The following is a 51,830-nucleotide window of genomic DNA, read 5'->3' as shown; positions in this document are numbered from 1 at the left end:
CGGGATCCGGCCAAAGGCGGCCGTCGATCAGGCGGTGGCTCTCGTGGACGGTGCCGGGGGGCAGGGGCGCGTGGGTGATGATCAGGACCGCGCGATCGGCGGCCGCCTCGGCGATATCGCGCATCAGCGCGTCGGCGGTGTCCTGGTCCAGGCCTTCGGTGGGTTCGTCGAGTAGCAGCAGCGGGGTATCGCGCAACAGCGCGCGCGCCAGTGCCAGGCGCCGCGCCTGGCCGGCCGAGAGGGTTGCGCCGCTTTCGCCGACCCAGCCATCGAGGCCGTCGCTCCAGTTTCGCACCAGCGTGTCCAGCCGGACCTGCGCCAGCGCCCGCCACAGCTTTGCATCGTCGGCGCCGGGATCGCCGATGCGCAGGTTGTCGCGCACGCTGCCGGCGAAGACCGGCGCGTCCTGCGGCAACCAGGCCAAGCGCGCATGCCAGTCGGCGCCGCGGAACCGGCGCAGATCGTGGCCCGCGTAAAGCAGCCGGCCTGCGTCGGGATCGCGCAGGCGCAGCAGCAATGCGAGAAGCGATGACTTGCCGGCGCCGCTGTCGCCGCGGATGGCGATACGACGTCCCCGCGCGAGCATCAGATCCACGCCGTCCAGCAGCCGGCGCGCTTCGCCCGGCCACGCAAAGGCCACGCCTTCCAGCACCAGCGGGCCTTGCGCGGGCACGGCGACGGGATCGGCAGGATCGTCAATCTCCGGTTGCTGCATCGCCACCTCGTCCAGCCGCCGCGCGGAGGCGCGCGCGGCCTGCCAGGCCTGCCATGCCACGCCGATGCCGGCGGCGGCTTCCAGCAGGGCAAGGGTCATGAAGAACAGGCCGCCCGCCGCGGGCGCGGACAATCGCCGCGCATCGACCGCGTCGAACAGCAGCCAGCCCAGCGCCGGCAGCAGCGCCGCCGCCAGCAGGCCGTGGAGCAGCACGCCGAGCGCGAGCCGCCGCTTGCGCTGGCGCTCCCGTCCGGCCAGTGCCAGTGCGTCCGCATCCACCCGCGCCAGCCAATCGTCCGCCGCGTCGAGCGCGACCAGATCGCTGGCGCCCTCCAGCCCTTCGAGCACCGCGTAGCGCAGGCGCGCGCGTGCTTCGGCGCGTTCGCGTTCCAGGCCGCGCGCGCCGGCCTGTATCGCCCACGGCACCGCCACCGCGATCAGGACGAACGCCACCGCCAGCAACAGTCCGGCGACGGGCAGCCGCCAGGCTGCGACGGCGACACCGATCGACAGCACCGTCGCCAGCGACACCAGCGGACCGAGCGCGCGCACCAGCAGGCCGTCGACCGCCTCGATGTCGGCGACCAGTCGCGCCAGCAAATCGCCCACGCGATAGCGCCCCAGCCCCAGCGGCGCCAGTGGCAGCGCGCGGCGGAAGAACCACACCCGCAGATCCTTCGCCAGCGCCAGGGTGACGTCGTGGCCGACCAGCTTTTCCGCGTAGCGCGAGAGGATGCGGGCGAAGGTGAATGCACGGATGCCGGCCGAGGGACCGAAGAAGTTGAAGCCGATCGCCGCGCTGCCGGCCAGCGCCGCGGCGGTGAGGAAATGCCCGGCCAGGCCGAGCAGGCCGGTGCCGGCCAGCAGGGTGGTCAGCAGCAGCGCGAAGGTCAGCGCGATGCCGCCGGCATGGCGGCGCAACACGCCGCGCAGATCGTCCGGCCGCGCGCTCATGGCGACGCCTCCGGCACACGCGGGCATGCGTCATGGAGATCCAGTACGCGCCCGGCCATCCGCATCGCCGCCGGACTGTGGGTGGCCATGATCAGCGTGCGTCCGCGCGCGAACTCCGCCAGCGCCTGGAGCACGGCCTGTTCGGTTTCCGGGTCGAGGAAGGCGGTCGGTTCGTCCAGCAACAGCAGGCCGGGTTTGCGCAGGAACAATCGGGCCAGCGCCACGCGCCGCGCCTCGCCGCCGGACAGGCCGAAGCCGCGCTCGCCGATGGCGGTATGCAGGCCTTGCGGCAGGCGCCGGGCGAAGCGCATCACCTGGGCGGCTTCGGCGGCGTGTTCCAGTTCCGCGTCGCTGGCGCCGGGTGCGGCGATACGCAGGTTGTCGGCCAGCGTGCCCTGGAACAGGAACGGTCGCTGCGGGGCATAGCCGATGCGCGGCGGCGTGTCGTATTGGACTGATCCTTCGGCGGGCGGTAGCCAGCCGGCCAGCGCTTCCAGCAGCGTGCTCTTGCCACCGCCGCTGGCGCCCGCGATCGCGAGGTGTCCACCGGCTTCCAGCGCGAACGAGAGATCCCGCAGCGCCAGCGGCGCACCGGCGGCGGGACGCAGCGCCAGGCGTTCCACCCGCAGCGCCGGCGCGCGCGGATCGCTGGCCGCGTTCGCGGTCGCCGGCGATGGCGGCGCGGTCTCGGGTTCGATGTCTTCCAGCAGATGCGCCATCTCGCCCGCCGCGGCCAGCGCGGCGGCGCGATCGTGGTAGTGCGTCGCCAGCCGCCGCAGCGGCGCGTAGAGCTCCGGCGCCAGCAGCAGGCAGAACACGCCGGTCGCCAGATCCAGCGGCGGTCCGCGCAGATCGAGCATGCCCAGGTAGGACAGGCCCAGGTACAGCGCGATCATCGCCACGCTCAGCGAGGCGAAGAACTCCAGCACCGCCGAGGACAGGAAGGCGATGCGCAGGACCTTCAGGCTGCTGCTGCGCAGGCCTTCGGCGGCCTGTTCGATGCCGGCCAGTTCGCTGTCGCCGCGTCCGTACAGGCGGATCAGGCCGAGGCCGCGCAGGCGATCGGCGAAATGGCCGCCCATCCGCGCCAGCGCCTGCAACTGGCGGCGGCTGGCCGCTTCCGCGCCCCAGCCCACCAGCATCATGAAGATCGGCGCCAGTGGCAGGGTCAGCAGCAGGATCAGGCCGACCACGCGGTCGGCCCAGAACGCGCCGATCAGGATCAGCAACGGCACCGCCACCACTTCCAGCCGCACCGGCAGGAAACCGCCGAGGTAGCCTTCCAGCGCATCGACGTGGCCGCCGAGCGTCTCGGCGAGTTCGCCGCTGCGCCGGTGGCGCAGCCAACGCGGGCCGCGCGCGATCAGGCGGCGCGCCAGCCGTGCACGTACCTGCACGCGCACTGTTTCCACCGCTTCGTCGGCCAACCGCCGCGACGCCCATCCGAGCAACGCGCGCAACATGCCGACGACGGCCAGTCCGGCCAGCAGCGCCGCCACCGCGCGCACCGGCGCATGGTCTACGAAGACCTGTTGCATCGCCCGCGCGATCAGCAGCGCCTGCGGCACCAGCAGCGCGCCAGCCAGCACCGTGCAGACGCCGGCCAGGCGCAGCGGACGCGCGCCGAGCGCGGCGAATGCCTTCAGGTGTCGCGCCGCGTCGGGCGCGCGCGCATCCGCCACGTCGCTCATGTCGGCAGGGTGCGGCAGCCCAGCGCGCTGAGCAGGCCATGCAGTGCCGGCGCGTGCGCCAGCCACGGTCCGGCGAGGGTGAGCAGGCCGGCGAACAGCACGATCATCGCCGCGCCCATGCGCGCGCCCGGCCGTTGCAGCCAGCGGCCCATGCGCGCGCCCGACCAGGTCAGCGGCACCATCATCGGCAGCGTGCCCAGGCCGAAGGCAAGCATGGTCAGCGCGCTGTCGCGCGCATTGGCCTGCAACCACGCGGCGGTCAGCAGGCTCAGGCTGAGTCCGCAGGGCAGCCAGCCCCACAGCATGCCCAGCGCGATCCGGCGCCACGCGCGATCGGCGGGCAGCAGGCGCGATTGCAACGGCCGCAACCACTGCCACACGCGCGCCGCCGGACGCGACAGGAACTGCAGGCGCGCGCGCCGATCCAGCAGGCGCAGCGCGACCAGCACCAGCACCACGCCCACCGCCATGCGCAGGACCAGTGCCAGGTTGTCGAATCGGAACACTTTCAGCAGCCCGCCGCCGAAACCGCCAACGATCGCGCCGGCCAGCACGTAGCCGCCGACCCGGCCGAGGTTGACCTGCAAGGCCGCGCCCCAGCCGCGTTGCGGGCTCATCGCGGAGAATCCGGTGGCGATGCCGCCGCACATCGCGGCGCAATGCACGCCGCCCAGCAGGCCGCTCAGCAGCGCCGCGAGCAGGGTGAGGCTGTCAACCGGCATCGTCCTTGCCCGTGTCGCGCGCCGCGTCCGTCGCGGGTGCCGCGCCGTCGCCTTCCGGTGCGGATGGCTTCGACGCGTGCGCGGGTTTCCGCGCGTCCTCGTCGTCGAGGATGTCCAGCGCGGGCGTGTCCAGATCGTCGAACTGGCCGCGCCGCACCGCCCAGATGAAGGCGGCGACCGCCAGGCCCAGCAGCACCAGGCTGATCGGAATGAGCATCAACAGAATGGTCATGGTGCGGACTTGCTCGTGGGCACGCGGGTCAGGCGCAGGGCGTTGGCGGTGACCAGCAGCGAGGATAGCGCCATTCCCAGCGCGGCCAGCCACGGGGTGACCTTGCCGGTGGCGGCCAGCGGCAGCGCCAGCACGTTGTAGGCCAGCGCCCAGGCCAGGTTCTCGCGGATGATCCGGCGGGTGCGGCGGGCCAGATCCACGGTGGCGGGCAGGCGCGACAGCGAGGTGCCGGTCATCACCAGGTCCGCCGCGCGCTGCGCCAGCGGCGCACCCTGGCCCATCGCCACCGACACGTCCGCGCCGGCCAGCACCGGCGCGTCGTTGATGCCGTCGCCGACCATCGCGACGATCCGGCCCTGCGCCTGCAGTTCATGCACGAAGGCGAGCTTGTCCTCCGGCGTTTGCCGCGCGCGCGGATCGGCGATGTCCATTTCCGCGGCGAAGCGCTGCACCGGCGCGATGCCGTCGCCGCTGGCCAGATGCACCGCGTAGCCCTGCGCGCGCAGTGCCGCCAGCGCGTCCCGGGCGTCGGGACGCGCCGATTCGCGCAGCACGAACCGCGCGACGGCACGCGTGCCATCGCCCAGCCAGATCGCCCCATCGTCTTCGCCGCCGCTGGCGAACCCGGCCTGGCCCAGCCGCCACGCCTGGCCATCGATGCGGCCCTGCACGCCCCGGCCGGTGACGGTTTCCACCCGCTCGGCGCGCAGCGTCTCCACGTCCGCGTCGGTGGCGGCCTGGAGGAACGCGGCGGCCAGCGGATGGCCGCTGTCGCGCTCCAGCGCCGCGGCCAGCGCGAGCGCGCGCGAACGATCGAAACCGTCCAGGCCCTGCGCCTCCACGCTCAACGCGCGCGGATCGCTGAGCGTGCCGGTCTTGTCGAACACGATGTCGCTGGCGCGCGAGAGCGTGTCCAGCGCATCGGCGCGGGTCGCCAGCACGCCCAGCTTCGCCAGGGTGCCGTGCGCGGCGGCCAGCGCGGTCGGCACCGACAGCGACAGCGCGCAAGGACAACTGATCACCAGCAGCGCCAGGGTCACCTCGAAGGCGCGCGCGGGATCGTGGAAATACCAGAACACATACACCGCCAGCGCCGCCAGCAGCAGGCCGGCGACGAAGCGGCCGCCGATGCGATCGGCCGCGCGCGCGATCGGCGGCCGGTGCGCCTGCGCCTGATCGACCAGCCGCGCCAGCTGCGAGAGCCGGGTGGCGCTGCCGACGTCGGTGACCCGCAGCCGCGCCGGGTGCTCGCGGCACACGGTGCCGGCATAGACCGACGCGCCGGCGCGCTTGTGGATGGGATGCGACTCGCCGGTCAGCAGCGCTTCCTCGAACACCGCGTCGGTGTCCAGCAGCACGCCGTCGGCGGGCACGTTGTCGCCGGCGGCCACCCGCACCACGTCGCCGGCGGCGAGGCTGCCGACCGCCACCGACTCGCGGCTGCCGTCGGCGCGCTCGCGGGTGGCGAAGGCGGGGCGCGCCCGCGCCAGCGCATCGACCTGGGCGGTGGCGATGTTGCGCGCGCGCTGTTCCAGCATGCGCGCGGCCAGCAGCAGGAACACGAACATCACCGCCGCGTCGTACCAGACATGCACGCCGCCACGGATGGTTTCGACCAGGCTGGCCAGGTAGGCGAGCAGGGTGGAACCGGCGATCAGCGTGTCCATGCCGAGGTGGCGTTCGCGCAATTCGCGCCAGGCGCCGGCCAGGAACGGCCAGCCGGAGTAGAACACCACCGGCGTGGACACCAGGAAGGTCAGCCAGCGGAAGAAATCGCGCGTGGGCACCGGCATCGTCCGGTCCACGTCCAGGTACAGCGCCTCGGCGAACATCATCGCCTGCAATGCGCCCAGCCCGGCGATGCCCAGCCGCAGCAGCCAGCGCTTGCGCTCGTCCAGGCGCGCGCGTTCGCTGGCCTCGCCACCGGCCAGGTAAGGCCGGTAGCCGAGCATGGACAGCCGCTGCAGGATCCGCGACAGCGCCGCGCGCTGCGGATCCCAGGCGATGCGGATGCGTCCGGTCACCGCGTTGGCGGTGCTGTCGAGCACGCCCTCCTCGCGGGTGAGCGCGCGGTCGATCAGCCAGGCGCAGGCGGCGCAGCGCATGCCGTCGGTGAGCAGGATGATCTCGCGCCCGCCGGTGACCGGATGGCTGTGTTCGGCCTGCAACTCCTCGCGATCCCAGATGCCCAGATCGACGGGCTCGGCGTCCACGCGTCCGGCCGCGGCGCTGCGCAGGCGGTAGTAGCTGCCCAGGTCCGAATGGCGGATCCATTCGGCCGCCGCGGCGCAGCCTTCGCAGCAGAATCCCGCGGTCTGGCCGTCCAGCGGACGCAGGACCGGTGCGGCCGGCAGCGCCTCGCCGCAGTGGTAGCAATGCGGCGAAGGCGCCGTTGCGCTCACGAGGCGGCGTCGTCCTGCAACGAGGGCGACAGGTGCGTGGCGCGCTGCGCCTTGGGCAGGCGGCCGCGCAGGCGCCATTGGCCGTCGGCCGGGCCGAGTTGCACCTTCCACGCGTGCGAGGCGTCCACCGCTTCATCCAGACGCCAGCCGTTGCCGGCCGGCGGCAGGCGCAGGCGGCGATCCTCCTCGGCCTTGGTCGGATGTTGCAGATGCAGCTCCAGCGGCGCGCGGCGATCGAATTCGCCGCTGACCGGAATGACTTCCACGACGCCCGCGTCCACCCGCAGCACCGCCGCCAGCTTCATCGACTGCGCACGCTGGTCCGGACCGAGGTCGGTGGTCTGGATTTGCGCCATCCGATCCACCTTGTCGGTGACCGCGTCGGCGCCGCCGGCGCGCACGGAGATGTAGACCAGGCCGACGCCGGCGACGATCGAGGCGATCGGCAGGCCGATCACCAGCCACATCACCGGAATGCGCCAGAGGGGAACTTTGGGTTGCGGGGTCATGGGGCGGGTCCGAAGTAGCTGCTCTCGACGATCTTGGTGGACACGCCGTCCTCGCGTTCGACGCGGATGCGGATGGCGTGCCGGCCGGTCACGCTGGACGGCGCGGTCGCGACCAGCGGCAGCGACAGCACTTCCTCGGCATCGGCCTGGATCTGCTTGCCGCCACCGGCCAGGGTGATGCCGGCGGTGTCCGATTCCAGCACGATGCGGTAATGGTGCGATTGCTGATCCTTGTTGACCAGCTTGAGCGTGTAGCTGTTCTCGATGCGTCCGCCGCCGACGTCGCGGTACAGCGCGTTGCGATCACGCAGCACCTCGGCGATCACGTCGCTGCGGTGGGTCACGCCCCAGGCCCAGGCGGCCAGCAGCGCCAGCAGGATGGTGCCGTAGACGAACACGCGCGGACGCAGCACGCGGGTGCCCTTGCCGTCGATGGCGTTCTGGGTCGAATAGCGGATCAGGCCATTGGGATAGCCCATCTTGCCCATCACGTCGTCGCAGGCGTCGATGCAGGCGCCGCAGGCGATGCACTCGTACTGCAGGCCGTTGCGGATGTCGATGCCGGTCGGGCAGACCTGCACGCAGATGGTGCAGTCGATGCAGTCGCCCAGCTGATCCGGGGCGAACTTCGGCAGCGGCTCGGCGTGCGCGCCGGCGCCAGCAAAGGTGATGGTGCCGCGCGCGTGCAGGCGGTTGTCGGCCGCGGTGGGATGCTGGTACGCGCGGAACACGTAGTCGTAGGCGGTGGCCTTGTCGAGCAGGCCGCGAGCGCGTTCCAGCACGCTGCCCAGGCCGCGCTTGCGCGGGCCACGCGGTTCGCCGCGCATCGGGTCGTAGGCGATGATCAGGGTGTTGCGGTCGAACATCGCGCTCTGGAAGCGCGCGTAGGGGCACATGTACTTGCACACCTGCTCGCGCAGGAAACCGGCGTTGCCCCAGGTGGCCAGCGCGTAGAACAGCACCCAGAAGGTTTCCCAGCCGCCCCATTCCAGCGGCGCGCGCACGGCCAGATCGCGGATCGGAGTGAAGAAGCCGACGAAGGTGAAGCCGGTCCACAGCGCGAACAGCAGCCAGATCGCGTGCTTGCCGCCCTTGCGCAGGATCTTCTGCCCGTTCCAGGGGCCGGCGTCCAGCTTCATGCGCTGGCCGCGGTCGCCCTCGGTCCAGCGCTCCATCCACAGGAACACTTCGGTCCACACCGTCTGCGGGCAGGCGTACCCGCAGAACAGGCGCCCGGCCAGGGTGGTGAAGAAGAACAGCGCCATCGCCGCGATGATCAGCAGCAGCGCCAGGAACAGGAAGTCCTGCGGCCAGAACGACAGCCCGAACACGTAGAACTTGCGCGCCGGCAGATCGAACAGCACCGCCTGGCGGCCGTCCCAGCGCAGCCACGGGAACACGTAGAACATGCCCAGCAGCCAGAACACCGCGGCCACGCGCAGGCGGTTGAGGCGGCCGGACACGTCGCGCGGGTAGATCTTGCGTTCGCTGACGTAGAGCGAATTGCCCTGGTCGTCCACCACGTCGATCGGGATCTGCCGGCTCATGGCGATACTCCGTTGCGCGATGGGAGCTGGGATTTGCGGTAAAGCGGAATCGGAACGTTCATGGCATGGCTTCGCCGGGGGTTACCGGCGTGGCGTTGAGGGAGTACCGGACGGATCCAGTCTCCGGCGCGCACGACAGGAGCGGGAGCGACGGTTTGTCGCAGGCCCGCTCCAGGCTTTCATTCCGGCGGCAGCGCGCGGTTGAAGCGGCTGGAGGGCCGCAGGAGTATCCAGGTGAACAGGCTGGACGAGGCGGTCGCCAGCCAGAACATGAAGAAGCCCAGCGTGTAGCCGAGCTCGCGGGTCAACGGCCAGTCGGGGAAGGTCGCGTCGCGCAGCTGGAGCGGATCCACGAAGGCGAAGAACACCATCGTCGCCACGCCCGCCGCGAAGAAACTGGGCCAGAGGATGGCCCCGATCCGCTGTGCCAGCGGGCGGGGCGGGTGGTCCAGTCGGGGTTCGCTGAAATCGGTCATGGCGACGACGTTTCCTTCTATGGCGTGGCGGCGGCGGTTTCCTTGTTGCCCTTGTGCGACAGCGACCAGACATACGCGGCGACCAGGCGCGCGCGGGTCTCGCCGAGGAGCTCACGGTGCGCCGGCATGATGCCATGGCGGCCCTTGCTGATGGTCTGGCGCAGGCTTTCGCTGCTGTCACCGTACAACCAGTAGTCGTCGGTCAGGTCGGGCGCGCCGAGATCCGGATTGCCCTTGCCTTCGACGCCGTGGCAGGCCACGCACACGCCTTCGTACAGCTTCTTGCCCTGGGAGGCGGGGAAGTTGTTGATCAGCTGGTCCGGATGGCCCAGCGTGCGCACGTAGGCGATGGTGTAGTCGACCGCGTTCGGGCCGCCCATGCCGGTCAGCGCGGTACCCCATTCGGGCATCACGCCGTCGCGGCCGTCGAGCACCGTTTCCAGCACTTTCTCGGGCGAGCCGCCCCAGTGCCAGATGTCGTCGGTCAGGTTGGGATAGCCGATCGCACCCTGCGCGGACGAACCGTGGCAGGTGGCGCAGGTGTTGTTGAAGATCGAACGGCCCAGCGACAGCGCCTTCGGATCCTGCGCCAGCCTGTCGATGGCCTGGTCCGCGTAGGGCTTGAAGGTCTGTTCCAGCTTGGCGTCCTCCACCTTCTTCTTGGCGGCGTGTTCGCCGGCCGAAGACCAGTCGGCGGCGCCGGCGTAGCCGCCCAGGCCGCCGTACCACGCGATGTAGCCGATGCCGAACGCGATGGTCAGGTAGAACATGTTGATCCACCAGCGCGGCAAGGGCTTGTTGTACTCGGTCAGATCGCCGTCCCAGACATGGCTGGTTTCCTCCGGCGCCGGATCGCCCGGGCGACGGCGCGCCGTCCACCACAGCAACCACGCGCAGCCGACGATGTTCAGCGCCACCAGGGCGATGACGTACCACGACCAGCCGCTGTTCATGCCTTGTACTCCTCGTCTTCCTCGTTCAGCGGCAGCGCCGCGGCGTCATCGAATTCGGCCTTGCGGCGCGGGCTCCATACCCAGATCCAGCCGCCGACGAACAGCACCAGCAGGATTGCGGTCACGATTCCGGAAACCATCTCAGCCTCCCCGCGGTGCGTGCTTGCCGAGCGCCTGCAGGTACGCCACCACGGCGTCCAGCTCGGTCTTGCCCTTCAGTTCCTCGGGCGCGGCCTTGATCTCGGCATCGGTGTAGGGGTCGCCCAGCGCCTTCAGCGCGCCCATCCGCCGCGCGGTGGCTTCACCGTCGACCTTGTTCTTCTCCAGCCAGGGGAAGCCGGGCATGTTCGACTCGGGTACCACGTCGCGCGGGTTGATCAGGTGCACGCGGTGCCAGTCGTCGGAGTAGCGGCCGCCGACCCGGGCCAGGTCCGGCCCGGTGCGCTTGCTGCCCCACTGGAACGGACGGTCGTAGACCGACTCGCCGGCCAGCGAGTAGTGGCCGTAGCGCTCGCTCTCGAAGCGCAGGGTGCGGACCATCTGCGAGTGGCAGTTGTAGCAGCCTTCGCGGACGTACACGTCGCGGCCGGCCAGTTGCAGGGCAGGGTAGGGCTTGACCCCTTCCAGCGGCTTGATGGCCTCGGCCTGGAACATCAGCGGCACGATCTCGGCCAGGCCGCCGAACGACACGACCACCGCGATCAGGATGGCCATCAGGCCGATGTTCTTCTCGATTTTCTCGTGAGAGTTGCTGTTGCTCATGTCGGTCTCGTCCTCAGGCGCGCACTTCGGAAACGTCAACCGGCAGGATCGGTTGCGGTGCGGTCGAACGCGCGGATGCAAACGTCTTCCAGGTGTTCCACGCCATCACGCCCATGCCGCTCAGCACCAGCAGGCCGCCGCCCAGGCGGATCAGGTAGTACGGATAGGTGGCGTTGAGCGCCTCGACGAAGCTGTAGGTCAGCGTGCCGTCGGCGTTGGTGGCGCGCCACATCAGGCCCTGCATGACGCCGGCGATCCACATCGAGGCGATGTAGAACACCACGCCCAGGGTATGCAGCCAGAAGTGCAGGTCGATGGCCTTGGTCGAGAACATGCTGTCCCGGCCCAGCAGGCGCGGCAGCAGCGCGTAGATCGAACCCACCGAGATCATCGCCACCCAGCCCAGCGCGCCGGCATGCACGTGGCCGACCGTCCAGTCGGTGTAGTGGCTCAGCGAGTTGACCGTCTTGATCGACATCATCGGTCCCTCGAAGGTCGCGATCATGTAGAACGACACGGCGACGATCAGGAACTTCAGGATCGGGTCGGTGCGCAGCTTGTGCCACACGCCCGACAGGGTCAGGATGCCGTTGAGCGCACCGCCCCACGACGGCGCCAGCAGGATCAGCGAGAACACCATGCCCAGCGACTGCGCCCAGTCCGGCAGCGCGGTGTAGTGCAGGTGGTGCGGGCCGGCCCACATGTAGACCGCGATCAGCGCCCAGAAGTGGACGATCGACAACCGGTAGGAGTAGACCGGGCGACCGGCCTGCTTGGGCACGAAGTAATACATCATGCCGAGGAAGCCGGCGGTCAGGAAGAAGCCGACCGCGTTGTGGCCGTACCACCACTGCACCATCGCGTCGACCGCGCCGCTGTAGACCGGGTAGGACTTGGTGAAGCCGACCGGGATGGCGATGTTGTTGACGATGTGCAGCAGGGCCACGGCGATGATGTAGGCGCCGTAGAACCAGTTGGCCACGTAGATGTGCTTGACCGCGCGCTTGGCGATGGTGCCGAAGAACAGCACCGCGTAGGCCACCCAGACCACCGTGATCAGCAGGTCGACCGGCCATTCCAGCTCGGCGTATTCCTTGCCCTGGGTCATGCCCAGCGGGAGGGTGATCGCGGCCGCCAGGATGACCGCCTGCCAGCCCCAGAACACGAACGCGGCCAGCTTGTCCGAGATCAGCCGGACGTGGCAGGTGCGCTGGACCACGTGCAGGCTGGTCGCGAACAGGGCGCTGCCGCCGAACGCGAAGATCACCGCATTGGTATGCAGGGGGCGCAGCCGGCCATAGCTGAGCCATGGCAGATCGAAATTCAGCGCCGGCCAGTACAGCTGGGCGGCGATGAACACGCCCACGGCCATCCCCACGATGCCCCAGACCACGGTCATCACCGCGAACTGGCGCACCACCTTGTCGTTATAAGTACCCCGCACGCTCTGCATGCCACCTGCTCCTAGGCTCAACACCATGATCTTCAGCCCCATCGGCCCCCGCCCACATTGATTTGAATCAACCGGGAGGGGGGAAATACGGACAGGGAGTGGTCAGCGAACCACGGGCGGCATGTTGGCAACCCGGTACAAGGTCCAGGGTGCGACAGATTGTCACCCCCGCCCTTGCCCGGCAGGGGTCTAGAATCCCCCTCGACACCGCTGCCGAGCCTCCCTCATGCCGGACATGACCGTTGTCGAGCTGTCCCGCCTGCAATTCGCCCTCACGGCGATGTATCACTTCCTGTTCGTGCCACTGACCCTGGGCCTGTCCTTCATGGTGGCCATCATGGAGAGCGTCTACGTCATGACCGGACGGGACGTGTGGCGGCGGATGACCCTGTTCTGGGGCACCCTGTTCGGGGTGAACTTTGCCATGGGCGTCGCCACTGGTATTGTGATGGAGTTCCAGTTCGGGACCAATTGGTCTTATTACAGCCACTACGTCGGCGACATCTTCGGCGCTCCGCTGGCAATCGAGGGCCTGATGGCCTTCTTCCTGGAAGCGACCTTCATCGGCCTGTTCTTCTTCGGCTGGAACCGGCTCAGCCGGGTCCAGCACCTGGCGGTCACCTGGCTGGTCGCGCTGGCGACCAACTTCTCGGCGCTGTGGATCCTGGTCGCCAACGGCTGGATGCAGAACCCGGTCGGGGCGGTGTTCAACCCCGAGACCATGCGCATGGAGATCACCGACTTCATGGCGGTGATCTTCAACCCGGTCGCGCAGGCCAAGTTCGTCCACACGGTCAGCGCCGGCTACGTGACCGGGGCGATGTTCGTCATGTCGATCAGCGCGTTCTACCTGTTGCGCGGCCGCAACGCCGACTTCGCCAAGCGCTCGATGGCGGTGGCGGCCAGCTTCGGCCTGGCCGCGGCGTTGTCGGTGGTGGTGCTGGGCGACGAGAGCGGCTACGCGGTCGGCGAGAACCAGAAGATGAAGCTGGCCGCGATCGAGGCGATGTGGGAAACCGAGCCGGCGCCGGCGGGCTTCAACGCCTTCGCCATTCCCGACCAGGAAACCCGCACCAACCACTACGCGGTGCATATCCCCTACGTGATGGGGATCATCGGTACCCGTTCGCTCAACAAGGAGATGCCGGGCATCCTGGAACTGGTCGAGCGTGCCGAGGGGCGCATCCGCAACGGCATCGTCGCCTACGAGAACCTGCAGAAACTGCGCGCCAACCGCGGTGATTCCCACGCGCGGTACATGTTCGAAACCCACTGGCGCGACATCGGCCACGCCCTGCTGCTGAAGAAGTACCGCGAGGACATCGCCAACGCGACCGACGAGGAGATCGTCAAGGCCGCGTTCGACACCGTGCCGCACGTGGCGCCGCTGTTCTGGAGCTTCCGCCTGATGGTCGGACTGGGCTTCTACTTCATCGCCTTCTTCGCCTTCGCGTTCTGGCTTGCCAGCAAACACCAGCTGGACAAGCGGCGCTGGTTCCTGCGGCTGGCCTTCTACAGCCTGCCGTTGCCATGGATCGCGATCGAGGCCGGCTGGCTGATCGCCGAGTACGGCCGCCAGCCGTGGGTGATCGATGGCGTGCTGCCGACCTTCTTCGCCGCCTCGGGCCTGAAGCTGCACCAGATCCTGATCACCCTGAGCGGCTTCGTCACGATTTATACGGTGCTGGCGGTGGTCGAAATATGGCTGATGCGCAAGCTGATCCTGAAGGGCCCGGAAGAGCTCTCACCGGAACCGCACGGCGCGACCGCATCCGCCACCCCGCCGGCCACGGCCATCTGAGAGGAGCGCGTCCATGGACACCATTCCGCTCGACTATCCGACCCTGCGCCTGATCTGGTGGGCGCTGCTGGGCATCCTGCTGATCGGCTTCGCGGTGATGGACGGCTTCGATCTGGGCGTGGCGACGCTGCTGCCGGCGGTGGCCCGCACCGACGAGGAACGCCGGATCACGCTGAACGTGATCGGCCCGGTGTGGGAGGGCAACCAGGTCTGGCTGATCGTCGGCGGCGCCGCGATCTTCGCCGCCTGGCCGCCGCTGTACGCGGTCAGCTTCTCCGGCTTCTACATCGCCATGTTCCTGATCCTGGTCGCGCTGATCCTGCGCCCGGTCGGTTTCAAGTTCCGCAGCAAGGTGCCGGACCCTCGCTGGCGCGCGGTATGGGACTGGGCGTTGTTCGTCAGCGGGCTGGTGCCGGCACTGGTATTCGGCGTGGCGATGGGCAACGTGCTGCTCGGCGCGCCGTTCACCTTCGACGACATCCTGCGTCCCCACTACGAGGGCGGCCTGTTCGGGTTGCTCACGCCCTTCGCGCTGCTGTGCGGCCTGGTCAGCGTGTGCATGCTGGTCGCCCATGGCGCCGGCCGGCTGGCGATGAAGACCGACGGCGCGATCGCCCGGCGCGCGCGCCGCTACGGCAGCGTGGCCGCGATCGCCACCGCGGTGCTGTTCGTCATCGGCGGTGTCTGGCTGGCCAAGGGATTGAATGGTTACGTGTTGCAGGTCGCCATGGATCCGGCCGGTCCGTCCAATCCGCTCGCCAAGGTGGTGATCGCGCAGCCGGGCGCGTGGATGGGCAACTACGCGCGCTGGCCGGTGATCTGGCTGTTCCCGGTGCTGGGCGTGCTGGGCGCGCTGCTGAGCGCACTCTGCCTGCGCGCGGGCAAGGGCGGACTGGCGTTCCTGTCCTCGGCGCTGGCGATTGCCGGCATCCTGCTGACCTTCGGCTTGACCACCTTTCCTTTCCTGCTGCCGTCCTCGCTCAATCCTGGCGCCAGCCTGATGGTTTGGGATGCGTCCTCCAGCCACCTGACGCTGTTCATCATGCTGCTGGTCACCGCATTCTTCCTGCCGATCATCCTGGCCTACACGGCCTGGGTATACCGGGTGATGCGCGGCAAGGTCGGCGAGGACAGCCTGGATCACGACCAGAATCCGAACGCTTACTGAGGAGAAGCACGCATGTGGTATTTCAGCTGGATACTCGGCGCCGGACTCGCGGCCAGCTTCGCCATCCTCAATGGCATGTGGTACGAGATGCGGGATACGGACAAGCGCAAGAGCGATTGAGTGGAGAGCGGCGGCGTGCCCGTGCACGCCATCTCCGCAAGCCAATGCCGCCAGCGTGTCGCGTGGCGAATCCCCGGCATGTCCCTGCCTGCATCGCCATTCCATCATTGTCCCGGCGAATGCCGTGATGGTGAGTGGTCCTGGACGTCGAGAAACCCGGCGAAAATGGATTCCAGGTTTCGCTGGAATGACGGCGGTGCGACGACTGGGACAATGTGATTCGACTGTCATTGGCGCTGGACTCGGCATGGGTAAAGGCAGCAGGGATTAACCTGTTGAAAGTTCACATCGGCCCCCACGGCCAGGAGCGTCAACATGGATTTCAACAACAAGGTCGTCATCGTCACCGGCGGTGCCAGCGGCATCGGCGAGGCCAGCGCGAAGCTGTTCGCAGAGCGCGGCGCGCATGTGGTGATCGCGGATTTCTCTGATCACGGGCAGGCGGTCGCCGACGCACTGTCGAAGCAGGGCGCGAAATCCCTGTTCGTGAAGACCGACGTCACCGACAGCGCGGCGGTGCAGCGGATGGTGGCGGAAACCGTCGCCGCGTTCGGTCGCATCGACGTGCTGTTCGCCAACGCCGGCATCGCCGCCGACGGTCCGATCGACCAGCTGTCCGAAGCGGCCTGGGACCGCACCATCGGCATCAACCTCACCGGTGTCTACCTGTGCGACAAGTACGTCATCGAGCAGATGCTCAAGCAGGGTGGCGGCGTGATAGTCAATTGCGGTTCCATCCACAGCCACGTCGGCAAGCAGGGCGTCACCGCCTACGCGGCGGCCAAGGGCGGGGTGAAGCTGCTGACCCAGACCCTGGCCATCGACTACGGCGCGCGCGGCATCCGCGTCAATGCGGTCTGCCCGGGTTACATCGACACGCCGCTACTGAAGGACGTCCCGGCCGAGGCCAGGCACGCGCTGGAGAAGCTGCATCCGATGGGCCGGCTGGGCCGGGCGGAGGAAGTCGCGCGTGCGGTGCTGTTCCTCGCCAGCGACGATGCTTCCTTCGTCAATGGCGCCTCGTTGCTGGTAGACGGCGGCTACACGGCGCAGTGACGAATCGGGAGCGNGCGCCCCGCCGCTTCGGTACACGCCGGCCCCGACCGTCCGGGACGGTACGGGGATTGGCCTATAATCGCCGCATGTTCCCAGCAAGCCCGCCGGATGCGGAGCCCCGGACATGCCAGTCAAGAGCATCCAGAACCGCCGTCTTTACCAGCAGATCGCCGACCAGCTGCGCGGCATGATCAACCGTGGCGAATTTCCGCCGGGCAGCTACCTGCCGCCGGAGCGCGAGCTATCGCAGCAGTTCGGGGTCAGCCGCACCTCGCTGCGCGAGGCGCTGATCGCGCTGGAGGTGCTGGGCCTGGTGCGGGTCCGGGTGGGCGACGGGGTCAGCGTGGTGGGGCCGGACGCGGATGAAGCCCCGCCGGTCGAACATGCGCTGGATCGCGCCCGCCAGCTCAACCCGTGGACACTGGATCCGGAACTGGGCGTGGTGGCCGATTTCGACGCCGAAATCCCGCCGTTCTCGCTGCTGAGCGCCCGCCGGCTGGTGGAACCGGAAACCGCCGCGCTGGCGGCCGAGAACGCCACCGACGATCAGATCGCCGGCATCGAGGAAGCCCTGCAGCGCAACATCGCCGACAACCAGCACGCCTCGACCACCCATCCCGGCGACCGGCTGCTGCATATCCGCATCGCCGACGCCAGCGGCAACCCCGCCTATTCGCTGCTGATCCGGCACCTGCTGGGCCACCAGTACGGTGCGATGTTCCAGCGCGTGCAGGCGCTGTACACGGTGGAAGACATGCCCCGCCGCTCGGAGCTGGAGCACGAAGCCATCGTCGACGCGATCCGCGATCGGGATCCGGACGCCGCGCGCGCCGCGATGGAACGGCATCTGGATTCGGTGATCAGGATCTTCTCCGGCGGCGAGCGCTGACGCCGGGCAGCCGTCGACCCTAGGGCCGCCACAACACCTGCGGACCGATCTCGCGCACGTCGCGGGTGCCGGTCAGCGCCATGCTCACGTCCAGCTCGCGGCGGATCAGGTCCAGCGCGGTGGTGACGCCGCGTTCGCCCATCGCACCCAGGCCGTACAGGAAGGCCTTGCCGATCAGCGTGGCGCGCGCACCCAGCGCCAGCGCCTTGAGCACGTCCTGGCCGCTGCGCACGCCGCTGTCGAACCAGATCTCGCAGCAGTCGCCGACCGCCGCCACCACCTGCGGCAAGGCGAGGATCGCCGGCGGCGCGGAATCGAGCTGGCGGCCACCATGGTTGGACACCACGATCACATCCGCACCGGCATCGACCGCCGCACGCGCGTCGTCCGCGTCCAGGATGCCCTTCACAATCAGCTTGCCCGGCCACAGCGAACGCACCCAGGCCACGTCCTGCCAGCTGAGGGTGGGATCGAACTGACTGCCGATCCATTGCGACAGCGTGGTCATCCCCTTGCCGCCGCCGGGAATGAAACCGGCCAGGTTGCCGAAGTTGCGGTGCGGCGTGCGCAGCATGCCCCACGCCCAGCGCGGGCGGCGCAGCAGATCCAGCGCGTTGCCCACGGTCAGTCTGGGCGGCACGGTCAGGCCATTCTTGATGTCGCGATGGCGCTGGCCCTGGATCTGCAAATCGGCGGTGAGCACCAGCGCGGAGCATTGCGCGGCCTTCGCGCGCTGGATCAGCGAAGCGGCGAAATCGCGATCGCGCATCACGTACAGCTGGAACCAGAACGGCTTTTCCACCGCCGCGCGCACCGCCTCGATGGAGCAGATCGACACCGTGCTGAGGGTGAACGGCACGCCGGCGGCCTGGGCCGCGCGCGCGGCGAGGATTTCGCCGTCCGCGTGGAGGATGCCGGTCAACCCGGTCGGCGCCAATCCCACCGGCATGCTCACCGCCTCGCCGGCCATGGTGGTGGCCAGCGATCGCTGGTCCACATCGATCATCACCCGCTGGCGCAGCATCAGCGCGTCCAGCGCGCGACGATTGCCGTTGAGGGTGTGCTCGTCATACGAGCCGCGGTCGACGTAGTCGAAGATCGCGCGCGGCGCGCGGCGCATCGCCAGCTGGCGGAGATCCTCGTTGCAGGTGATCGGGGTCATGATGGAAACGGTTCGGGTCGAAGTACGGTCAGGGCTGCGGGTGGCGGCGCGCGTAAACACCGTACAGCGCGACCACCAGGAAGCAGAAGGCGGGAATCCAGAACGCGGTCTCGATGCCGGCGACATCCGCCAGCCGGCCCATGAACCACGGCACGATGGCGCCGCCGACGATGGCCATGATGATGAAGCTGGCGCCGCGCTTGGTCTGCGCGCCCAGGCCCTTGATGCCCAGCGCGAAGATGGTCGGGAACATCATCGACATGAAGAAGAACACGGCGATGAGGGCGGCGACCGAGACCTTGCCCATGCCGGCGATGACCAGGCCGCACAGCAGGATGTTGATCACGGCGTACACGCTGAGCAGGCGGGCCGCCGAAATCGTGCCCATCAGCGCGGTGGTCAGGAAGCGCCCGGCCAGGAAGCAGCCCAGCGCCACCGCCAACAGGTAGGCGGCGCGTTCGGAGGACAGGCCGGGGATGTGATCGACCGCATAGTTGATGAAGAATGCGCCCGCGCCGACCTGTGCGGCGACGTAGAAGAACTGTGCGATCACCGCGAATACGAAATGGCGTTGCGAGAACAACGGCACAGGGGGAACCGACGCCACGGCGGCGGAGGCTTCACCGGAGACTTCCGGCATCCGTGTCCGCCAGATCAGCACCGCGATGGCGATGACCACGACCGCGGTGGCGACGTAGATCAGCTGCACGCCGTGGCTGCCGGAAATGCCCGAGGTCGAGGCGCCGAAGAACAGCTTGCCGCCGATGAACGGCGCAATGAACGTGCCCAGGCCGTTGAACGATTGCGCCAGGTTGAGGCGGCGTTCCGAGGTTTCCGCCGGACCCAGCACGGTGGCATAGGGATTGGCGGCCGTCTCCAGGCAGGCCAGCCCGCAGGCGATCACGAACAGGGCGAACAGGAAGTACTCGAACACGCCGGCGCGGGTGGCGGGAATGAACAGCAGCGCACCGCAGGCGAACAAGCCCAGGCCGAGCAGGATGCCGGTCTTGTAGCCATGCCGCTCCATCAGCGCGGCGGCCGGCAGCGCCATCAGGAAGTAGGCACCGAAGTAGGCGGCCTGCAGCAGCGCCGAGCGTGCACGGGTGATGTCCAGGGTTTCCTGGAAATGCTTGTTGAGCACGTCCAGCAGCCCGTAGGAGAAGCCCCACAGGAAGAACAGGCAGGTCACCAGGATGAATGCCAGCCGGTAGCGTTGCGCGCCGCTGTCCTGCAGGGTCGGGGAGGCGGTACCGGGCATTGCGGGCATGGTGGAAGCTCCTGCGGAAAGAGGGTCAGGCGTCGGTCAGGCGGAAAATCGGTTGCATCGGGGTCCACTTGGTGCCTTCCGGCGTCCACGGCGTGGCTTTCTGGAACGACCACATCAGGTCTTCCCAGGCGCGCAGGCGCGGATCGTCGCGCTCGGCGTCGGCCATGCGCGCGGCGTCGAACACCGCGTCGTCGGTGTCCATCACCATCACCATGCGCGTGCCCAGCCGGAAGATCTCCAGCTCGCGCACGCCCTGCGTGCGCAGGTGGGCCAGCACTTCCGGCCAGACCTGCCGGTGGTAGTGCTCGTAGGCGGCGATCAGATCCGGATCGTCGTGCAGATCGAGGGCCAGGCAATGGCGCATCGGGATTTCCTCAGGTCAGGGCGCGATCCAGATGGGTGTAGCCGCCATCCACGAACAGCCATTGGCCGGTGACGTGGGAGGCGCGCGCGGACAGCAGGAACACCGCGGTGTCGGCGATCTCGTCGGCGCGGGTCATGCGCCGTTCCAGCGGGATGCGGCGGGTGATATCGGCCAGCTTGGCATCCGGGTCGTCGAAGCCGGACAGCCAGCTCTGGTAGAGCGGGGTCATCACTTCCGCCGGCACCACTGCGTTCACCCGCACGCCGTCGGCGGCCAGCGAGGCGGCCCATTCGCGGGTCAGCGACAGCTGCGCGCCCTTGGAGGCGCAATAACCGCTGGTGCCGCCCTGGCCGGTAATCGCGGTCTTGGAGGAGACGTTGACGATGGCGCCGCGGCTGGCCTTCAGCGCGTCGACGCACAGGTGCGCCATCACGTAGTAGTGGATGAGATTGCGCTCCAGCGACTGCACGAACGCATCGCGACCGGCTTCCAGCCCGACGCCGTCGTTGACGCCGGCGTTGTTGACCAGGCCGTGCAGTGCGCCGTTTTCGGCCAGCGTCGCGGCCACCGCGCGCTCGCAGGCGTCCGCGTCGGCCAGATCGAGCTGGTGGAAACGGAAGCGCGGCTGCGCCTGCCGCAATTCATCCTCGAACGCGGCGTCCAGCGGACTGCGCCCGAAGATCACCGGAATCGCGCCCTCGCGCGCCAACGCGCGTGAAATCGCGCCACCGATGCCGGCGCCGCCGCCGGTCACGATCACCACCTTGTCCCGCAATTCCAGATCCATCACGACCCCCTCAGCCGTGTACGTCATAGCAGCGCAGGGCGGTCCCGCCCCACAACTGCGCCTGTTCGGTTTCCGACAACCGGCCCGCCCAGTCTCGCACCAGCGCCGCGACTGCGGCGTAGTCGGCGCGCAGCAGGCAGACCGGCCAGTCCGAGCCGAACATCAATCGATCCGCGCCGAACGCTTCCAGCGCGGCATCCAGGTGCCGGAGGATCGCATCGCGATCCAACCCGGCGCCGACCACTTCGGTCACCAGTCCCGACGCCTTGCACAGCACGTGCGGCTGCGCGGCCAGCGCATGCAGGTGCCGCCGCCAGTCGGCCTCGCTGTCGCCGCCGATGGCGGGCTTGCCGAGGTGATCCAGCACCAGCCAATGGCGATCGTGGCGCGCGCAGAACGCCGGCACCTCGGCCAGCTGCGCCGGCCCACGCACCAGGATTTCGTAGACCAGGCCCTGCCGCTGCGCCGCCTCGACGCCACGCGCAAAGCGCGGGTCGGCCAGGGTGGCGGCCACGTCCGGGTCGTCCTGCAGCAGGTGGCGCACGCCGGCGAAGCGCGGATGCGCGCGCCAGTGCGCCAGCCGATCCTCCGCATGGGCGGCGAACAGATCCACCCAGCCGACCACCGCCGCGATGATGGCGTGCTGCTGCGCGAGGTCGAGCAGGAACGTGTTCTCCGCCTCGTCGGCGCGCGCCTGCACCGCGATGCACGCGTCCAGCCCGGCGGCTTGCAGCAAGGGCGCCAGATCTTCCGGCAACCGGTCGCGCCGCAGCACGTCCATGCCGTCGCCCATCCAGGGATAGTCCCGGGGCGCGTAGCGCCAGAAATGCTGGTGGGCGTCGACGCGGGCGATCACGGCGCGGCGTCCGCCCGCGGCGAAATCGACATCGCGTCGAAGCGCAGTTCCAGATCCTGCGCGGGGTAAGCAGGTGCGGCCAGTTCGATCGTCACCGGAGTCGCGCCCGCGCCAGCGGCAGGGATCGCGAACGGTCCGATGGCCTGCCCGCGCAACGTGGCCGCGTCCACCTCGCGTGCCTGTTCGCCGACACGGATGCGATAGCGCTGCGCCGATGCCGCCTGCACGCCCGAGAAACGCAGCCATGCGGCGGCTTGCGCCTGTTCGGGCCGCAGCATGGCGCGCAGCGATACCGTGGTCGAGCGCTGGCTGCGATAGCCGCTGCCGAACGCGAAGCTGGTGCCGGGATGCCAGGACGAACGGGGCAGCGTCGCGATGCCGGAAGCGGGGACCGCGGCCGCATCGGCCGGCATGATCCGGAGCGCGCCCTGCAATTCAACACGCAGCACCGGAAGCACAGCGTCCGGTACCCCCGCGGGCAGATCGATCACCAGCGCATCGCCGTCGCGACGCCAGGCCAGCGGCGGCGCGGTGTCATTGCCATCGATGTGGATCCCGCGCGGATCATTGGCCATGCCTTCGACGACGAGCTTTCCGCCGCGCCAGTCGCGCACGAACAGATAGAGCGCCTTGTCGTCCACCAGCGTGCTGCCCCAAGCCTGCGGCGGCAGCCCGCTGGGCCGCGCGGTCATCGCGAGATTGCCGTGGCGATGCAGCCACTGGCCGATCCCGCGCAGGACGTCGGCCTCGAACGGCACGATTGATCCATCGCCCATCGGGCCGATGTTGAGCAGGTAGTTGCCGCCGGCGCTGCGCGCCTGCACCAGGCCATTGACCAGTTCGCGCACCTTGCCCGGCCGATCGTCGCGCTGCTGCCAGCTCCGGTAGCCCCAGGTGGCATGGTAGATCGAGGCCGGCACTTCGAACGGCGGCTGCATCGACGGCGGTGGCGCCTCGTTGTCGCCGAGGGTGACGAAGTCGCCGGCGTTGTTCCAGATGCGGCCGTTGATGACCGCCGCCGGTTGCAGGCGATGGACGATGCCGGCGAAACGGCGGCTCTGCTCCGGCGTCGGCGTGGACATGTCGAACCACACCTCGGTGATTGGCCCGTAGTTCGTCATCAGCTCGGTGATCTGCTTTTCGATCAGCGGTTCCATCGACGCCGGAATCGGGTTGCCGTTGTCCGGATCAAAGGGATGGCCGGCGTGCCAGTCCACCAGCGAGAAATACAGGCCCAGACCGATGCCGCGCGCGCGGCAGGCCTCGGCGATCAGCTTGATCGGATCCTTGCCGAACGGGGTGCGGTCGACGATGTCGAAGTCGGTGCTCGCAGTATCGAACATCGCGAAGCCGTCGTGGTGCTTGCTGGTGACTACCACGTAGCGCGCGCCGGCGTCCTGCGCCAGTTTGCAGATCGCGTCGGCGTCGAACTTCGGCGCGGAAAAGCGTGCGGCGACCTTCGCGTATTCGTCATGGGAAATGTTGGCCCAGCTCTGGATCTGCTCCGAGTAGCCGCGCGTCACCGGCTGGCCGTTCCACACGCCGCCCAGTTCGGAATACAGGCCCCAGTGCACGAACATGCCGTAGCCCTGGCCCTGCCAGTGGCGGATACGCGCGGCGGGATCGGCGGCCGGGCGCGTGGCGACCGCGGCGGGCGTGCCGTCGTGCGCGGGCGGCGGCTGTTCGTCGCAGCCGGCCGCCAGCGCCAGCGCGGCCGACAGCAGCGCGACCGGCAAGGCGAAGCGTCGGCGCGCCATGGCCCGCATCAGGCGGCACCGCCGGACGTGGAGGCGGGATGCAGGTACTGGCGACGGCTGGCGTCCTTCATGGTGATGGAGAAGCCGGGCGCGGTCGGGGGCAGGTAGGCGGCGTCGCGGATCACGCAGGGGTCCTGGAAGTGTTCGTGCAGATGGTCGACGTATTCCACCACGCGGCCCTCGCGGGTGCCGGCGATGCAGACGTAGTCGATCATCGCCAGATGTTGCACGTATTCGCACAGGCCCACACCTCCGGCGTGCGGGCACACCGGCAGGCCGTACTTGGCCGCCATCAGCAGGATTGCCAGCACCTCGTTGACCCCGCCCACGCGGCAAGCGTCGATCTGGACCACGTCGATGGCGCCGCCGGCGATGAACTGCTTGAACATGATCCGGTTCTGGCACATCTCGCCGGTGGCGACCTGCACCGGCGCGATGGCCTGGCGGATGTCGCGATGCCCGGCGATATCGTCGGGGCTGGTGGGCTCCTCGATGAACCACGGTTGGGCGAAGGCCAACTGCTTCACCCAGTCGATGGCCTGGCTGACTTCCCAGATCTGGTTGGCGTCGATCATCAGCCGGCGATCCGGTCCCAGCACCTCGCGGGCGATGGTCACCCGGCGGATGTCGTCCTGCAGATCCCGGCCGACCTTGAGTTTGACGTGGCGGAAGCCGGCGTCCACCGCTTCCTGGCACAGCCGGCGGAGCTTGTCGTCCGGATAGCCCAGCCAGCCGGCCGAGGTGGTGTAGCAGGGATAGCCCTCGCGTTCGAGGGTGGCGATGCGCCCGGCCTTGCCGGCTTCGCGATCGCGCAGCAGCGCCAGCGCTTCCTCCGGCGTGATGGCGTCGCTCAGGTAGCGGAAATCGACGCAGCGCACCAATTGTTCCGGGGTCATGTCGGCGACCAGCCGCCACACCGGCTTGCCCTCGGCCTTGGCCCACAGATCCCAGGCCGCGTTGACCACCGCGCCGGTGGCCAGGTGCATGGCGCCCTTGTCCGGGCCGATCCAGCGCAGCTGGCTGTCGGAGGTGACGTGGCGCCAGAAGCGGCCCATGTCCTGCGCGATCCAGTCCAGCTCCAGCCCGACCACCAGATGCCGCATCGCCTCGATCGCGGCGCAGCAGATCTCGTTGCCGCGGCCGATGGTGAAGGTCAGGCCGTGGCCTTCCAGTCCGTCGCGCGTGGTTTCCAGCACCACGTAGGCGGCCGAATAGTCCGGATCCGGATTCATCGCATCCGAACCGTCCAGGTGCTGCGAGGTGGGGAAACGCAGATCCTCGACCCGCATCCCGGTGATGCGCACGCCGGCCAGCGCCGGAAGGGCAACCGCATTCATGCCTGCACCACCTTCTGCCGTTGTTCGCCGAGACCGTCGATGCCCAGCCGCATGACCTGGCCGGGCCGCAGGTACACCGGCGGTTTCTGGCCCAGGCCCACGCCTGGCGGCGTGCCGGTGGAGATCACGTCGCCCGGTTGCAGGCTCATGAAACGGCTCAGGTAGCTGATGAGGAACGGCACCTGGAACACCATCGTGCGGGTGTTGCCGTCCTGGTAGCGGTGGCCGTCCACTTCCAGCCACAGATCGAGCGCGTGCGGATCGGGAATCTCATCGGCGGTCACCAGCCAGGGACCGAGCGGGCCGAAGGTGTCGCAGCCCTTGCCCTTGTCCCAGGTGCCGGTGCCTTCCAGCTGGAACTCGCGCTCGGACACGTCGTTGATCACGCAGTAGCCGGCGACGTGCTCCATCGCGTCGGCTTCGGCGATGTAGCGGCCGCCGCGGCCGATCACCACGCCCAGTTCCACTTCCCAATCGGTCTTGCGCGAACCACGCGGAATCTGCACATCGTCGTCCGGACCGCAGATCGCGCTGGTCCATTTGTTGAAGATCACCGGTTCGGCCGGCACCTGCGCGCCGGTTTCGGCGGCGTGGTCGGAGTAGTTCAGGCCGATGCAGACGAACTTGCCGACCTGGCCCACGCAGGGGCCCAGGCGCGGCGCGCCATCCACCAACGGCAGCGTGGACACGTCCAGCGCGCGCAGGCGCTGCAGGCCTTCGGGGGTGATCGCTTCGCCGGCGATGTCGGCGATGACCGCCGAGAGATCGCGGATGCGGCCTTCGTCGTCGAGGAGTCCGGGCTTTTCCGCGCCCGGTGCGCCATGGCGCAACAGTTTCATGAGGTTTCCTTCAGTTGATCCAGCCGCCGTCGATCACGTGCGTGGTGCCGGTGGTGAATGCGGATTCGTCGCTGGCCAGGTACACCGCCAGCGCGGCGATTTCCTCGGGGCGGCCCAGCCGGCCCATCGGTTGGCGGCCGACGAACGCGGCCTGCACGTCCTCGACGGAACTGCCCTGTTGCCGCGCCTGCTCGGCGATGCGCGCTTCCAGCGACGGCGAGCTGACCGTGCCCGGGCAGATCGCGTTGCAGCGCACGCCGCGGCCGACGAAATCGGCGGCCACGGCCTTGGTCAGGCCGATCACCGCGGCCTTGGTGGTGCCGTAGATGAAGCGGTTGGGTACGCCCTTGATGCTGGAGGCGACCGAGGCGACATTGATGATCGAGCCGCCGCCGCGTGCCAGCATGCCTGGCAGCAACCGGCGGATCAGGTGGTACATCGAGCTGACGTTGAGGCGCCAGGCGAGGTCCCAGTCCTCCTCGCCGGCTTCCAGGATGCTGCCGCTATGGACGAAGCCTGCGCAGTTGAACAGCACGTCCACCGCGTCGCCGGCACCCGCGTGGCGCTGGGCGAGGGCGGCGATCGCGGCGGTGTCGGTCACGTCCAGGCGCAGCGGCACGAGCGCCTCGCCGGCCTCGACCCGCAGCCGCTGCAAGGCCTCCTGGTCGATGTCGGCGGCGATCACCCGCGCGCCTTCGCGGATGAAGGCAAGCGCGGTGGCGCGGCCGATACCCTGGCCGGCCGCGGTGACCAGGGCGAGTTTGCCTTGCAGGCGCATGAGGGACTCCGGGCTAATGGCCTAGTGGTTGGACCAATGCTATCGTGAGATCTGAAACTTGCAACCCGGCATGGCTAAGGCGAGGACCGATGATGGAACAGGTGAAGCGGAAAGGGGAGGCGGCCCGCGCCGTCGTGATGGGAAAGGCGACCGGGTTGGCGATCCTGTTGCTGGCCCTGGGCGCCTGCGGTGGCCCGGCAACTGACCCGGGCCAGGCGGCCACACCCGTCGAGGCCTTCGCCACCGGGAGCCCGCCGCCGTTGATTCCCGCGCCCGCGCAGGCCACGCCCGGACAGGGCCGTTTCGTGGTGGCGGCCGACACGCCGGTCGTCGCCGCGGCGGCCGATCCCGCCGCCCGGGCCGCCGCCGGCCAGTTCATCGCCATGCTGCGCGAAAGCACCGGCGTTTCCCTGCATCAGGTCGATTCGGCATCGGGGCCGGCCATCGTCTTCAGCAGCGACGCGAAGCTGGACACCCGTGCGGAAGGCTATGCGCTGGAGGTGGCCGCCGACGGCATCCGCATCCATGCCCGCGATGGCGCCGGCCTGTTCTACGGCGGCGTCAGCCTGTGGCAACTGCTGACCACCGCCGACACCCTGCCGATCAGCGTGCCGGCGGTTCGCATCGCCGACGCGCCGCGCTTCGGCTGGCGCGGCTTCATGCTCGACTCGGCCCGGCACATCCAGAGCGTGGACGAGATCAAGCGCCTGCTGGACCAGATGGCGCGGCACAAGTTGAACGTCTTCCACTGGCACCTGACCGACGACCAGGGCTGGCGCCTGGAGATCAAGCGCTATCCGAAACTCACCGAAGTCGGTGCGTGGCGCATTCCCGCCGGCAAGGCCGGGCAGGGCGCCGATGGCAAGCCGGTGCGCTACGGCGGTTTCTACACCCAGGCCGAAGCCCGCGAGATCGTCGAGTACGCGCGCCAGCGCCACATCACCGTGGTGCCGGAAATCGAGATGCCCGGCCACGCGCAATCCGCCATCGCGGCATACCCCGAGTTCGGGGCCACCGGCAAGGCGCCGCCGGTTTCGCCGGACTGGGGCGTGAACACGTGGCTGTATGGCGTGGAGGATCCGACCTTCAAGTTCCTGGAGGAGGTGCTGACCGAGGTAATGGACATCTTCCCCGGCCAATACATCCACATCGGCGGCGACGAGGCGGACAAGTACCAGTGGCGCAACTCGCCGTCGATCCAGGCGCGCCGCAAGGCGCTCGGCCTGACCGACGACATGCAACTGCAGAGCTGGTTCATCAAGCGCATCGAAACCTTCCTGGTCGCGCACGATCGCCGCCTGATTGGCTGGGACGAAATCCTCGAAGGCGGCCTGCCGCCGGAAGCGACGGTGATGTCCTGGCGCGGCATGGAAGGCGCGGTGGAGGCCGCGCGGCAGGGGCACGACGTGGTGCTGAGCCCGAGCAACGTCACCTACATCAACCGCATGCAGTCCGACGAGTCCGACGAACCGCCGGGCCACGACTACACCACGACGTTGCGCAAGGTGTATGACTTCGAACCGGTGCCGCCCGAACTGGATGCCGAACAGGCCAGGCATGTGCTCGGCACCCAGGCCAACCTGTGGACCGAGCACGTGCGCACCGAGCCGCGGGTGGAACACATGGCGTTCCCGCGCCTGTCGGCGTTGGCCGAGATTGCCTGGTCGCCCAAGGCCACGCGCGATTGGGAAGGCTTCCTGCAGCGGCTGGCGCCGCAGATGCGGCGCTTCCAGCGTTCCGGCATCCGCGCCGCCGACAGCGCGTTCGCCGCGCGCATCCGGGCGCAGGCCGAGGGCGAACGCGCGCAGGTGACCCTGCTCAACCAGACCGGTTTCGGCGAACTGCGCTACACCACCGACGGCAGCGAACCGACCGCGCAGTCGCCGCGCTACCAGCAGGCATTGCAGGTGGCGTTGCCGACCACGGTGAAGGCCAATGCCTTCTTCCAGGGCAAGCCGTTGGCCGCGCCGCGCGAATTGCACGTCGACGCACTCGCGCTGCGCACCCGCGAGGCGGAGTACCTGGATGCCTGCCGCAAGGACAGCTACGTGCTGCGACTGGAGGACGACGAACCGCGCGAAGGCGAACGCGCGGTGGTGCCGGTCGACATCGGCACGCCGTGCTGGCAGTGGAAGCAGGCGCCGCTGGACGGCGTCACCACCCTGCGCGCCGAAGTGCTGGATCTGCCGTACAACTTCCAGTTCGGCGGTGATTCGGTCGGCGTCGAACCGCCGCCGGCCGGGCTGGTGGATCTGCAGGTGCGCGTTGGCGGCTGCGAAGGCAAGCCGGTGGCGGAAGCGCGGGTCGAAGTGGGCGCCGACGCGGTGAAGCGGGTCGACGTGGCCCTGCCTTCGCTGCGAGGCGCGCAGGATCTGTGCCTGAAGTTCACCGGCGATCACCGGCGCGTGCTGTGGGCCATCGATCGGATCCAGCTGCTGACGGCGGCGGAGCCGCGCTGATGCGCGCGCCGGCAACGCTGGCCGTGCTGATGGCGGCGGGATTCACCGCCGCCACGCCCGCGACCAATCCGGCGGGCGAACCGGCGCCGGCCTTCGCGCCGACCCCGGGGATCTACCACGACGGCTGGATCGACCTGGACAAGAACGGCCGCAAGGACGTCTACGAGGACGCCCGCGCGCCGATCGACGCGCGGGTGGAGGATCTGCTGGCGCGGATGAGCATGGAGGAAAAGACCGTACAGCTGGCGACGCTGTACGGCTACGGCCGGGTGCTGAAGGATCCGCTGCCCACCGCGCAATGGAAGGCGGCGCTGTGGAAGGACGGCATCGGCAACATCGACGAGATGCACAACGGCTGGGGCGATGGTCGCAGGAGCGTGTATGCCACCGACCTGCGCCGGCACGTGTGGGCGATGAACGAGGTGCAGCGGTTCTTCGTCGAACAGACCCGGCTCGGCGTCCCGGTCGATTTCACCAACGAAGGCATCCGTGGCGTCGAGGCGCGTGGAGCGACCAGTTTCCCCAGCCAGTTGGGCATTGGCCACACCTGGAACCGCGCGCTGGTGCGCCGGATGGGCCGCATCACCGGCATCGAGGCGCGCGCGCTGGGTTACACCAATGTATACGCGCCGATCCTGGACGTCGCGCGCGATCAGCGCTGGGGCCGGATGGAGGAAGTCTACGGCGAGGATCCGTATCTGGTCTCGCGCCTGGGCGTGGAAATGGTGAAGGGGCTGCAACAGGACTTCACCGTGGCCGCCACCGCCAAGCACTTCGCCGTCTACAGCGCCAACAAGGGGGCACGCGAGGGCATGGCCCGCACCGATCCGCAGGTGGCGCCGCGCGAGGTCGAGGAAATCTTCCTGCCGCCGTTCGCCGCCGCGATCCGCGAGGCCGGCCTGCTGGGCGTGATGAGTTCCTACAACGACTACGACGGCGTGCCGGTCACCGGCAGCCACTATTGGCTGACCGAGCGCCTGCGCGGCGATTTTGGCTTCCGCGGGTACGTCGTCTCCGACAGCGAGGCGGTCGAATTCCTGCACACCAAGCACGGCGTGGCCGCCGACGCCAAGGACGCGGTGCGGCAGGCGGCCGAGGCCGGCCTGAACATCCGCACCAACTTCACCCCGCCGGAGGACTACGTGCTGCCGATGCGCGCGGCGCTGGCCGATGGTTCGCTGGCGAGCGCGACGGTCGACGATCGCGTGCGCGACGTGTTGCGGGTGAAGTTCACCCTCGGGTTGTTCGACCGTCCCTATGTAGACAACGCCCAAGCCAGTGCGCGCCTCGTGAATTCGGAAGAACACCGCGAAGTCGCCCTGCAGGCGGCGCGCGAGAGCCTGGTGCTGCTGAAGAACGCGGATGCCGCGCTGCCGCTGCGCAAGGATCTGAAGACGGTCGCGGTCATTGGCCCCAATGCTGATGACGGTCGTTATTCATACCGCCACTATGGCCCTTCCGGCGGTCTTGTGGTGACCGTGCTGGAGGGCGTGCGCGCGAAACTGGGGCCACGCGCCGAGGTGCGCCATGCCAAGGGCGTGGAGATTGCCGGCGACAACTGGCCGGCCATCGAGATCCTGCCCGAGCCGCTGAGTGCCATCGAGCAGGCCGGCATCGACGAGGCCGTGCGCGCGGCCACCGGCGCCGACGTGGCGGTCGTCGTGCTGGGCGATGGTGATCGCACCGTCGGCGAAAGCCTGAGTCGAACCAGTCTGGATCTACCGGGCAGGCAGCTGGAACTGCTGCGCGCCGTGCATGCCACCGGCACGCCGGTGGTGCTGGTGCTGATCAATGGCCGGCCGATGAGCATCAACTGGGCCGATGCGCACGTGCCGGCGATCCTGGAAGCCTGGTTTCCCGGCGATCAGGGCGGCACCGCCATCGCCGATGCGCTGTTCGGCGACTACAACCCGGGCGGCAAGCTGACCGTCACCTTCCCGAAGAGCGCCGGGCAGATTCCGTTCAATTTCCCGACCAAGCCCAATGCGCAGTGGGAAGGGGAGAAATCACGCGTCAACGGCGCGCTGTACACGTTCGGCTACGGTTTGAGTTACACCACCTTCGACTATGCCGACCTGCGCATCGCGCCAAGGCGCATACCCGCGAATGGCAGCGTCGAGGTGAGCGTGGACGTACGCAACACCGGCCGTGTCGCCGGCGACGAGGTGGTCCAGCTCTACACCCGCGACCTGGTCGGTTCGGTGACCACCTATGAGAAGAACCTGCGCGGGTTCGAGCGCATCCACCTGGCGCCGGGCCAGACCCGCACGGTGCGATTCCGCCTGACGCCGGAGGATCTGGCGTTGTGGGACCGGCGGATGCGGCGGGTGGTCGAGCCGGGGATGTTCCGGGTGATGATCGGGGCGGGTTCGGAAGACATCCGCCAGCAGGGCGAGTTCGAGGTACAACCATGACCGCGACGCATCGTGGCGATGCGCGCGAAGGAGTAATCGAATGACGATGCAATGGCCGCGCTGGACGCGGCGGGGTTTCCTGGGCGCCGGCGCGGCCGGCATGGCCGGCGCGCTGGTGCCGCTGGCGGCGGCCGGCGCGGCCACATCGGCGCGGTCCGCAACGGGCATCGTGGATGCGGCGACGCGCCCGCGCCCCAGCGCCGCGCAACTGGCCTGGCAGCGCGAGGAATTGTCGATGTTCGTGCATTTCACGGTGAACACCTTCACCGGGCGCGAATGGGGCGACGGCAGCGAGAGTCCGGCCATCTTCGACCCGAAGGCGCTCGACGCGCGCCAGTGGGCGCGCACCGCCAAGGCCAGCGGCTTCCGCAGCATGATCCTCACCGCCAAGCATCACGACGGCTTCTGCCTGTGGCCGACGAAGACCACCACGCATTCGGTCGCCAGCAGTCCCTGGCGCGGCGGCAAGGGCGATCTGGTACGTGAATTCACCGATGCCTGCCGCGCGGAAGGACTCGGCGTCGGCTTCTACCTGTCGCCGTGGGATCGCAACGCGCGCGTGTACGGCGAGGGCAAGGCCTACGACGATTTCTACATCCAGCAGCTGACCGAACTGCTGACCGGCTACGGTCCGGTGGTCGAGGTCTGGTTCGACGGCGCCAATGGCGAAGGCCCCAGCGGCAAGCGCCAGCAGTACGACTGGGCGCGCATCCACCGCACCGTGCGCGAACTGCAGCCGCAGGCGGTGATGTTCTCCGACGCCGGCCCCGATGTACGCTGGATCGGCAACGAGACCGGCAGCGCCGGCAGCACCTGCTGGGCCAGCGTCGATCCGGCGCGGGTGCCGCGTCCCGGCGCCGATGATCCGTGGACCGGTGAAGCCTTGCAGCAGGGTGATCCTTATGGCGCGGTCTGGCGTCCCGGCGAAACCGACGTATCGATCCGGCCCGGCTGGTTCTGGCATGCGGATCAGGACGCGAAGGTGCGCACGCCGCAGAACCTGATGAACCTGTACTTCACCTCGGTGGGCCGCAACAGCAAGCTGCTGCTGAACGTGCCGCCGACACCCGATGGACTGTTCCACGACAACGACGTGCGCGCGCTGCAAGGCTTCGCACGCCTGCGCGAGGCGCTGCTGGCGAAGGATCTGGCGCGTGGCGCGAGCGCGAAGGCGAGCACCGGGGACGGCGCGGCGCGGGTCGTGGATGGTGATGCGGACAGCTTCTGGACACCGGGCGGCGACGCCCGCGAAGGCTGGCTGGAGCTGTCGCTGCCGCCCGATGCGGAGTTCGACGTGATCCGGCTGGAGGAAGCCATCGCGCATGGCCAGCACGTCTCCAACTACCGCATCGACGTCTGGCGCGACGACGCCTGGCAGCCGTTGACCTGGGGCACGACGATCGGCCACTGCAAGCTGGATCGGGTGCCCTCCACGCGCACCGGGCGGTTGCGCCTGGTCATCGAGCACGCCTACGCGGCGCCGCGCATCGCCCGCATCGGGCTGCACCGCAGCGCCGACGCCGCCTGGGACCGCCCCGACTATCACGGGGACTGAAAGAGGGCGCGTCGTCCGGAGTGCGCGGCGCTCGCCGATATCTGGAAAAAAAAGGGGCGCCCAGGCGCCCCTTTTCTTTCTCACCACGCTCAGCGCATCCGCCCCGTCGCCCCCGGCAGGCGGATCGCCCAGGCCGGTGAGCCGGCGGTGGCTTCGCGCGCCGCTTCGGGAATCAACGCGATGGTCCGTTCACCCTCGCGGCGCCACTCCAGTTGCACATCGCTTCCCAGCACGGCCAGCCGGCTGCCCGCGCGCGGTGACGGACCGGGGATTTCCAACTGCGCCGGCAACCGCTGTTCGTCGGCGTCGGGCAGGTAGATGGCGTACACGTCGCCATTCTTCATCCGGGTGTAGCGGAATTTGCCGTCGCGGTACGGCGCCACCGCGCGGCTGGCGTAGATGGCGCCGCCGTTGGTCTTCATCCACGCGCCGATTTCGCGCAGCCGGCTCACCGCCTCGGCCGGCAACTGTCCATCCGGCTGCGGTCCCACGTTGAGCAGGTAGTTGCCGCCCTTGGCGACCACGTCCACCAGCATCTGCACCACCGTGCGGGTGCTCTTGTACCTGTCATTGGGCGAATAGCTCCAGGAATCTCCCAGGGTCATGCAGGTTTCCCACGGATACGGCAGCGGCTCGTCGGGAATCTTCTGCTCCGGCGTGCGGTAGTTCTCGTAGCGGCCGCCGACCGCGCGATCCACGACGATCAGGCCCGGCTGGTTGCGTCGCGCCATCGCCGCCAGCCCGGGCATGTCGATGTCCTGCGGCCACGGCACGCCGGCCAGTCCCTGCGCGGCGTCGTCCAGGGTATCGCCGGGGCGAACCCAGCCGCCGTCCAGCCACAGGATGTCGACGCGGCCGTAGTTGCGGGTCAGTTCGCCGATCTGCGCATGGGTGAAGTCGACGAACCGTTGCCAGCGCTCCGGGTGTTTGCGGGTGTCGTAGTTGACGTGGCGGTTGGGGGTGGCGAAGCGCGGCCACCAGTAGTCGTCGCTGTGCCAGTCCGGCTTGGAGAAGTAGGCGCCGATGCCGAACCCCTTCGCGCGGAACGCGTCGAACACCGCGCGGGTGACGTCGGCGCGTGGGTTATCGTGGAAGGGCACGTTCGGCGCGGTGATCCGGTAGTCGGTCTGGCGGGTGTCGAACATCGAGAAGCCGTCGTGGTGCTTGGTGGTGAACACCACGTACTTCGTGCCGGCCTCCCGCGCGACCTCCGCCCAGGCCGCCGGATCGAAACGGACCGGATTGAAGGTATCGGGCAGCGCCTCGTACTGCTTCACATAGTCGACATAGGCCACGCCGTCCGGACGCTTGCACCAGTCCACGTCCTCGGAACAGATTGACCACGACTCGACCACGCCCCACTGGCTGTAGGGACCCCAATGCATCATGAAACCGAACTTCCAGTCCTGCCATTGCTCCAGCTTGCGCACCACCCGCGGGTCGGTCTCGGGCACGTACTCGCCGCGGCTGTCCGCGCGCGCGATGGAAGGGGCGTGCAGGGCGAGTGCGCCCAGCAGCGCCAGCGACAACAGGCGATGCAGTTTCATCCGTTGCTCTCGATGGGTTTGGATTCTTCGCGATAGAGCTTCACTGGCGCATCCAGTTCCAGCGCGATCACGGTGAGGTCAGGATCCAGCGCCGTCTTCGGTACGCTCAGGAACAGCAGGCCCGGATGCTTGGACCAGTCGTACTTGCCCAGCACCCGCGCCTGCACCGGCTGGTCGCCGCCGACCACGCGCGCGCGCAGCACCCTGCTGTCGAAGCCCTTCACCAGCAAATCGCCGTTGGGGGGCCCGTCCAGGAACAGGTAGACGGTGCGGCCGTCCTTCGACACCGTGCTCGGGCCGGCGTAGTGATCCAGACCAATACCCGCGGTGGTTCCGTAGATGGCCTCGCTGTGCTTGCCGGTCCAGCGGCCCAGCTTCTCCAGGATCTCCACCTGGCGTGGATCGATGCTGCCATCGGCCTTGGGTCCGATGTCCAGCAGCAGGTTGCCGCCCATCGACAGGGTCTGGCTGAAGATCTGGATGATCTGATGCGGACTCTTGTACTCGGTATCGCGCGGCTGGTAGCCCCATGAACGGTTCATGGTCAGGCACAGCTCCCAGTACGGCTGCGCAGGCTTGACCACCGGCACGCCCAGTTCCGGGGTGGCGTAGTCGCCGTATTCGTTCAGGCGCGAGTTGATGATCAGGCCGGGATTGCGCGCGCGCATGTCGGTACGCAGCTTGGCCGACTGCCATTCGCCCCCGTTGTGCTCCCAGTCGCCGTCGAACCAGATCAGGTCCGGCCGGTAGCGCTGCTGCAGATCCGCGATCTGGCCCTGGTAGTAATCGAGGAAGCGCTGCCAGCGCTGCGGCTCGGCGGCGAGCGTGTAGCGCTCCTGCTGGCGGGTGAACACGTCATAGTCCGGATACGACCAGTCCGGCAGCGAGTAGTACAGGCCGACCTTCAGGTCGTTGGCGCGCAGCGCATCGGTGAAAGGGCCGACCAGATCGCGTCCGGCCGGCGTATCGCGCACCACGTTGAGTCCCTGCTTCGAATCCCACAACGCCACGCCGTCGTGATGACGGGTGGTCAGCACCGCGTAGCGCGCGCCGCTCTGGCGGATCAGCCGCGCCCACGCCTGCGGGTCGTAGACGCTGGCGGTGAAGCCGCGCAACTGCTTCAGATAATCGGCATGCGACATCTTGCCGTTGAAGAACGACCAGGATTCGTCCACGCCATCCACCGCGTAGATGCCCCAGTGGATGAAGATGCCCAGCTTGGCGTCGGCGAACCACTGCATGCGCTGGGCATGCTGCGCATCGGTTTCGCCGTGGAGGGAGGTCGGCGCGGGGGACTCATCGGCAAGCGGTGCAGCGGCCAGGGAGGCGCCGGTTCCGCCAAGCAGGCCGAGCAGGGAAAGGAGCAGGGGAAGGAGCAGTGGAAGGCGTGCCGGGCGTCGAACGCGCATGCGGAAATCCGTTTGGTTCAAAGGCTGGACCAATCGTAATCACATTGCGTGCACACGCAAGCCCGCTATTCAGTGATCCGCGGGAGCAAACAGTGACTGCCCGGAGTGCGGATAACCGCTGCCGGGGGTGGGCTGTATGGCGTGGGAAATCCCTTTTGACGGCAGGGAAAGGCGCCTGGCTGCACATCCAAGCGTAACCGTGATGACAGTCCGGCACCGAAATCGATTTCAGGGAATTGAATCGGTACAAAAAGAGAACCACATCACATTTTTACGCATTTCTTACCGCTATGTTTGCCGGGAGCGCAGGAGCTAGGGACTCGTGCGCGCCGATAGGCTGGACCTTTAAACCAATGTTTTTCCTGGGAGGGAAGTAATGAATCGCTTGTATTCGAACCGCCGCACCGTTCTGGCGGCCGCCATGGCGCTGGCATTGAGTTGTCCCCTGGCCGCGATGGCGCAGGAAGAACAGACCGCGCAGCAGACCCAGTCCGATGAAAGCCAAGCGAACGACGGCAAGGCGAAGAATCTCGACACGGTCACCGTGACCGGCTCACGCATCAAGCGCTCCGGAATCGAAGGTCCGGCGCCGGTGACCGTGATCACTTCCGAGCAGATGAAGCGGGAAGGCTTCGCCACCGTTTACGACGCCCTGACCACCATCACCGAAGCGATCGGCAACGTCGAACAGGATTACAACTGGGGTTCCACCACGGTCAACGCGAGCCCGCTCAACCTGCGCAACCTTGGTCCCGGCCGCAGCCTGTTGCTGATCAACGGCCGTCGCGTCGCCGATTATCCGCTGCCCTACCAGGGCAAGAGCAATTTCTCCAACTTCAACAACATCCCGTCCGGCATCGTCGAGCGCATCGAAGTGCTGTCGGGAAGCGCCTCGGCCATCTACGGCTCCGACGCGATGGGCGGCGTGATCAACGTCATCCTCAAGAGCAACGTGGAAGGGCATACCGTCCGCGCCAAGTACGGTGAAGCCACCCGCGGTGGCCGCGCGAACACCGATCTCGTGTTGTCCGGCGGCTTCAGCGGGGACAAGTGGAGCCTGGTCTACAACGCACAGCATTTCGAGCGTGGCGTGTTGCTGGCCAGGCAGCGCCCGTTCATGGATTCCGAGGATGACAAGGATTACGCGACGTGGGGGCCGGCCGAGCGCGCGCTGAACACCGCCAAGCTGTTCCCGTTCACTGGCAACCGCATGCACGACGGCACCAGCACCAACATTCCCGGTGTCGGCAGCGTTCCCAACTACATCGCGCCGCCACCGGGCGCCTGCGACCAGTACGGCAGCACGATGTACCAGTTCACCATCCGTGGTTATGACCGCAACACCGGTGCGATCACCAACGGGCCGACCGTCTGCGCGCAACGCGTATTCGCGAACTGGACGCTGCGCAGTGGCAGCAAGGACGATTCGCTATACCTGTACGGTACCTATGATTTCACCGATGACCTGCAGGGCTGGGCCAGCCTGGGGGCATGGCGCACGACCGGCGAATCCAGCAGCTTCCTTTACAGTTTCGGCAGCGGCAACTACTGGGATCCGACCGTCAACAACGGTGCCGGCGGCCGTCGCAACTTCCTCAAGCGCTTCACGCCGCAGGATGCGGGCGGGGATGCCGCCTTCCTGACCCAGTCCAAGGAACTGGCGGTTGATTTCAGCGCCGGTATCAAGGGAACGCTGGGAGACGGCCGCTTCGACTGGGAAGCGTCGATTGGCCGCGCCGAGTATGAGGTCAAGGAACAGTTCCCGGCCTTCAGCCAGAGCGAGATGCGCGACTTCTTCCTGGGACCACAGCAGGGCACCGCGGCGAACGGCGATCCGATCTTCACCCCGGACTACAACAAGTTCTGGAACCCCCTGGGCGCGGATCAGTTCAATTCCATTGCCCATCGCGGACAGAAAAAGGCCGAATCCTGGCTCACCCAGGCGCAGTTCATCCTGTCCGGCGACCTGTTCGAGGGCTGGGCTGGCCCGATCGGATTTGCCGGCGTGGTGGAAGCGGCCCGCCAGGGCTACCGGCTGACCCCCGAACCGAAGACGCTGACCGGCGAATGGTCGACCCCCTTCGGCAACATCGAGCAGGGCGGCGGCGACCGCAATCGCTACGCGGCCGGCGTGGAATTCCACGTACCGCTGCTGGAAACGCTGTCGGCCAACCTGGCGACCCGTTACGACAAGTACGATGCGGTGCGCAGTGGTGCCGAGACCACCTACCAATTGGGCCTGGAATGGCGCCCAATCGACACGCTGCTGGTACGCGGAACCTATGGCACTGCGTTCCGCGCGCCGGACATGCACTTCGTCTATGCCAAGGCCAGCTCGGGCATCGAGGACAACACGGACTACGTGGCCTGCGCCCTGGACCCCAACCGTCCGTCCGGCCAATGCCCGCGTGACCAGTACAAGATCGAAGACTCGGTGATCAACCGCGGCGGCACTCCGGATCTGGAGTACGAATCCGGTACCTCGTACACGGCCGGCTTCGTCTGGGACGCATTCACCAATTTCTCGATCAGCGCCGACTACTGGAGCGTGAAGATCGAGGACATCATCGACACCATCGACGTGGACGAGTTGCTGAAGACGGAGGCCTACTGCACCCAGGGAGGCTTCACCCCGGACAACAAACCGCTGTCGTCACCGCCAACCGCCTCGTGGTGCGCTGAGGCGATCCGCCGCATCCATCGTACACCGGGCGTGCCGGCCACAACGGCGGGCTCGGTCACCATCGACATCAACCCGATCAACCGTGCCGAGACCGAAGTGGATGGTGTGGACGTGAGCGCCCGCTACCGCATGCCGGACACGGCGATCGGCAGCCTGAGCTTCAATCTGAACTACACCAACATGCTGAGCTTCAAGTCGCGGCGTACCGTGACCGATGAACTGCGTGATACCCGTGCCACGGAGAATCCGCGCACGAAGATTACCGCCAGCGTCAACTGGAGCTGGGAAAAGTGGAACGCCACATTGATGATGTACCAGAAGTCCGGTGGTCGCGATAACCGCTGGGGCGGCTGCATGCCGCTGGCCGATGGCTACAGCGATCTGTCCTATGTCGATGACTACACCTGCCAGGACACGACGGTGGGTAGCCCCACCTTCGGCCAGACTTCGCCCCGCCACTATGATCGCCGCGCACCTCGCCGTTACTTCAACGGCAGCGTGGGCTACCAGATCAACGACGTCCTGAAAGTGAACCTGTACGCCAGCAACCTCTTCGACAAGATCTATGGCGACAAGTGGTGCGGCGACTTCGCCTACTGCGTCGATGATCCGGTCGGCCGCGAAGTGGCGGCGGAGATCGTCTACAACTTCAAGTAACCGCTGTATCGCATCGTCTCTCCCGATGCGACTGGGCCCGGCGAAAGCCGGGCCTTTTTTTGTAGCGCTACTCAAGATGATGTGGCGCCATGGAGAAAGCGCGGTCGCTCGCGCAAATTTCGATGAGATCTGGCGGAAACGGACTTTCTACCGATAACGCACGATGGCGCTATTGATGCTCTGTACGATTTGTTCGATATAGCCTCTGTCGTACGAGGAAAGGGCATTCACTTCCCCGGAAGAGCTTGAGATGGATACGTGAAATAGAGTCTTCTTGCTCTTCAGCCAGAACACGCCGATGCCGATGATTGCTGCTGAAATCGCCAACTGCGTGAACCCGGATTTCATGCTTTGCGAAAAGTCTTGGAAAGAAAGCAGGAGAACCACCGAGCCAACTAGAATCATCACAATTGGCATGAACAAACTCGGCGACATGAATGTCATCCGGACGGATGCGATGTTCCGGAGCGCGTAAGTCGTTCCACGAATAATGACGCGTGAGGTCGTTACACTTACATAGGCATCGGAATGTAGGGTTTCTTCCTCCGAGCGAGATGGCCCTGCCATCGCATCTACGGGAACTCTTGTCACGGCTTGCGGCGGTGCACCGCATTGCGGACATGCGGTGGCTTCCGTACTGATGGTGTGGCTGCATTCACGGCAAGGAATGAGTGCCATGGGAACTCCATGTAAGTTTTCTATCCGCCGCGCGTCACGCAGCGCCCCTTTTTGATCTCCGGCGGCATGTTGGGCATGGCAGGCGATTCGAAGTGGAGCTTACTGGGTGGGTCAGGAGTCAGGCAACGCAAACTCTAAAACACCACCGTAGATGACCTTGGGAGCTCAGGCGACCCGCACGTGGCGGAGCGGAAGCCAGAAAAGCAAAAGCCCCGCAGCGGGGCGGGGCTTCTTGGTTTTCCCGGCATGGTGGCTATGGGTGGACTCGAACCACCGACCCCAGCATTATGAGTGCTGTGCTCTAACCGGCTGAGCTACATAGCCGTGCAGGAACCGCACATTTTTCCGGTTCGGGGGGCGGCTGTCAATCCGGTCGGGCCGGCTTGTCGGCGCGGGCCGGCCGTGGCAGAGTCGGGGACAGTAGATTTCAGGAGTCCGCATCGTGATCGATCCGGACGGCTACCGACCCAACGTCGGCATTGTGTTGATGCGCCCGGATGGCCGGGTGTTCTGGGCGCGAAGGGTGCGCCGGGACGGCTGGCAGTTCCCGCAGGGCGGGATGAACACGGACGAGACGCCGGTCGAGGCCATGTACCGCGAGTTGCACGAAGAAACCGGCCTGTTGCCCGAACATGTGGAAGTGTTGGGGGCCACGCCCGGCTGGCTGCGCTATCGGCTGCCGCCCCGCGCCATCCGCCACCACGAACGCCAGGTCTGCATTGGCCAGAAGCAGGTCTGGTTCCTGCTGCGGCTGGTCGGCGACGAGGCGCACCTGCGCCTGGACGCCACCGACACCCCCGAGTTCGACCATTGGCGGTGGGTGGATTTCTGGTACCCCATCGAGCACGTGGTGATGTTCAAGCGCGGCGTTTACGCCCGGGCGCTGGGACATCTGGCGTCCTATGCCCGCAGCGTGGTCGGGACCCTGGCGCTGCCGCCACAGCGGTCGGAACGGTTGGGGGAAGGCCACAGCCGGCCGCGTCCACGAAGCCGGCCCAAGCGTAAACAGGGCCAGGGCGCCGGCGACGCCAAGAATTGACAATCATTCTCATTCGCGGTCAAATGTGCCTCGAGCCACTCCGGCCCGCACATTGACCTCGCCGCCGTGTACGTCTGCATCTGCAACGGAGTCACCGACCACCAGATCCGCGAAGCCGCCGCCAACGGCGTGCGCACGGTGGCCGAACTGACCATGCGGACCGGCTGCGGCGCCACCTGCGGCAGCTGCCTGGACATGGCCGGTGGCCTGCTGGATGCGCATCACGCCCGCGCCGAGCGCGAGTTCAAGCTCCCGATTCTCGGACTGTCACAGGCCGCCTGATCGCGGCGCTTTGCTTTGCACGCCTTGCCGACCGGCAGCGCGTGCTTCCTCCCCACGAGATGAGCACGATTCGCGTTCCGTCATGGCGCGGAACGACGCGCTAGCATGCGCCCCGTCCAACACCCCACGGGAGCCACGCCATGAAGGGCGACGCCAAGGTCATCGAATTCCTCAACAAGGCGCTCTACAACGAGCTGACCGCGATCAACCAGTACTTCCTGCACGCCAAGATGCTGAAGAACTGGGGTCTGAAGGAACTGGCGGAACACGAGTACAAGGAATCCATCGACGAGATGAAGCACGCCGACAAGCTGGCCGAGCGCATCCTGTTCCTGGACGGGCTGCCGAACTTCCAGGCGCTCGGCAAGCTGCGCATCGGCGAGAATCCGCGCGAATTGCTCGAATGCGATCTGGCGCTGGAGATGGAAGGCCTGCCGCTGCTGCGCGATGCGATCAAGTACTGCGAAGACCAGGGTGACTACGTCAGCCGACAGTTGTTCGCCGACATCCTGGATTCGGAAGAGGAACACGTCGACTGGCTGGAAACCCAGCTGTCGCTGATCGAGCGCATCGGCGAACCGAATTACCTGTTGACCATGCTCGAGGACTGAGCCGAGCCGGCAATCGGCGTCGGCGTCCTGCCCAGCTGCTGGGTGGCGTAACCCAGCAGCGCCATGCGCGCACGCGCGTATTCGGCGATGACCAGCGCCACCGCCACCGCGGGGCGATCCAGCCGGGCCGCGCGCGCGCCCAGTTCGACCCGTTTGGCCGCCGCCGACAGCGCCATCGCACCGACGTTGGCGCTGGATGATTTCAGGGTGTGCGCGGCATCGCGCATCGCATCCAGATCCGGCGTCGCGGCCGCCTTCTCCAGCGCGGCGATCAGGCGCGGCGCATCCTCCAGGAACAGGCTGATGATGCGCACGGTTTCATCACCGGCGATCTCGCGCAGTTCCTCCAGCATGCTGTGGTCCAGCACCGGGAAGGTCGGCGTCGCCGCGCGCGCGGCGGCGTCGTTTGGCGGTGCCTGCTGTGCGGCGGGCTCCGTGGCGCGCGGCGCGGCGATCGCGACATGCCCGGGCAGCCAGCGCTGCAGGCAGGCTTCCAGTTGCTCGCGGGTGACCGGTTTGGCGAGGTAGTCGTCCATGCCGGCATCCAGGCAGCGCTGGCGATCGCCGGCCATCGCGTTGGCGGTCATCGCCACGATCGGCAGCCGGCGCTGCGCGCCCAGTTCGTTCTCGTGCGTGCGCCAGCGGCGGGTGGCGCTGTAGCCGTCCAGCACCGGCATCTGGCAATCCATGAACACCAGATCGAAGGGCTCGATCATCATCCGCTGCAGCGCCAGTTCGCCGTTGGCTTCCGACTCGCTGCGGAAACCCAGCGCGGCCAGCAGTTTCTGCGCCACCAGCAGGTTGACCGGGTTGTCCTCGACCAGCAGCAGGCGCGCTTCGGCGGGTGGCGCCGCGGTTTTTCCGGCCGCGTCCGTGTCCGTGCCGGCATCGGTGCCCGGATCCTGGTTCGCCGCGTCCGCGGAGGTTGCCACCGTATCGAACACCGGGGCGGGCGGCGTGTCCGTCGCGGTATCCACCGCTTCGAAAATGTCACCGATCACCACCGGCGGCAGCGCCGGATCCGCGTCGGTGGCGGTATGTCCGGTCAAGGCCGCGCGCAGCGCCGAATCCGGCGCCTGGCGCGACAACAGAGTGCTGTCGCCGCGCAGTTCTTCCGGGACCGACTCATCGCCGTACAGCCAGATCAGGCGAACCGGCGCGGCGCCGGCCGGGCGCCGGGCGAGGGTGCGGTGCAGGGCGCGGGCGGTGCTGCGGATGCCGCCGGCATCGGCGACCACGGCGACGAAATCGTCACCGCGGTTTTCGCTGACGGTGCGCAGGCGTTCCAGTGCTTCCTGGGTGGTTTCCACCGCGTTGACCTGCATGCCCCAGTTGGTGAGCAGCAGGCCAAGCCGCTGGCGCAGGCGGCTGTCCGGGGACACCACCAGCACGCGGCCCTGATCGAAGGCGTGCGGATCGCGCATCTTCATGTCGCCGATGACCTTGGTCAGCGGCGCCTCGAACCAGAAGGTCGAACCACGGCCGGGTTCGGACACCAGATCGATGCGCCCGCCCATCAGTTCGACGATGCGCTTGCAGATGGCCAGGCCCAGGCCGGTCCCGCCATACAGCCGGGTGGTGGAGGCGTCGGCCTGGGTGAAGGAACGGAACAACCGCGCCTGCGCCTCGGCGGGAATGCCGATGCCGGTGTCGCGGACTTCGAAACGCAGCAGGTGCTGGGCCGAGGTTTCCCCCAGCCGGCGCACGGCCAGGGTGACGCCGCCGCGTTCGGTGAACTTGATTGCGTTGCCGATCAGGTTGCTCAGCACCTGCCGCAACCGCACCGGGTCGCCGCGCACCGGCAGGCGCACCGTCGGATCCAGTTGCAGGCTCAGGCGCAGGCCCTTGTTCTCGGCCGGACGCTGCATCAGCTGCAGCACGCCGTCGAGCAGTTCGCGCAGATTGAAAGCGGTGATTTCCAGATCGAGCTTGTTCGCTTCCAGCTTGGAGTAGTCGAGGATGTCGTCGACGATGCGCAGCAACTGGTGCGAGGAGGCGCTGGCGGTGTTGAGCATCTCGCGGTGATCCGGTGCCAGCGGCGCGCGCGCCAGCATGTCCAGCATCGGCACGATGCCGTTGAGCGGGGTGCGGATCTCGTGGCTCATCGTGGCGAGGAATTCACCCTTGGCCAGCACCGCCGACTCGGCCGCCTGCTTGGCCTGCAGCAGTTCCTGTTCCAGCTGGTCGTGCCGCTGCAGATCCCGGCGCAGGGCGTTGCGTTCGGATTCGGCGATGGCCGCGCGCGCTTCGGCGCCGGTCAGCTGGCGATGGGCGGTGCGCGCGTTGAAGGCGGCGAAACTGCCGCACAGCACGGCGACCGCGCCTGCGGCCAGCGCCGCCTGCCACCACGGGCCGGCGACGCCCGCGTAGGGAAGGACCAGGAACACGAGCGCGGCCACGCCCGCGAGCAGGGCCAGCCAGGGGGCGACCGGGGCGGGTCGCTGCGCGGGCATGCCTACAGCACCGCGGTGTGGAAATCGAAGCCGAGTTCGCTGCCGACGGCCTGCACCAGATTGCCCTGGATGAAGTCCACGCCGCCCATCCACATCGCGGCGGCCGCTTGCGGATCCTCGATCTGCTGGCCGATGACCTGCAGGCCGGCGCGATGCGCCTGGTCGATGATGCCGCGCAGCTCGTCGCGCAGCTTCGGATCGGTATGGGCGCCGGCATAGCGGCTGGCCACCCGCAGGTAGCCCAGCGGCAACTGGGTCAGCAACGCGTCGGCCTCGCGTCCGGGCTCGAACTGGCTCAGGCAGAACTGCACGCCGCTGGGCATCAGCTGGTGGCAGAAATCGCGCAGGGTCACGGTGTGGATCAGCGCGTCGGCCATGCGCAGGTCGATGACCAGCGAGGTCCCTTCGATGCCGCGTTCGGCCAGGGTATCCAGCAGCCACTGCGCATGCGATTCGCGCGCCAGCGTGCGCGGTGACTGCGAGACGAACAGGCGCAGCGACGGTCCCTGCGACTGGCGCTCGGCCAGCACGTACAACGCGTGTTCCAGCACCCAGTGATCGATCTGGGCGATGCCGCCGGCCGATTCGGCCGCCGGGATCACCTGCGAGGCGGGCAGCAGCGAACCGTCGGGCTGGCGCATGCGCAGCAGCACCTGGTACTGCGCCTGATCGCTGCCGGCGACCGCGACGATCGGCTGGTAGGCCAGCTCGAAGCGGCCATCCTCCAGCGAGATCTTCGGCGCATCCTCGGTGACCTGGGTCGGGGTGTAGCCGGCCAGGTTGTTGCCCTTCAGGCGTGCCTGCAGCACCGCGCGTTCAGTGGCCTCCAGCGCGCTGCCGGCGTCGGCGAAGCCGATCGACAACGGCGTGTAGCCGATGGAGCTGCGCAGGTTGAGGGTCTCGCCCGCGCCGATCGGGAACGGATTGAGGGTCAGCCCGTCGCGCAGGCGCGCGGCCTGCGTTTCCAGGGCGGACTCGTCCAGGCTGGCGGCCAGCGACAGGAAGCTGTTGTCGTTCAGCCGCGCGACCGGGTGGGGCGCGGCCACTTCCGCCAGGCGACGCCCGGCCTGGTTCATCAACTGCTCGAACGCCGCGTAGCCATAGCGCTCGCGCAGGCTCAGCGCGCTGCCCACCTCGATGAAGAACAGGCCGCCGCCGGAGGCCGATTGCACCGCCGCGCCTACCTGCTGCAGCAGGTAGGTGCGCGTCGGCAGGCCGGTCTCGGTGTTGATGGTGGCGCGCGCAAGCGATGGCGCGACGCGCTGGCGCGCGCGCTGGATGCGGTTGGAAACCGCCGCGATCAGGTGGCGCGGCCGGATCGGCTTGTTGAGGAAATCGTCGGCGCCGCTTTCCAGCACTTCGAACTGGCGTTCCGGATCCGGGTCCCCGGTCAGGAACACGATCGGCAGGTGCAGGTACTCGGGCTGCTGGCGGATCAGCATCGTCAGGTTCATGCCGTCGCGACCGGGCATGTGCAGATCCATCAGCACCAGATCCGGCTTGAACCGCTCCATCGCATCGAGCACGCCGTCGGACTGCATCTGCACTTCGGCCTGCATGCCGGCGCCGTGCAGCACGCTCTGGGCGAACAGCGCCTGGCCGCGATCATCCTCGACGATGAGCACCCGGTAGGGGCTTTCCTGGGTGTCGCCGGTACGGCTGGAAGCCGCCGGTGCGGCACCGCCGGCATCGTTGCCCGGCACCGGCGGCACGTCGCCGGTCGCGGGCGGCGGAGAGGATGCGGTCATCGCGGACATACCTCCTTTCAGCGGCACCGGCGCGGGCGCGTCGGCCGTCCAGCGCCGCCAGTAGCCCGGCGGCGGGGTTTCGGCCCGCAGACGGGAGCGCGAAGGCTCATCCTGCCGGCGGGATGTGGCGTCAGTGGCAGACATCAGGCTTCCCCAAGCATGTGCCGCATTATGCGATGAAGTTCACGACCCGGCACAGGCGTTCCGGAGCATCCGGTTTTCCGCGTCAAGGGGTCGGCATTCGAGGATCAGACGTACCGAGCAGCCGTTTCAGGCCACGGCTGACGCGACGCCAGACCCACCACACCGCCAGCGCCAGCACGATCGATATGCCGACCACCAGGATCAGGGCGATCCAGGGATGGGCAAAGGCCAGCGCCAGGCCGCCCACCACCACCGCGTCCTCGGTGACCGAGGCGGCCCAGTTGCTGACCGGCTCGGGCGAGGTGTTCATCAGCGCGCGCGAACCACTCTTCAGCACGTGGCTGGTCAGGGCGATGCCGGCGCCGGCGGCGAGCGCGCCGCCGCCGAGCTGTCCGTCCGGCGAGAGCGTGGCGGCGGCCAGGAAGGCGCCCGCCGGCACCCGCGCCAGGGTCTGCAGCAGATCCCAGCCCGAGTCCACCCCGGGAATCTTGTCCGCGAAGAATTCGGCCAGCGCCAGCGCGCCCGAGGTGCCCAGCACCCACCAGGACTGCGTGACCTGCAGGGCCGGCGGCAGATCCAGCCAGCCCAGCGCGCCGGCCAGGCCGAGGCCGAACACGGTCAGGTAGACGCGGATCCCGGCCATCCATGCCAACAGGATCCCAATTACGAAAAGATGTGCTTCGGACATCCCGGCGGTTCCCAGTAGACTCGACGGCCCTGTCGATGGTCCCGAGTATAGGCCTCCTGTCTGGCTGCTGCCTGAGCGCGGCCAGGGATTCGCTCATGTCCAGATCCCCCTTCCCGCGCTACCAGATCGTCGAACAGCGGCCCTCGCGCCGCGGACTCTGGCTGGCCGTGGCGGGACTGGCCTGGGCGGGGACGCTGGCCGGGGTCTGGTGGCTGGCCAGCTACACCGCCGCGCCCCGGCTGGGGCAGGCGAAGCAGGCGCTGGACCAGGCCCGGGACCAGGTCCGCCGGCAGCGGGCCGAACTGCAGCAACTGAGCCAGCGCGAAACCACCCTGGGCGTTTCCGATCGCATCAGCCGCACCGCCAACCAGGAACTGCAAGCCTCGCTGGCCGAGCGTGACGAGGAAATCGCGGGACTGCGCGCGGACGTGGCGTTCTACGAGCGCCTGGTCGGGGCCACCGCCCCGCGCCGCGGCCTCAACGTGCACCTGGCCGAGTTCAGCCGCGCGCCGGGCGGCGCCTGGCAATACCAGATCACCCTGACCCAGACGCTCAACCGCGGCGCCATCAGCGAAGGCGCGATGCGCTTCGCGGTGGAGGGCGTGCGCGACGGGCAACTGGCGACAATCGGCTGGGACGAACTGCACCAGCAGTCCGGCGTGGCCGGGCAGGCCTACTCCTTCCGCTATTTCCAGCAGCTCGATGGCAGCGTGATGCTGCCCGGCGGCTTCACCCCGCAGCGGGTGAAGGTGCAACTCAGCGGCGGCGAGCGCGCGGTGGAGCAGGCGTTCGATTGGAAACTCGCGACCTCAGCCGGAGGAAAATGATCATGTTCAAGCACAAGCCCCAGCGCGATGGCCAGGCCATCGACACCCTCATCGGCCCGCAGGTCACCATCCAGGGCGATCTGATCTTCAGCGGCGGCCTGTACGTGGAAGGGCGGATCCAGGGCAAGGTGCTGGCCGCCGAAGGCGAGCGCGCGGTGCTGACGCTGGCCGAGCAGGGCAGCATCGAAGGCGAGGTGCGCGCGCCGGTGGTGATCATCAACGGCCAACTGGTCGGCAACGTGTACGCCGACGACCGGGTGGAACTGGCGTCCAAGGCGCGGGTGCACGGCAACATCCACTACCAGGTGGTGGAGATGAGCGCCGGCGCCCAGCTCACTGGCCGGCTGGTGCATGCCACGGCGCTCGCCAGCGCCGGCGAGACCGCAGAAAACCTGGTCCCCGCCCACGCCTGAACCGGTTCGCCGGCATTCAGAGCCCCCTCCGGCGGGCCGCGCTATGCTCGGCCCATGAGTGAGACTCCTCTTCCTTCACCGCCGCCGCCGGCCAGCGGGCGGCTCTGGTTCTACGCGGCCGTCGCCTTGCTGGCGCTGCTGGTCGCCTTCGGCGGCTGGGGCCTGTGGCAGGTCCTGGCCGGCGGCGGACAGGCGCCCAGCGCGCATCAGTTCCAGGCCCAGAAAAAACAGGTCGAGCAACTGGAGCAGCGGGTCGCCACGCTGTCGCGCTCGGACCAGATCAGCCGCGACGCCAACCGCGACCTGCAGACCGCGCTGGCCGAGCGCGACGAGGAAATCGCCGGCCTGCGCGCCGACGTGGCCTTCTACGAGCGCTTCGTCGGCGCCACCGGCCAGCGTCGCGGCCTGGCCGTGCACGAACTCAAGCTGCAGCCGCAGACCGACCAGGCCTGGCATTTCACCGCCACCCTGACCCAGAACCTCAACCGCGGCGCGGTCAATGCCGGCCGGCTGCTGGTGTCGGTGGAAGGCACCCGCGCCGGCAAGCTGCAGCGGCTGGCGTGGTCGGACCTGCGCCAGCAGGCCGATGCGCCGGGCCTGCCGTATTCGTTCAAGTATTTCCAGCAGGTCGAGGGCGACCTGGTCCTGCCCGCCGATTTCGAGCCGGTCCGGGTGACCGCGCGGCTGGTGCCGCAGAACGGCGCTGCGGTGGAACAATCGTTCACCTGGGCCGCCGCCAGCGGCCGCGAGGGCACTGGTGCTTCCGGCTTGAAGTGAGTCCCCCCAACCCCCATCCTGATCGCCATGGACAACCTCGTTTCCCTGCCCTCGGCGGCGCCGGACTACCAGTCACTCGAGCGCCCGCTGAACTTCAGCCACGCCGCGGCCGCCAAGGTCCGCGAGCTCATCGATGAGGAAGGCAACGCCGGACTGGCGCTGCGCGTCTACATCCAGGGCGGTGGCTGCTCCGGTTTCCAGTACGGTTTCGAGTTCGACGAGAACCGCGCCGAGGACGATCTGGCGGTGGACACCGACGGCGTGACCCTGCTGGTGGATCCGCTGAGCCTGCAATACCTGATGGGCGCCGAGGTGGACTACAGCGAGAGCCTGCAGGGCGCGCAGTTCGTCATCCGCAATCCCAACGCCAAGACCACCTGCGGCTGCGGCAGCAGTTTCAGCATGTGACACCCGCTCACCCCGTGGGCACCGATTCCAGCACCGCCTCCGCGTTGACCGGTTTCGCCTTCGCGGGCGAGCCGCTGGATCGCGCCGACAAGCTGCGGGACGACCCCGACACCCTGTTCCGCCTGTGGCCGGGCGCGCGTGTGATCGTGCTGACCCGCGAGGGTGAAGCGTTCGCCGATACGGCCGGACAACTGGCGGCGCCTACCGGCGAAGTGCTCGGCGGCGGTCCCGGCACGGCGATCTTCCTTGGCCTTCGCGGCGAGACCGCGTGGTTCGCGGTCGAGGCGGACAGCGTGCCGTTCGAAGCGGCGCAACGCGTGGATCTGCGCCGCGCGGCGGCGGTCTGGCCGGCGTTCGAGGCTGGCGTGTTCGCGCTGGCGCGGGCGATGTTCTACTGGCGTTCGCGCAACCGCTTCTGCGGCCTGTGCGGCGGCGAGGTGGAGTTCCGCCGCGCCGGTTACCAGGGCCGTTGCCTGCAATGCGACGCGGACCATTACCCGCGTGTGGACCCGGCGGTGATCGTCGCGGTCAGCGATGGCGAACGCCTGCTGCTGGGCCGCCAATCGTCCTGGCCCGCGCGCCGCTATTCGGTGATCGCCGGTTTCGTCGAACCCGGTGAAACCCTGGAACAGACGGTGGCGCGCGAAGTGCTGGAGGAAACCGGCGTGCGCGTGCGCGGCTGCCGCTACCTGGGCGCGCAGCCGTGGCCGTTCCCCGGCGCGCTGATGCTGGGCTTCGCCGCCGACGCCGAGCCGGACGTGCCGCGGGTGGACGACGAACTGGAAGACGCGCGCTGGTTCACCTTCGATGAAATCGACGCGGCCCGCGAACGCCGCGAGGGCGACGGCGACGAGGGCCTGCTGCTGTCGCCGCGGATTTCCATCGCACGCTCGCTGATCGATCACTGGCATGCCGGGATGCTCGCGCGGCGACGCTCCTGAGCGGCTGTCGTGGATCCTCCAACCGCAATCGCTTCTCAACAGCCGAATGGCTGATCAATCCCCCGTCACCCGCTAACGCGGGTGTCCGCCCCCTTTTTCAGACGCCTTTCAACAGCCGAATGGCTGGTCAAGGGGGCTATCACAAGGGTCACCCACTCTAGGGAAACCCCGCTTTTCCTCCCCCTTTGCAAAAGGGGGACCGAGGGGGATTTGCTCCAGGCGCAGCCGGGCGCGCCCCCAGACCCGACATTAACGAAGCGGCAGGCTAGAATCCGGGGGAAGGAGGAACCGAATGTCCATCACCCTGGTCGCCGTGGTCGTCGCGCTGGTACTCGGGCACGTCGCGCCGTCACTGGTCACGTCGGTCCGTCAGTTCCATTGGTACGGACACTGGCTGCGCTGGCTCGACGAACGCTTCCCCGGAGACGGTTTCTGGCGCGGGCGCTACGGCATTGCGCTGGCGCTGGTGCCGCCGCTGCTGCTGGTCGGGTTGTTCCAGTGGGTGTTGCACGAGCCGCTGTTGGGCCTGGTCGGGCTGTTGTTCTCTGTGCTGGTGCTGGTCTACGCGTGGGGTCCGCGCGATCTCGACGTGGACGTGGAAGCGATCATCGATGCGCACGAGCCGGCCGCGCGGCGCGAGGCGATTGCCCGCCTGTGGCCGGATGGCGAGACCGTGGCCGCCGATGGCCCGGCCTTGGTGGAAGCCGTGTTCCGCAACGCGCTGCGGCGCTGGTTCGGCGTGCTGTTCTGGTTCCTGTTGCTCGGGCCGATCGGCGCGCTGCTGTACCGGCTGGTCGCACTGACCGCCGAAGGCGAGTTCCAGCGCGCGCTGCCGCACGACACCCGCGAGGGCGCGCGCGCGCTGCTGTCCGTGCTGGAATGGCCGGTCGCCCAGCTGATGACCCTGGCGATGGCCCTGGTCGGCAACTTCGATACCGTCTTCCAGGCCTGGCGCGAAGCGCACGGCAACAGCCTGCAATTGCGGACCGGATTCCTCGGCCACGCCGCGCGCGCGAGCGTGCGCAGCGAACTGGCGGAAGAGGCCGAGGATTACGCGGAGGAAGGTATGGTCCAGGCCATGCGCGAACTGCCCGAACTGCGCGACGCCATGAGCCTGGTCTGGCGCATCCTGCTGGTCTGGATGGCGGTGCTCGCCGTATTCGTCATCGGCGGCTGGGTCAGCTAAACCCGTAGGAGCGACGTCAGTCGCGACCGTGATCCCGACCGAAAGATCGGTCGGAAAAACAATCATGTGGGAGCGACGTCAGTCGCGATATCCCGACGATATCGGAATGACAAGACAGCGCGTGGTTTTGCCAAGGGGGAAGTAGGCAGCGGCGCTTCAAGGTTCGACGCTTCGCGACTTACGTCGCTCCCACAAGGGGGGATTGGATCAACCCGGGGCCAGCAGGGTGAAGGGAAACCAGGGCAGGTTGCGGGCTATCCGCGCCACCTGAAAGGGTGGGCGCCGAAATCGGGGAACGCGCCGCAGCGCGTCCA

The 51,830-nt window shown here is 68.1% G+C and carries 45 protein-coding genes and 1 tRNA gene; 18 read left to right on the top strand and 28 right to left on the bottom strand.

Translation table 11 applies throughout. The features are described 5' to 3' along the window. The 12 genes from cydC to ccoN form a co-directional block, all read right to left on the bottom strand. Positions 1–1,669 (bottom strand): thiol reductant ABC exporter subunit CydC (gene cydC, locus ACTJI2_RS18755; RefSeq protein WP_440842981.1); only part of this gene is annotated, 1,669 nt, incomplete at its 3' end. After that, positions 1,666–3,360, bottom strand: coding sequence for a thiol reductant ABC exporter subunit CydD (gene cydD, locus ACTJI2_RS18750; RefSeq protein ID WP_440842980.1), 1,695 nt, complete (start codon positions 3,358–3,360; stop codon positions 1,666–1,668). The genes cydD and cydC, both read right to left, overlap by 4 nt. Beyond that, a complete protein-coding gene (locus ACTJI2_RS18745; protein ID WP_183640866.1) occupies positions 3,357–4,082 on the bottom strand; it encodes a sulfite exporter TauE/SafE family protein in 726 nt (241 codons plus the stop codon). Before ACTJI2_RS18745 ends, cydD begins: the two co-directional genes overlap by 4 nt. After that, positions 4,072–4,314, bottom strand: coding sequence for a cbb3-type cytochrome oxidase assembly protein CcoS (ccoS, locus tag ACTJI2_RS18740; RefSeq protein WP_183640868.1), 243 nt, complete (start codon positions 4,312–4,314; stop codon positions 4,072–4,074). Before ccoS ends, ACTJI2_RS18745 begins: the two co-directional genes overlap by 11 nt. Next, entirely contained in the window at positions 4,311–6,716 is a 2,406-nt protein-coding gene (locus tag ACTJI2_RS18735) for a heavy metal translocating P-type ATPase (protein WP_318288373.1), read from the bottom strand. The genes ccoS and ACTJI2_RS18735 overlap by 4 nt, the downstream gene beginning before the upstream one ends. Next, positions 6,713–7,225: a FixH family protein gene (locus ACTJI2_RS18730; RefSeq protein WP_183640872.1), complete on the bottom strand. Its 513-nt coding sequence runs from the start codon at positions 7,223–7,225 to the stop codon at positions 6,713–6,715. The genes ACTJI2_RS18735 and ACTJI2_RS18730 overlap by 4 nt, the downstream gene beginning before the upstream one ends. After that, complete coding sequence (locus tag ACTJI2_RS18725) at positions 7,222–8,772, bottom strand: 4Fe-4S dicluster domain-containing protein (RefSeq protein ID WP_183640874.1); 1,551 nt, start codon at positions 8,770–8,772, stop codon at positions 7,222–7,224. The genes ACTJI2_RS18730 and ACTJI2_RS18725 overlap by 4 nt, the downstream gene beginning before the upstream one ends. Before the next feature lie 179 nt (positions 8,773–8,951). After that, complete coding sequence (locus ACTJI2_RS18720; RefSeq protein WP_141454254.1) at positions 8,952–9,248, bottom strand: hypothetical protein; 297 nt, start codon at positions 9,246–9,248, stop codon at positions 8,952–8,954. A gap of 17 nt (positions 9,249–9,265) precedes the next feature. Then, positions 9,266–10,201: a cytochrome-c oxidase, cbb3-type subunit III gene (gene ccoP / locus ACTJI2_RS18715; protein WP_440842979.1), complete on the bottom strand. Its 936-nt coding sequence runs from the start codon at positions 10,199–10,201 to the stop codon at positions 9,266–9,268. Beyond that, the gene (locus ACTJI2_RS18710; RefSeq protein ID WP_440842978.1) at positions 10,198–10,341 is read right to left on the bottom strand and encodes a cbb3-type cytochrome oxidase subunit 3; all 144 of its coding nucleotides are present in this window, start codon (positions 10,339–10,341) and stop codon (positions 10,198–10,200) included. Before ACTJI2_RS18710 ends, ccoP begins: the two co-directional genes overlap by 4 nt. Position 10,342: 1 nt before the next feature. Beyond that, positions 10,343–10,963, bottom strand: a complete 621-nt coding sequence (gene ccoO / locus ACTJI2_RS18705; RefSeq protein ID WP_141454251.1) for a cytochrome-c oxidase, cbb3-type subunit II — start codon at positions 10,961–10,963, stop codon at positions 10,343–10,345. Between the two features lie 13 nt (positions 10,964–10,976). Next, the gene (gene ccoN, locus ACTJI2_RS18700; protein WP_183640879.1) at positions 10,977–12,416 is read right to left on the bottom strand and encodes a cytochrome-c oxidase, cbb3-type subunit I; all 1,440 of its coding nucleotides are present in this window, start codon (positions 12,414–12,416) and stop codon (positions 10,977–10,979) included. Positions 12,417–12,642: 226 nt separating this feature from the next. On the opposite strand from ccoN, the gene ACTJI2_RS18695 reads away from it, so the two are divergent. The 5 genes from ACTJI2_RS18695 to ACTJI2_RS18675 all read left to right on the top strand — a co-directional run bounded on the left by ACTJI2_RS18695 (position 12,643) and on the right by ACTJI2_RS18675 (position 17,450). Further along, entirely contained in the window at positions 12,643–14,217 is a 1,575-nt protein-coding gene (locus tag ACTJI2_RS18695; RefSeq protein ID WP_183640881.1) for a cytochrome ubiquinol oxidase subunit I, read from the top strand. Between the two features lie 13 nt (positions 14,218–14,230). Then, positions 14,231–15,385, top strand: coding sequence for a cytochrome d ubiquinol oxidase subunit II (gene cydB / locus ACTJI2_RS18690; protein ID WP_183640883.1), 1,155 nt, complete (start codon positions 14,231–14,233; stop codon positions 15,383–15,385). A gap of 12 nt (positions 15,386–15,397) precedes the next feature. After that, the gene (gene cydX, locus ACTJI2_RS18685; RefSeq protein ID WP_141454247.1) at positions 15,398–15,505 is read left to right on the top strand and encodes a cytochrome bd-I oxidase subunit CydX; all 108 of its coding nucleotides are present in this window, start codon (positions 15,398–15,400) and stop codon (positions 15,503–15,505) included. 315 nt (positions 15,506–15,820) lie between these two features. Beyond that, positions 15,821–16,561 carry an SDR family NAD(P)-dependent oxidoreductase gene (locus ACTJI2_RS18680; RefSeq protein WP_318288376.1) on the top strand — a complete coding sequence of 247 codons (741 nt, stop codon included), beginning with the start codon at positions 15,821–15,823 and terminating at the stop codon, positions 16,559–16,561. 124 nt (positions 16,562–16,685) lie between these two features. Further along, complete coding sequence (locus ACTJI2_RS18675; RefSeq protein ID WP_141454245.1) at positions 16,686–17,450, top strand: FadR/GntR family transcriptional regulator; 765 nt, start codon at positions 16,686–16,688, stop codon at positions 17,448–17,450. A gap of 19 nt (positions 17,451–17,469) precedes the next feature. Here the strand turns inward: ACTJI2_RS18675 and ACTJI2_RS18670 are convergent, their stop codons facing one another. The 9 genes from ACTJI2_RS18670 to ACTJI2_RS18630 are packed head-to-tail and all read right to left on the bottom strand — an operon-like array spanning position 17,470 to position 26,597. Then, a complete protein-coding gene (locus ACTJI2_RS18670; RefSeq protein WP_318288377.1) occupies positions 17,470–18,612 on the bottom strand; it encodes an alpha-hydroxy acid oxidase in 1,143 nt (380 codons plus the stop codon). A 28-nt stretch (positions 18,613–18,640) separates the two neighbouring features. Further along, on the bottom strand, positions 18,641–19,879 hold the full coding sequence (gene fucP, locus ACTJI2_RS18665; protein WP_318288378.1) for an L-fucose:H+ symporter permease: 1,239 nt from the start codon (positions 19,877–19,879) through the stop codon (positions 18,641–18,643). 25 nt (positions 19,880–19,904) lie between these two features. Continuing rightward, on the bottom strand, positions 19,905–20,243 hold the full coding sequence (locus tag ACTJI2_RS18660) for an L-rhamnose mutarotase (RefSeq protein ID WP_183640893.1): 339 nt from the start codon (positions 20,241–20,243) through the stop codon (positions 19,905–19,907). A 10-nt stretch (positions 20,244–20,253) separates the two neighbouring features. Next, complete coding sequence (locus ACTJI2_RS18655; RefSeq protein ID WP_183640896.1) at positions 20,254–21,030, bottom strand: SDR family oxidoreductase; 777 nt, start codon at positions 21,028–21,030, stop codon at positions 20,254–20,256. Between the two features lie 10 nt (positions 21,031–21,040). Beyond that, a complete protein-coding gene (locus tag ACTJI2_RS18650; protein WP_318288379.1) occupies positions 21,041–21,886 on the bottom strand; it encodes an amidohydrolase family protein in 846 nt (281 codons plus the stop codon). After that, positions 21,883–23,643 carry an alpha-L-fucosidase gene (locus tag ACTJI2_RS18645; protein WP_318288380.1) on the bottom strand — a complete coding sequence of 587 codons (1,761 nt, stop codon included), beginning with the start codon at positions 23,641–23,643 and terminating at the stop codon, positions 21,883–21,885. Before ACTJI2_RS18645 ends, ACTJI2_RS18650 begins: the two co-directional genes overlap by 4 nt. An 8-nt stretch (positions 23,644–23,651) precedes the next feature. Continuing rightward, positions 23,652–24,980, bottom strand: coding sequence for an L-fuconate dehydratase (locus tag ACTJI2_RS18640; protein WP_440842977.1), 1,329 nt, complete (start codon positions 24,978–24,980; stop codon positions 23,652–23,654). Next, positions 24,977–25,819, bottom strand: coding sequence for a fumarylacetoacetate hydrolase family protein (locus tag ACTJI2_RS18635; RefSeq protein WP_318288381.1), 843 nt, complete (start codon positions 25,817–25,819; stop codon positions 24,977–24,979). Before ACTJI2_RS18635 ends, ACTJI2_RS18640 begins: the two co-directional genes overlap by 4 nt. Positions 25,820–25,829: 10 nt before the next feature. Beyond that, entirely contained in the window at positions 25,830–26,597 is a 768-nt protein-coding gene (locus ACTJI2_RS18630) for an SDR family oxidoreductase (RefSeq protein ID WP_318288382.1), read from the bottom strand. Between the two features lie 92 nt (positions 26,598–26,689). Here ACTJI2_RS18630 and ACTJI2_RS18625 point away from each other — a divergent pair, with 92 nt between their 5' ends. Genes ACTJI2_RS18625 through ACTJI2_RS18615 form a run of 3 tightly spaced genes read left to right on the top strand, consistent with a single transcriptional unit; the run spans position 26,690 to position 33,025 of the window. Beyond that, positions 26,690–29,056 carry a beta-N-acetylhexosaminidase gene (locus ACTJI2_RS18625; RefSeq protein WP_318288383.1) on the top strand — a complete coding sequence of 789 codons (2,367 nt, stop codon included), beginning with the start codon at positions 26,690–26,692 and terminating at the stop codon, positions 29,054–29,056. Continuing rightward, positions 29,056–31,470 (top strand): glycoside hydrolase family 3 N-terminal domain-containing protein, encoded by a 2,415-nt coding sequence (locus ACTJI2_RS18620; RefSeq protein ID WP_318288384.1) that lies wholly within the window; start codon positions 29,056–29,058, stop codon positions 31,468–31,470. The genes ACTJI2_RS18625 and ACTJI2_RS18620 overlap by 1 nt, the downstream gene beginning before the upstream one ends. A 40-nt stretch (positions 31,471–31,510) precedes the next feature. After that, positions 31,511–33,025, top strand: a complete 1,515-nt coding sequence (locus tag ACTJI2_RS18615; RefSeq protein WP_318288385.1) for an alpha-L-fucosidase — start codon at positions 31,511–31,513, stop codon at positions 33,023–33,025. 89 nt (positions 33,026–33,114) lie between these two features. Here the strand turns inward: ACTJI2_RS18615 and ACTJI2_RS18610 are convergent, their stop codons facing one another. Together ACTJI2_RS18610 and ACTJI2_RS18605 are read right to left on the bottom strand one after the other, a co-directional pair. Then, positions 33,115–34,572 (bottom strand): alpha-L-fucosidase, encoded by a 1,458-nt coding sequence (locus tag ACTJI2_RS18610; RefSeq protein ID WP_440842976.1) that lies wholly within the window; start codon positions 34,570–34,572, stop codon positions 33,115–33,117. Further along, positions 34,569–35,981 carry an alpha-L-fucosidase gene (locus ACTJI2_RS18605; protein WP_440842975.1) on the bottom strand — a complete coding sequence of 471 codons (1,413 nt, stop codon included), beginning with the start codon at positions 35,979–35,981 and terminating at the stop codon, positions 34,569–34,571. Before ACTJI2_RS18605 ends, ACTJI2_RS18610 begins: the two co-directional genes overlap by 4 nt. A gap of 454 nt (positions 35,982–36,435) precedes the next feature. On the opposite strand from ACTJI2_RS18605, the gene ACTJI2_RS18600 reads away from it, so the two are divergent. Further along, positions 36,436–39,321 (top strand): TonB-dependent receptor plug domain-containing protein, encoded by a 2,886-nt coding sequence (locus ACTJI2_RS18600; RefSeq protein ID WP_425504628.1) that lies wholly within the window; start codon positions 36,436–36,438, stop codon positions 39,319–39,321. 147 nt (positions 39,322–39,468) lie between these two features. Here the strand turns inward: ACTJI2_RS18600 and ACTJI2_RS18595 are convergent, their stop codons facing one another. Continuing rightward, positions 39,469–39,999 (bottom strand): DUF6232 family protein, encoded by a 531-nt coding sequence (locus ACTJI2_RS18595; RefSeq protein ID WP_440842974.1) that lies wholly within the window; start codon positions 39,997–39,999, stop codon positions 39,469–39,471. A 247-nt stretch (positions 40,000–40,246) separates the two neighbouring features. Further along, positions 40,247–40,323 (bottom strand) — tRNA-Met (locus ACTJI2_RS18590). Between the two features lie 118 nt (positions 40,324–40,441). Between ACTJI2_RS18590 and ACTJI2_RS18585 the strand changes: the two genes are divergently transcribed. From ACTJI2_RS18585 to bfr, 3 genes are all read left to right on the top strand, one after another. Then, positions 40,442–41,038, top strand: a complete 597-nt coding sequence (locus tag ACTJI2_RS18585) for an RNA pyrophosphohydrolase (protein WP_183640923.1) — start codon at positions 40,442–40,444, stop codon at positions 41,036–41,038. A gap of 66 nt (positions 41,039–41,104) precedes the next feature. Beyond that, the gene (locus ACTJI2_RS18580; RefSeq protein ID WP_141454229.1) at positions 41,105–41,320 is read left to right on the top strand and encodes a (2Fe-2S)-binding protein; all 216 of its coding nucleotides are present in this window, start codon (positions 41,105–41,107) and stop codon (positions 41,318–41,320) included. A gap of 140 nt (positions 41,321–41,460) precedes the next feature. After that, positions 41,461–41,931 (top strand): bacterioferritin, encoded by a 471-nt coding sequence (bfr, locus tag ACTJI2_RS18575; protein WP_183640925.1) that lies wholly within the window; start codon positions 41,461–41,463, stop codon positions 41,929–41,931. On the opposite strand, the gene ACTJI2_RS18570 is transcribed toward bfr, so the two are convergent. From ACTJI2_RS18570 to ACTJI2_RS18560, 3 genes are all read right to left on the bottom strand, one after another. Next, entirely contained in the window at positions 41,904–44,384 is a 2,481-nt protein-coding gene (locus tag ACTJI2_RS18570; RefSeq protein WP_440842973.1) for an ATP-binding protein, read from the bottom strand. The two genes, bfr and ACTJI2_RS18570, sit on opposite strands and share 28 nt — an antisense overlap. A 2-nt stretch (positions 44,385–44,386) precedes the next feature. Continuing rightward, positions 44,387–46,276, bottom strand: a complete 1,890-nt coding sequence (locus ACTJI2_RS18565; RefSeq protein WP_440842972.1) for an EAL domain-containing protein — start codon at positions 46,274–46,276, stop codon at positions 44,387–44,389. An 82-nt stretch (positions 46,277–46,358) separates the two neighbouring features. Further along, a complete protein-coding gene (locus ACTJI2_RS18560; RefSeq protein WP_183640932.1) occupies positions 46,359–46,964 on the bottom strand; it encodes a DUF4126 domain-containing protein in 606 nt (201 codons plus the stop codon). Positions 46,965–47,059: 95 nt separating this feature from the next. Between ACTJI2_RS18560 and ACTJI2_RS18555 the strand changes: the two genes are divergently transcribed. The 6 genes from ACTJI2_RS18555 to ACTJI2_RS18530 all read left to right on the top strand — a co-directional run bounded on the left by ACTJI2_RS18555 (position 47,060) and on the right by ACTJI2_RS18530 (position 51,516). After that, positions 47,060–47,791 (top strand): DUF6776 family protein, encoded by a 732-nt coding sequence (locus tag ACTJI2_RS18555; protein WP_203323680.1) that lies wholly within the window; start codon positions 47,060–47,062, stop codon positions 47,789–47,791. A gap of 2 nt (positions 47,792–47,793) precedes the next feature. Then, positions 47,794–48,204 (top strand): bactofilin family protein, encoded by a 411-nt coding sequence (locus tag ACTJI2_RS18550; protein WP_183640936.1) that lies wholly within the window; start codon positions 47,794–47,796, stop codon positions 48,202–48,204. Positions 48,205–48,258: 54 nt separating this feature from the next. Beyond that, entirely contained in the window at positions 48,259–48,981 is a 723-nt protein-coding gene (locus ACTJI2_RS18545) for a DUF6776 family protein (RefSeq protein WP_183640938.1), read from the top strand. 27 nt (positions 48,982–49,008) lie between these two features. Beyond that, the gene (gene erpA / locus ACTJI2_RS18540; protein WP_141454222.1) at positions 49,009–49,389 is read left to right on the top strand and encodes an iron-sulfur cluster insertion protein ErpA; all 381 of its coding nucleotides are present in this window, start codon (positions 49,009–49,011) and stop codon (positions 49,387–49,389) included. A gap of 14 nt (positions 49,390–49,403) precedes the next feature. Continuing rightward, positions 49,404–50,330 carry an NAD(+) diphosphatase gene (gene nudC, locus ACTJI2_RS18535; RefSeq protein ID WP_440842971.1) on the top strand — a complete coding sequence of 309 codons (927 nt, stop codon included), beginning with the start codon at positions 49,404–49,406 and terminating at the stop codon, positions 50,328–50,330. Positions 50,331–50,622: 292 nt separating this feature from the next. Next, a complete protein-coding gene (locus ACTJI2_RS18530) occupies positions 50,623–51,516 on the top strand; it encodes a cobalamin biosynthesis protein (protein ID WP_183640943.1) in 894 nt (297 codons plus the stop codon). The last annotated feature ends 314 nt before the right edge of the window (positions 51,517–51,830 follow it).

This window comes from Pseudoxanthomonas sp. 22568 (assembly GCF_052044485.1).
GTDB lineage: Bacteria > Pseudomonadota > Gammaproteobacteria > Xanthomonadales > Xanthomonadaceae > Pseudoxanthomonas_A > Pseudoxanthomonas_A beigongshangi.
Note: the sequence above shows the minus strand (reverse complement) of the source record. Positions and strands in the feature narration are given on the sequence as shown.

What these genes read in the sequence shown, in the direction of transcription:
- cydD (WP_440842980.1), bottom strand. Translation starts at nt 3,360, where the DNA reads ATGAGCGACGTGGCGGATGCGCGCGCGCCCGACGCGGCGCGACACCTG.
- ACTJI2_RS18745 (WP_183640866.1), bottom strand. Translation starts at nt 4,082, where the DNA reads ATGCCGGTTGACAGCCTCACCCTGCTCGCGGCGCTGCTGAGCGGCCTG.
- ccoS (WP_183640868.1), bottom strand. Translation starts at nt 4,314, where the DNA reads ATGACCATTCTGTTGATGCTCATTCCGATCAGCCTGGTGCTGCTGGGC.
- ACTJI2_RS18730 (WP_183640872.1), bottom strand. Translation starts at nt 7,225, where the DNA reads ATGACCCCGCAACCCAAAGTTCCCCTCTGGCGCATTCCGGTGATGTGG.
- ACTJI2_RS18725 (WP_183640874.1), bottom strand. Translation starts at nt 8,772, where the DNA reads ATGAGCCGGCAGATCCCGATCGACGTGGTGGACGACCAGGGCAATTCG.
- ACTJI2_RS18720 (WP_141454254.1), bottom strand. Translation starts at nt 9,248, where the DNA reads ATGACCGATTTCAGCGAACCCCGACTGGACCACCCGCCCCGCCCGCTG.
- ccoP (WP_440842979.1), bottom strand. Translation starts at nt 10,201, where the DNA reads ATGAACAGCGGCTGGTCGTGGTACGTCATCGCCCTGGTGGCGCTGAAC.
- ACTJI2_RS18710 (WP_440842978.1), bottom strand. Translation starts at nt 10,341, where the DNA reads ATGGTTTCCGGAATCGTGACCGCAATCCTGCTGGTGCTGTTCGTCGGC.
- ccoO (WP_141454251.1), bottom strand. Translation starts at nt 10,963, where the DNA reads ATGAGCAACAGCAACTCTCACGAGAAAATCGAGAAGAACATCGGCCTG.
- ccoN (WP_183640879.1), bottom strand. Translation starts at nt 12,416, where the DNA reads ATGCAGAGCGTGCGGGGTACTTATAACGACAAGGTGGTGCGCCAGTTC.
- ACTJI2_RS18695 (WP_183640881.1), top strand. Translation starts at nt 12,643, where the DNA reads ATGCCGGACATGACCGTTGTCGAGCTGTCCCGCCTGCAATTCGCCCTC.
- cydB (WP_183640883.1), top strand. Translation starts at nt 14,231, where the DNA reads ATGGACACCATTCCGCTCGACTATCCGACCCTGCGCCTGATCTGGTGG.
- cydX (WP_141454247.1), top strand. Translation starts at nt 15,398, where the DNA reads ATGTGGTATTTCAGCTGGATACTCGGCGCCGGACTCGCGGCCAGCTTC.
- ACTJI2_RS18680 (WP_318288376.1), top strand. Translation starts at nt 15,821, where the DNA reads ATGGATTTCAACAACAAGGTCGTCATCGTCACCGGCGGTGCCAGCGGC.
- ACTJI2_RS18675 (WP_141454245.1), top strand. Translation starts at nt 16,686, where the DNA reads ATGCCAGTCAAGAGCATCCAGAACCGCCGTCTTTACCAGCAGATCGCC.
- ACTJI2_RS18670 (WP_318288377.1), bottom strand. Translation starts at nt 18,612, where the DNA reads ATGACCCCGATCACCTGCAACGAGGATCTCCGCCAGCTGGCGATGCGC.
- fucP (WP_318288378.1), bottom strand. Translation starts at nt 19,879, where the DNA reads ATGCCCGCAATGCCCGGTACCGCCTCCCCGACCCTGCAGGACAGCGGC.
- ACTJI2_RS18660 (WP_183640893.1), bottom strand. Translation starts at nt 20,243, where the DNA reads ATGCGCCATTGCCTGGCCCTCGATCTGCACGACGATCCGGATCTGATC.
- ACTJI2_RS18655 (WP_183640896.1), bottom strand. Translation starts at nt 21,030, where the DNA reads ATGGATCTGGAATTGCGGGACAAGGTGGTGATCGTGACCGGCGGCGGC.
- ACTJI2_RS18645 (WP_318288380.1), bottom strand. Translation starts at nt 23,643, where the DNA reads ATGGCGCGCCGACGCTTCGCCTTGCCGGTCGCGCTGCTGTCGGCCGCG.
- ACTJI2_RS18640 (WP_440842977.1), bottom strand. Translation starts at nt 24,980, where the DNA reads ATGAATGCGGTTGCCCTTCCGGCGCTGGCCGGCGTGCGCATCACCGGG.
- ACTJI2_RS18635 (WP_318288381.1), bottom strand. Translation starts at nt 25,819, where the DNA reads ATGAAACTGTTGCGCCATGGCGCACCGGGCGCGGAAAAGCCCGGACTC.
- ACTJI2_RS18630 (WP_318288382.1), bottom strand. Translation starts at nt 26,597, where the DNA reads ATGCGCCTGCAAGGCAAACTCGCCCTGGTCACCGCGGCCGGCCAGGGT.
- ACTJI2_RS18625 (WP_318288383.1), top strand. Translation starts at nt 26,690, where the DNA reads ATGGAACAGGTGAAGCGGAAAGGGGAGGCGGCCCGCGCCGTCGTGATG.
- ACTJI2_RS18620 (WP_318288384.1), top strand. Translation starts at nt 29,056, where the DNA reads ATGCGCGCGCCGGCAACGCTGGCCGTGCTGATGGCGGCGGGATTCACC.
- ACTJI2_RS18615 (WP_318288385.1), top strand. Translation starts at nt 31,511, where the DNA reads ATGACGATGCAATGGCCGCGCTGGACGCGGCGGGGTTTCCTGGGCGCC.
- ACTJI2_RS18610 (WP_440842976.1), bottom strand. Translation starts at nt 34,572, where the DNA reads ATGAAACTGCATCGCCTGTTGTCGCTGGCGCTGCTGGGCGCACTCGCC.
- ACTJI2_RS18605 (WP_440842975.1), bottom strand. Translation starts at nt 35,981, where the DNA reads ATGCGCGTTCGACGCCCGGCACGCCTTCCACTGCTCCTTCCCCTGCTC.
- ACTJI2_RS18600 (WP_425504628.1), top strand. Translation starts at nt 36,436, where the DNA reads ATGGCGCAGGAAGAACAGACCGCGCAGCAGACCCAGTCCGATGAAAGC.
- ACTJI2_RS18595 (WP_440842974.1), bottom strand. Translation starts at nt 39,999, where the DNA reads ATGGCACTCATTCCTTGCCGTGAATGCAGCCACACCATCAGTACGGAA.
- bfr (WP_183640925.1), top strand. Translation starts at nt 41,461, where the DNA reads ATGAAGGGCGACGCCAAGGTCATCGAATTCCTCAACAAGGCGCTCTAC.
- ACTJI2_RS18570 (WP_440842973.1), bottom strand. Translation starts at nt 44,384, where the DNA reads ATGCCCGCGCAGCGACCCGCCCCGGTCGCCCCCTGGCTGGCCCTGCTC.
- ACTJI2_RS18565 (WP_440842972.1), bottom strand. Translation starts at nt 46,276, where the DNA reads ATGTCTGCCACTGACGCCACATCCCGCCGGCAGGATGAGCCTTCGCGC.
- ACTJI2_RS18560 (WP_183640932.1), bottom strand. Translation starts at nt 46,964, where the DNA reads ATGTCCGAAGCACATCTTTTCGTAATTGGGATCCTGTTGGCATGGATG.
- ACTJI2_RS18555 (WP_203323680.1), top strand. Translation starts at nt 47,060, where the DNA reads ATGTCCAGATCCCCCTTCCCGCGCTACCAGATCGTCGAACAGCGGCCC.
- ACTJI2_RS18550 (WP_183640936.1), top strand. Translation starts at nt 47,794, where the DNA reads ATGTTCAAGCACAAGCCCCAGCGCGATGGCCAGGCCATCGACACCCTC.
- ACTJI2_RS18545 (WP_183640938.1), top strand. Translation starts at nt 48,259, where the DNA reads ATGAGTGAGACTCCTCTTCCTTCACCGCCGCCGCCGGCCAGCGGGCGG.
- erpA (WP_141454222.1), top strand. Translation starts at nt 49,009, where the DNA reads ATGGACAACCTCGTTTCCCTGCCCTCGGCGGCGCCGGACTACCAGTCA.
- ACTJI2_RS18530 (WP_183640943.1), top strand. Translation starts at nt 50,623, where the DNA reads ATGTCCATCACCCTGGTCGCCGTGGTCGTCGCGCTGGTACTCGGGCAC.